Below are 56,175 nucleotides of genomic sequence, written 5' to 3'. Positions count from 1 at the left end.
CTCTTTTTTTATGAGCTGATCATAGATCGCCCGGTTGATCATCGCGGCTACCGTAAAGGTATCGTAGCTCGTGGAGAGAATCGGAAGCTCAAGCATATCGGCCAGCTCGATAATGCTGTCGTCGGTATTAAACCCTCCTGTTACCAAAACGGCCGCGCCCGCTTCAAGCGCCTGGCGGTGGGCGTTGATTCGGTTCCCGACGATTAACAGGTTCCCCGCGGCCGTATAACGCATCATCGCGTCAAGCTCCATCGCCCCGATCACAAACTTATTCAACGTTTTATGCAGACCTGCTTTTCCGCCGAGCACCTGGCCGTCGATCACATTGACGACCTCAGCGTATGTCAGCTTTTCAATATTTTCTTTTTTCTTCTGTTCAATCCGGATGGTCCCCACACGTTCAATAGTGGAAACGAATCCTTTGTTTTCGGCTTCCTTAATGGCTCTGTAAGCCGTTCCTTCACTGACTTTCATTTCTTTCGCAATTCTTCTGACCGAAATTTTTTCACCGACAGGAAGCGAATCTATGTATGATAGGATTTGTTCATGCTTTGTTGCCAAGCGTTTCACCTCTAAGGACAGTCTTCTGCTTTTATTATAAGGGTACGGGGGATTCATTCGCAATGAGACGCCCGAAAAAAGGCGGCATCACAAAAAAGACCTTCTGAATGCTTGATTCAGAAGGTCTTTGACACATATGTCAGGCAAGCTCAATGGTCTCGCCGACCGCCATGACTTTGCCGACGCCTCCGGGCAGACTTTCAGCGAAAGCGTCAGGGTCCTGTTCAATGACGGGGAATGTATTGTAATGAACGGGAACGACCTGTTTCGCTCTCAGCCATTCAGCCGCGAGTTTCGCATCTTCAGGCCCCATGGTGAAGTTATCACCGATCGGCAGAAACGCCAGGTCAATGTGATTCAGTTCCCCGATCAGTTTCATATCTGAGAACAGCGCCGTATCGCCGGCGTGGAAAATCGTTTTGCCGTCAATCGTTAATAAAATCCCGGCCGGCATCCCGGTGTATGTGATGGTTTTGTTTTCTTCATCAGTGACCGCCGATCCGTGGAACGCCTGTGTCAGTTTTACTTTGCCGAAATCAAATTGGTGCGCCCCGCCGATATGCATCGGGTGGACCTTTAACCCTTTAAAGCCGAGATAAACGGCCAGCTCGTTCGGCGCAATGACGAGCGCATCGTTTTGTTTGGCGATCTGCTCTGTATCTCCGACATGGTCATTGTGTCCGTGAGTAAGCAGGATGACATCCGCTTTCACTTCTTCCGGTTTCAAATTTGTCAGACTGTTTCCGGTCAGAAACGGATCAAAAATAATGTTATGGGTTTTCGTTTCCACTTGAATGACAGAATGTCCGTGATAAGTCACTTTCATCGTTTTCACCTCATAAAAAATTAATATTTATCAAGTTCCCTTTTTGACAAACGAAAAAACTTACAGGGATTGATGCCTGTTAATCACATTCAGCCCGCCTGTTGCTTCAATGACCGTTCCGGTTACAAGATCGGAATCTTCTTCACATAAAAAGGCGATGATTCTCGCAATGTCCTCTCCGGTTCCGGACCTGCCGATCGGCGTCTTTTCTTTGCCGATTTTCCGTCTTGCTTCCTCTATAGACGCTTCTTTCATATCTCCTACAATATCGCCCGGGCAGACCATATTGGCTGTAATGCCTGATTCGGCTTCTTCAATCGCAATGGTTTTCGTTAACGAAGCCAATCCGACTTTAGCCGCTCCGAAAGCGGAACGGTGAAGCCAGCCGGGGGCATGGTCCGCTCCTTGAAAACCGTATGTAATAATCCGGCCGAAGCGCTGCTGTCTCATGACCGGGATAACCGCTTTAAACAGATGGAAAACGGCGCTTAAATTCCCTTCAAGCATGCCATACCATTCGTCATCGGAGTAATCGGCAAGCTTTTTGCGCTCAAATATGTACGGCCCGGCATTGTTAATCAGTATGTCAATCCTTCCAAACCGCTGAAGGGCTGCATCGGCGATCCGCATGAGATCTTCTTTCCGGGTTACATCGCCCTTAACGAATTGCAATCTGTCATGGCACCCGGGATAATCCGCCTTCAGACAAGCGACCGCTTCTTCGTCCTGTCTGTAATTCACTGTGACAGAAAAGCCTTTTTCCAGAAGCATTTCAGTCACTTTTCGGCCCAATCCCTTTGTACCGGCAGTGATTAGAGCATGTCGCACATTGAATACCCTCCCCAGGCAACGTAGCCGCTTCAATAAAATCAAGACGTTTCTCCCTCTACTTTACTATAAACAAACGGCAATATCACTTTTTTGCACTTCGTCCGCACGAAAAAAAAGCCGTCTTTACAGACAGCTTAATTTTCTGAAGGAGCAGAGGCTTCCTCCATGCCGACATAACCGCTTTGGTATGCCTCTGAGATAAGCCTGGCCGTTTCTTCACTTTCTTTTTCATCATAGATGTAACGGTCTTGTTCTTTGCGCATTCCTTCTACCTCCCATCTTTTATAGATGTAGGGTGTCTGATATGACGGGAAAATATGAAGGAAATTTCAGCAAATTAAATGCCGGCGCAGGCTTTTGCTTTTACGAGCGCCTGTTCTACCTGCTGAAAACCCGTTCCGCCGTCGCTCATTCTTTTTTCAACCGCATGATGCGGATCGAGCACGGTATAGATATCTTCTTCAAAGAGACTGCTGGCTTGAAGGAATTCTTCAAATGCCATGTCACTTAAATAGATTCCTTTTTCAATACAGCTGTACACAAGCTTGCCGACCACTTCATGCGCTTCTCTGAACGGCATGCCTTTTTTAGCTAAATAATCGGCAAGTTCCGTCGCATTTGAAAAATCTTGTTTTGTCGCTTGTTTCATGATGTCTTTGTTTACTTTCATCGTTTCAATCATGCCCGTGAAAATCTGAAGGCTTCCTTCTACGGTTTTCACCGTGTCAAACATGCCCTCTTTATCTTCCTGCAGGTCTTTGTTGTAAGCGAGCGGGAGCCCTTTCATAATCGTGAAAAGCCCCATCATATCACCGTATACGCGTCCGGTTTTACCGCGGATCAGCTCCGCCATGTCGGGGTTTTTCTTCTGCGGCATCATGCTGCTTCCCGTCGCGTACGTATCATCCAGTTCAATGAATCTGAATTCCTGCGAGCACCATAGAATGATTTCTTCTGATAAACGTGAAAGGTGCATCATCAGCATGCTGCTGCCGCTTAAAAACTCGAGAATAAAATCTCTGTCACTGACTCCGTCAAGACTGTTCTCATAAATGGAGTCAAAACCAAGCAGCTCCGCCGAATAGTTACGGTCTATCGGAAACGTAGTTCCGGCAAGCGCCCCGCATCCGAGCGGCGATATGTTAATCCGCTTCATAGCATCCCGAAAACGTTCTTTATCCCGTTCAAGCATCCAAAAATAAGCAAGCAGATGGTGGGCGAAAGAAATCGGCTGGGCCCGCTGCAAATGGGTGTACCCCGGCAGAATGGTCTCGACATTGGCCTCCGCTTTTTCGATCAGCGCTTTTTGGAACTGTTCAATCAGCACGATGATATGCGAGACATGATCTTTCAAATATAGATGCATGTCGGTCGCCACCTGGTCATTCCGGCTTCTGCCTGTATGGAGCTTTCCGCCTAGCGGTCCGATTTCTTCAATCAGCATTTTTTCAATGTTCAAATGAATATCTTCATAATCAACAGAGAATTCAAGCGTTCCTTCCTCAGCTTTTTGCAGGAGAGTCTGCAGCCCTTGACGGATGGCACCTTCTTCTTCTTCCGTCAGAATGCCGCATTTTTTCAGCATTGCCGCATGAGCGAGAGACCCTGTAATATCCTCTTTGACTAAGTTTTGGTCGAATGTGATGGATGCGCCGAACTCATCGACCCACTTTTCCGGTGTTTTTTGAAAACGGCCTCCCCAAAGCTTCTTCATGCTTCAATCTGCTCCTTCTTTTTCACAATGCTGTTTACTTTTGTCGGCAGTCCCCAAAGCTCGATAAAGCCGATTGCCGCATGATGGTCAAACGCATCGTCTTTTGTATATGTCGCAAGTTTTTCATCGTAGAGTGAATATTCCGACTTACGTCCTTCTACAATGGCATGGCCTTTAAACAGCTTGACTCGCACAACGCCGGTGACGTGCTTTTGGGTTTCTTTCAGGAATGCAAGCAGCGCGTCTTTTAACGGCGAGAACCATAAACCGTTATAGATGATTTCAGACAGTTTTTGTTCAATTGCCGGTTTGAAATGGGCCACTTCTTTCACTAAAGTCAGATCCTCAAGCTCTTTGTGAGCCGTAATCAAAGTCATGGCGCCCGGGCACTCATAAACTTCACGGGACTTAATGCCGACCAGGCGGTTTTCCACATGGTCAATCCGGCCGATGCCGTGTTTTCCGGCAGTCTCGTTCAGCTTGAGAATTAAATCAGCGAGCGGGTAGGTTACGCCGTCGATTGAAACCGGAACACCGGCTTCAAATGCGATTTCGATGATTTCCGGAACGTCCGGCGTGTTTTCAAGAGATGCTGTCAGGTCATATGCCCCTTCAGGCGGCGCCGCCCACGGATCTTCTAATATACCGCATTCATTGGCGCGTCCCCATAGGTTCTGGTCGATGGAATACGGGCTGTCAAGATTGATCGGAATCGGTATGCCGCGGCTTGCAGCGTATTCAATTTCTTCTTCACGCGACCATTGCCACTCACGGACCGGAGCAATGACCTCCAGATCAGGATTTAATGATTTAATGGATACTTCGAAACGAACCTGATCGTTGCCTTTTCCCGTGCAGCCGTGCGCTACGGCCACCGCGTTTTCCTTTTCCGCCACTTCAACGAGTTTTTTCGCGATTAACGGACGGGATAGTGCAGATACGAGCGGATACTTGCCTTCATACATTGTATGGGCCTGCATAGAAATGAGCGCGTACTCCCGGGCGAATTCTTCTTTCGCATCAATCACATACGAATTTACGGCGCCAACTTCCAGCGCTTTTTGCTGAACGAATGCCAAATCCTTTCCTTCCCCAACATCTAAGCAGCAGGCAACAACATCGTATCCCTGTTCTTGCAGCCATTTTATCGCTACAGAAGTATCAAGACCTCCTGAGTATGCCAATACAACCTTTTTTTGTTCTGCCATGTTAAAAGCTCCCTTTGTATAAAAATTAGTTTTAATTAATAAAAATGCATTTTGTATGTATACACTGTAACAAGTAAATTCTGTTTTTTCAAGCCTTTTATAAAAAAAACCCCACCCAATTTTTTGAGCGGAGCAAAGCCTTTTTATACATTTATAAATCTTTTCGGATTTCCCGGAGCACATGAGGCAGTTCAGGAATAATCAGTTTACTCATTGCAAGCTTTACGGCGCCTGAGGAGCCGGGCGTGCAGAAGACTGCGGTATTTCGGATCACACCCGCTGCCGCTCTGGACAAAATGGCGGCGGAACCGATGTCCTCCGTATAGCTCAGCATGCGGAACAGCTCGCCGAATCCCGGGAGTTCTTTTGAAAACAGCGGCGTGACCGCTTCAATTGTGACATCCCTTTCGGCAATGCCCGTCCCTCCGTTTAACAGCACCGCATCTGTATATTCATCCATACAGCCGGATAAAACGGCTTTCTGCAATTCATCTTTTTCATCTTTTACAATGTCATAAGCGACCGTTTCAAATCCTGCTTCTCTGATGAAATCCATCATGACGCGCCCGCTTTTGTCGGTTTCTTTCGTTCTCGTGTCGCTGACTGTAACCACCTTGCAGCGCACGGCTGACGGGGCTTCTTGTTTATGTTCATGCACACTCATTGTTTCACCTCATCGTTTATGTATTAAACATATCGTAACGTTTGACTCTGGGGCATTCAATAAAAAAGCACACCCTAAAGGATGTGCTTTTTTCGATCATTACTGTGCAAGGCGGACAACGTCGCGTGCGATCATGACCTCTTCGTCAGTCGGAATGATGATGACTTTGACAGGAGAGTGAGGGTAGCTGATAAACGCTTCCTCGCCGCGCACGTTGTTCAGCGCAGGATCCCAATATACACCCATGAATTCTAAGCCGCGAAGCACGCGTTCTCTGACTTCAACGCTGTTTTCACCGATACCCGCAGTGAAAATAATCGCGTCAACGCCGCTCATTCTCGCAGCATAAGAACCGATGTATTTATGGATTCTGCTTGCAAACACTTCAAGAGCCGTTTCCGCTCTTTCGTTTCCTTCTTTTGAAGCTTCTACGATATCGCGAAGGTCGCTGGAGAAACCGGATATGCCAAGCAGTCCGCTCTTTTTATTTAACGTATTTAATACTTCATCTGCCGTCTGATCCGTTTTTTCCATAATGTACGGGATCAATGCAGGGTCGATGTTTCCTGAACGTGTTCCCATCGCAACACCCGCAAGCGGTGTGAAGCCCATTGACGTATCAATGGATTTTCCGCCTTCTACGGCCGCAATACTTGCGCCGTTACCGAGGTGGCAGGAAATCAGACGCAAATCTTCAAGCGGGCGGCCGAGAAGCTCAGCTGCGCGCTGTGTCACGTATTTATGAGAAGTGCCGTGGAAACCGTATTTGCGGATGCCGTATTTCTCGTAGTATTCGTACGGAAGGCTGTACAGGTAAGATTGCTCAGGCATCGTTTGGTGGAACGCCGTATCAAACACTGCAACCGCAGGCACATCCGGAAGCACTTCTTTAAAGGCTTTAATGCCGACGATGTTAGCCGGATTATGAAGCGGCGCAAGTTCTGAAATCTCTTCAATCTCACGGATTGTTTCATCCGTAAGCAAAACAGAATCGCTGAATTTTTCTCCGCCGTGAACCACACGGTGGCCGATTCCGTCAATTTCATTTAAATCCTTTATAATACCGAATTCAGTCAGCTTGTGAAGCAGCATCTTCACCGCAACCGCATGATCCGGAATATCTGTCACTTCTGTATTTTTTTCGCCGTTAACAGAGATAGTGAAAACGCTGTCGGCGATACCGATCCGTTCTACTAAACCTTTTGTTAGCACCTTTTCTGAAGGCATTTCGAATAACTGAAATTTTAAAGATGAGCTTCCTGCGTTAATTGCAATAATTTTAGACATAAATGACGCTCCTATCAAAATTCTTCTTCGTTTGTTCGTTCTTTTTTCCCAGACCATAACTGCGGTCCAAAAAATATCTGACTTTTCCATTTAAACATTGTCAACCCAGCATTTCAAGTCAACATCCACATTGGTACCGCTTACAACACGAAGTCGATATTTTCTGATAAATCTCATTTGTGCCAAATGGACGGCACGGCCTTACGGAATATTATTTTCTTTCCTTAATTTGTGTTTTCGCCCTGATTTCCATTCATTTTAAAAAGCGAAAAGCAGCGCGGGATTTTGCGTCTCACACTGCTTTTTCGTCATTATTTTTCTTTTTGAATCCATTGATCCAATTTTGCCATCATCTCCCGCATCGCCTGCTGGTTCGCAAAAGAAGGAAGATTCGCCAAAAGCGCTTGTTTCGGCGGCTTTGTGTCTTCGCCTTTTTTCTGCAAGATTAAAATGCTCTTTGCCTGCGCTTCGTCTTTAAACATCGTAGCCGGCAGCTGGAGAAGGGCGTTGATATACACTTTTTCCGCAAAAAACCGCTTCAGTTTATCGCTTTGCGCGCTGTCAAACAGATGGTTCGGAATCATAAAAAATAAGTATCCGCCCGGTTTTGTATGTTTGACGCTCTGCTCAATAAATAAGTGGTGAGCAAATGAGTGGCCTTCATCCGCTTTCAGCTCAAACGCTTCAGCGCCTTCGTCATTCGGATAGTAGCCGACCGGCAAATCGCAGATAACCGCATCGGCCGGTTCGATAAATAACGGCTGAAGACTGTCCTGGCAGAACAGCTCCATTTCTTTTTCCTGCAGATTCGCCTGAGCATAAGCGATCTTCAGAAGGACATCGTCGATTTCAATGCCGAAGCTTTTTGCCGCTTTGTCAGAAAGCTGGTTTGCCGCGGTCAGCAGAAGATTTCCGGTGCCGCAGGCGGGGTCCAGCAATGTCAGGTCTTTTCGGCCGCCCGTAAATTTATTCACGAGGTAACTGATGAAAAGGCCGATCGTATCAGGCGTCATCTGTCTGTTCGGATGGGACTTATCTTTCAGTCCTTTTAAAATGGCGAGCTGGAACGCCTTGCGGATCCATTCATGCTCCCATTTTCTGAAGTCTGCTTTCGCAAGCAGGCTTTTAAGCTCGCCGGTGTGCTTTTCCTGAAGCGGAAGCTGGTCGGTCGTTTCAAGAAAATACATCTCTCCCGCCTCCGCAAGCCCCTCAATATAAGAAATCTCAAGGCCTTCTGCTATCACTTGAGCGGCTTCATCTAAAAGTTCATAAATCTGACCGACATGGTCGTGTTGCATGCTGTTTCCTCCTTGCCATGAAAAGAGCTCCGCGGCAGCACCCGGAGCTCTTTTTCTCTCTTTACTTGATTAACGCTTTTGCAGCTTCGATAGGCTTTTCATAATTCGGGTGGTTTGTCGCTTCGCTTACGTATTCCGCGTAAACGACTTTTCCGTCCTGATCAAGGACGAATACGGAACGTGCCAAAAGACGAAGTTCTTTGATGTGAACACCGAATGCTTCACCAAATGACATCTCTTTATGATCCGATAATGTTTCCACTTTATCAATTCCGTTCGCTCCGCACCAGCGCGCTTGTGCAAACGGAAGGTCGGCGCTGATTGTATAAACGTTCACATCACCGAGTTTTGCGGCTTCTTCGTTGAAGCGGCGTGTCTGCGCGTCACATACGCCTGTGTCAATGGAAGGAATAACGGATATGATCGTTACTTTCCCTTTCATATCTGCTAATGTCTTCTCTTCTAATCCGTTTGTCAAAACCGTGAAGTCAGGAGCTTGGTCACCCGGTTTCACTTCTTGTCCGATCAGCGTCACGGCTCCGCCTTTAAATGTAATTTCAGCCATTCTGATTCCTCCCTTTATCTATGTATAGCTCTATCATAGTCGAGTTTTATGCAAACTGCAAAGGTTATGCCGCATCGTAAAAAAAGCTAACTGCGGGCGGCAGTTAACTTTTCTGTTATAAATCGATATCCGTTCTTTTTTGGTTCCGGCCTTTTTCATTCTTTTTAAACATATGCTGGATGCGTTCAATCGTTTGAGGCGCGGAGTCTAACAGTTTATCAATCAGATGGGTGTTTTCGTCTAAATGAAGCATACGCACGCCGTTTGTTCCGACAATCAGAAACGCAATCGGCGTAATGGATACTCCGCCGCCGCTTCCGCCGCCGAACGGGAGCTTCTGCTCTTTTCTTTCATCATCGGTTCTTTTTTCAGCCGGCTTTCCTCCAAACTCGCTTCCGCCCGCCGCAAATCCGAATCCGACCTTTGAAACCGTTAAGATTACGCTGCCGTCAGGCGTTTCAACAGGATCGCCGATGATTGTATTCACGTCAATCATTTCTTTTAAATTTTCCATAGCGGTTTTCATTAAACCTTGAATGGGGTGGTCTGCCATATGCGCTCCTCCTTAAACTGATGAATCATTCTTTGAAGCAACCGGAACCGGCTGTTTCTTTCGTATGATAGAAAGTCCGTTCCGCCCGTATTTGAGCAATTTGAAAGCTGCACCTATAAGATGTCCAAAACGAAAAAAGAATATACACTGCAAATGCGTCTTGGATGCAGGCACTTGAAAAGACGGAATGACTTCGTACACCGGTTTATGTATGAAACGCAGATGATCATACAGCATCGCCGTAAGGCCTCCCTTTACGGCCCACAATCCGCCGGCGGCGATTCCCGTAACGGCGGCGTCTTTTATTCCGATAACCGTCACCCATTCGAACTTCGTAACACGGACTCCCGCAAGAAATGAGGCGGCGATTTGGCGCATCTGAAAGACTTGGTGCAGAATCATTTCTATTCTGTGAATGCTCTGTTTGACATCTTCATATGTGATTTTTTTCTTCTCTTTTTTCTGACCTTTCATTTCTGATTTCGTGTCCTGTTTGACATCAATAGACGCGTCTTCGCTGTTTACTTTAATGACGGGCAGCGTTTTTTTAAAACGGACCAGCCCGTATAAGGCCGAGAGTTTAAACGTCAGTTTGTCGTTATCTTTATCGTGAAGATATTCGAAAGTCAGATGGATTTTCATCCTCATGAGCAGCCAGACCAAAATGAGAATGAGAATAACAGCTGCTGCGGCATATCCCATAAGCTTCACTTCCTTAGCAGCATTATCGCCAAAACCCAAAAAAATAAACCCGGACGTTTATTCCGGGTTTACTGCTTTTATTTGCGGTACAGCGCTTCGTGAATCACCGTTGTGTCGGCGATCAAATCGTGAATGCCCTGCTTTTTGGGCGTAAACGCAATGACGATATAGAGAATCCAGATTTTATCGATATATCGCCCCACCGCTTCTCTGAAAATGACGGTGCTCCAAGTCAGCGGCTTTCCGGGCGTCAAAGAAGTGACCTTTAACCCGAAGACCATTTTGCCGAGTGTCTGATGAAACCATTTCGTCATGAACACAAAATAGGCGAGGTAGACGATCAGAGTTGTGACGGAATAAGCTGAGATTGTAAACATTCCGCTTGTTGCCGGGAGCTTCATCAGCGTGAAAATCGGTGAAACGATGAGATGGTTAAGTCCCCAGACCACCAGCCAATCAAGAAGAAACGCCCAAAACCTGATCCAAAAGCCCGCATATGCCTGCTCGGGCGCCTTCTGTTGTTCGGCTTCCTCTTCTTTGCCGTGAAAGCCTTCGTAAGTCGCGTCCATTCTTTCTTCCCCCCTACTTTGCATAGAGATACATCATCCGCGGCGAACCGGATTGCGAAATGAGTTCTTTCATATTCAGAAAATCAATTTCGCTTTTAAACATTTTCGCTGCGCTCATGGAAAAGAGCGAGCCTAATCCGAATCCTTCCTCGTATGTGATGACTGAAGCGTTTTTCATATTTTTATGGTCCTTTTTCATCGCGCTGATCGTATCATCGTAAAAACCGAGCTCATCAACGAGGCCGATTTTTTTCGCTTGTCTGCCGTCGTAAACACGGCCGTCGGCAATTTTTTTCACATCCGCTTTTGACATGTGCCGGCCTTTTGAAATGACATTGACAAATCCTTCATAAGAATCGTTGACCATTGTCTGCATGATCTTTCTTTCTTCCTTCGTCATGTCGCGGGTCGGGGACATGATGTCTTTATGCGCGCCGCTTTTAATGGTTTCAAACTTGATGCCGAGTTCATCGGCGAGCTTGGAATAATTGACGCTTTCCATGATGACGCCCAGTGAACCCGTGAGCGTTTCCGGTGAAGCATAGATTTTATCGGCGGCCGTTGAAATATAGTAGCCTCCCGATGCCGCCATGGAGCCCATGGATACATAAATCGGTTTCTTCGTTTCTTTCTTTAGTTCTTCCAGTTTTTTATGTATTTCCGCGCTTTCGTAAACGCCTCCGCCGGGAGAATTGATTTTCAGTACAATTCCTTTGACGCTTTTATCTTCTTTCGCACGCTCAACCTGTTTTAAAAATGATCTGTGATCATACCCGCCTGAGCTGAGCAGGCCAGCGGACCCGCCGTTATCCTCAATCGTGCCGTCCACTTCAAGCACGGCGATTTTACTGCCGGGGCTGCCCTTATCCAGCGTCACTTCCTCTGTGTCATCTGTCAGTGATGCAAAGTCAGACCCTGTATCTCCGATATTCTTCAGCACCCCGACGGTCACACTTGCAATGACTGATACGCCGAAAATGCCGAGCGCGATGACGAGCGCAATCCATCTTTTTGCATTCATTTGTTCTCCTCCTTTTCTGTCAATATTCGTACGTTCCCCCGTAAAAAAAGATTCATTTTTTTCATGAAGCGCTTTCTCTTAACGGATAAACAGGAAACATGTTACACTATTGCCACAGGTATTTTAACACAATACCTGCTGGGAGAAAAACGTAAATATGACAGCAAAGGAGAATGGGGATATGACCGATCTTCGCCGCAATGTTTATTTTTTTCACAAACAAAACAACGAAACAAAAGAACAAGTCAGCTCCTTGAAGCAGCTTGCTGAATCGCACGGTTTTACAGTTGCGGCTCACCCGGAGGATGCCGGTATTATCGCCAGCATCGGCAGCGACGGCTCATTTCTGCAAGCCGTCAGAAAAACCGGATTCCGTGATGACTGCCTGTATGTCGGCATCGCTAAAAAAGGGAAAGCCCATTTGTACTGTGATTTTCACAGCGATGAGCCTGAAAAAATGGCGGCCAGCATGACCGCGGAACAGCTAGAGGTCAGAAAATACCCGCTCATTCACGTAACGGTGGACGGCAGCAATCATTTTCACTGTTTAAACGAGGTTTCCATCCGTTCAAGCATTATTAAAACGTTTGTGATGGATGTGTTAATTGATGATCTTCATTTTGAGACGTTCAGAGGAGACGGGATGATCATTTCCACCCCGACGGGCAGCACCGCCTACAATAAGTCTGTCTCAGGCGCCGTTGTTGATCCTTTGATTTCCTGCATGCAGGTATCCGAACTGGCGTCGTTGAACAACAACACATACCGTACACTCGGATCTCCGTTTATTTTAAGCTCAGACCGGAAGCTGACACTGCAGGTGGTCCAGGACGGCAATGAGCATCCGATTATCGGGCTTGATAATGAAGCGCTCAGCACGCGGAATGTCAAAAAGGTTGAGATTACACTATCCGATAAAAAAATCAAAACGGTGAAACTGAAAGACAACTCTTTCTGGGAAAAAGTAAAGCGATCATTTTTATCATAAAAAAAGAGGACGGGCATCACTGCCTGTCCTCTTTTTCATATACGATACGGCCGCCGACGACGGTTTTGACAGCTTCCAATTCATGAAGCTTTTTCGGATCCGTCCCGAACGGATCACCGCTGAGTACGGTAAAGTCGGCATCATAGCCGGGGGCGATCCGTCCGCGGCTATGTTCTTTATGGATGATGGCCGCGCTTCCCTCCGTGTAAAGCTGAATGGCTTCGTACACGGTCAGGCACTCTTTTTCATAATAGGCCGGACCTTCCGGATGCTGCTTGCTTGTACGGAGCACAGCCGATTGAATGCCCAGAAGCGGATCGGCCGGCTCAATCGGGGCGTCTGAGCCTCCGGCGCACAGCAGCCCTTTTGACAGCAGTGTTTTCCAGGCGAAAGCCGTTTTCATCCGCTCTTCTCCGAGCCGGTCAATCACCCACGGAAAGTCACTGGCCACAAAATGCGGCTGAAGATCAAGTCCGATCGGCAGCCGGGCGGCTCTTTCAATCAATCCGGCATCTAATACTTGCGCATGAATGAGCCTGTCTAGCTGTCCGGGCTTTGCCGGGTATCTTTCGATAACATCGAGCACCTTTTCAAATGCAAGGTCGCCAATCGCGTGCACGGCGATCTCCATCCCTTTCTCTCTCGCTTTATAAACAAGAGCGGCAAGGGTCTCGTCATCGTGCACCTGAACGCCGGAAACTGACGGATCATCATGATAAGGCTTTTTCAACAGAGCGGTTCTGCCTCCGAGCGCGCCGTCAGCAAAAATTTTCATCGCTCCGTATTCCAGGTAAGGTCCGGTCGATTTATCCAGAGCGCTCCAGCTGTCGACGGCTTCGTGATGAACGAGCAGATGGGCGCGAAAAGGATAAAGGCCGCTGCCGGTTAAAGACTCGTACGCGGCAACGGGAACGGACGGGTCTCCGTAGTATGCCAGATCTTCTGAATGCCCGCCTGTCAGGCCTTTTGACCAGCAGTCCGTAATCGCCGTTTGAAGCGCGCGTTTGACATAGTGAAGTGAGACGGGCGGCAGGGCCTGTGTCACAAGCTCTTGGGCTTTATCCAGCAGAAGGCCTGTCGGACCGGTGCCGTCCCGGACGATAATCCCGCCGTTTGGATCAGGTGTTTCGGTTGTAATTCCCGCCTCGCGCAATGCGGCCGAATTAACCGCAACGGCGTGCCGGCATACCCGCTTCAGCAGGACGGGGCGGTCGGGAAAGAGCGGGTCAAGGTCATGCTTCGTGACGTAATCCGGCCGTTCAAACAGGTTTTCATCCCAGCCTTCGCCGATCAGCCATTCGCCATCTTCCAATTCACGCTCTGCTTCTTTTGCGGCCCGCAGGATCGCTTCTTTTGACGTCAGCTGCGACAAATCGAGGCGAAGCTGTTTTTCCCCGTGTCCGATTAAATGCATATGACTGTCCGTAAACCCCGGGAACATGACAGCTCCATGTAAATCGATTTCCTCCGTATCAGGCGAACCGTATGTTCCTTGGAGCTCCCGGTAGCTGCCCGTCTGCCTGACGACGCCTTCTTCGGTATAAACGGATTCAGTGACATGATTCTTGTCAAGCATTGTATAGATGGTGCCGCCGTGCCAAATCGCTTTCATCCCCGCTCACCCTTTATCCTGTATTATGCTTTTTTATCAGCCTTCAGCCGTTCTTCACGCTGTCTCAGCTCCACACGTCTGATTTTTGCGGACGCCGTTTTCGGCAGGCTTTCGACAAATTCAATTTCTCTCGGATATTTGTAAGGCGCCGTAATTGTTTTTACGTGGTTTTGCAGTTCTTTGACAAGTTCGTCACTGCGCTTTTCATCGTCTTGTAAAACGACATAAGCTTTTACGATTGAACCTCTGATTTCATCCGGGCTTGCCACGACTGCACATTCTTTCACTTCCGGATGCTTCACGAGCGCGTCCTCTACTTCAAAAGGCCCGATTGTATATCCGGAGCTGACGATAATGTCATCATTGCGGCTCTCAAACCAAAAGTAGCCGTCCTCGTCTTTTTTCGCGCGGTCTCCTGTAAGAAAGTAATCTCCGCGAATCTGCTTTTTCGTTCTTTCGGGATCTTTATAATATTCCTTGAATAAAGCCGGTGTGCTCAAATGTACGGCGATATCGCCCGTTTCGCCTGTTTCGCATATTTCGCCTTTATCGTTTATAATCTCTACTTGATTTCCGGGGGTCGGTTTGCCCATGCTTCCCGGCTTAATATCCATATCCTTCAGGACGCCGACTAACAGGGTGCTCTCCGTTTGGCCGTATCCGTCTCTCACTTTAATGCCGAAGTGCTTCCGGAATACGTCAATGACTTCCCGGTTTAATGGCTCACCCGCAGAAACTGCGCTGTGAAGAGCAGAAAGATCATATTTGTTCAGCTCCTCCACTTTTGCCATCAGGCGGTATTCCGTCGGGGTACAGCAGAAGACATTTACTTGATGGCGCTCCAGCAGCTCTAAATACGTCTTGGCGTTGAATCTGCCGTGATAAATGAATCCTGTCGCGCCGCTTCCCAGAACGGCGAGCAGCGGGCTCCACACCCATTTCTGCCAGCCGGGCGCCGCGGTGGCCCACACTGTATCGTCTTCGGAAATATCCAGCCATGCACCGGCTGATGTTTTTAAATGGGCAAAGGCCCAGCCGTGTGTATGTACAACGCCTTTAGGCTGGCCGGTCGTGCCTGAAGTATAGGACAAAAACGCCATGTCCTCTCTTGTTGTATCAGCTGTTTGAAAACTGTCTCCGTCCGCTTCAATCGTTAAGAGGTTTTTCCAGCCGGCATCATTTTCACCGATTGACAATGTCACCAGCTGCTCGGTATTCACCTCGTCAAATGCGTTTATAAATGAAGGATAAACGATAGCGCCTTTCACTTCGGCGTGTTTGATCCGGTATTCAAGGTCTTTGGCGCGCAGCATTTCCGAGCAAGGAATGACGACCATCCCCGCTTTTAAGATCGCTAAATAAACGGCATACGCTTCAAGCACTCTCGGAACCATGACAATCAGCTTATCGCCTTTTTCAAATCCGAGACCTTTCAGGCGGGCTCCGATTTTATTCGTTTCTTCCATCAATTTTTCATACGTCCAGACTTTCTTGCCGCCTGTTTGATCTTCCCAAATAAGCGCGTTCTTCTCTTTGGAACGGCTGAACTTTTCGATTTCATTTACAAGGTTATAGTTCTTTGGGGCGATTAAATCTTCTCGTTTTAACACGAACAACTCCTCACTTTCTTTCCCCATTATACATAAACATAGGCCATTACAATAAAAATATGCATAAATTGCTTCCCGCTTCTATCTATACTCATGAAAAAAGAGCGGGGAATTCCCCGCTCTCTTAGCCATTATGTGAAATTGTGATTAAAACTGCTGCTGGCTGCTTCCGCCCATGCTTTGCTGAGCAAAAGAGACAAGACGTTTTGTGATTTCTCCACCGACAGAACCGTTGGCGCGAGAAGTTGTTTCCGGTCCAAGGTTTACACCGAATTCAGAAGCGATTTCGTACTTCATTTGGTCGATAGCTTGAGCAGCGCCTGGCACTAAAAGCTGGTTGCTGTTTCCGCTGTTTGATTGTGACATGTGTATCACCTCCTTGTGAGTATAGAATGTGATAAAACACATGTCTTCATTCAAAAAAACTTTGGTAATTGTATACAGTTTTAAAACAGGCCGGCAAACTTATCGTGAGCTTCCTGCTCTGAGTAAACAGTGATGGTTTCGATGCCGGCAGCGGCCTCTGCAATCAGCGGTTCAAAATCAACGAAGCTTTCGAAGTGCTCGATTTTTTCTTTTTTCGGACGTGTTTTCGGACTTGGCGGCGTAAAGATGGTGCAGCAGTCCTCAAACGGCTGAATGCTTGTTTCATAAGTGCCGATTTCTTTTGATTTCTCGATGATTTCTGTTTTGTCCATTCCGATTAAAGGGCGCAAAACCGGTGTTGCCGTCACGGCATTGATCGCATACATGCTTTCAAGGGTCTGGCTCGCTACCTGCCCGAGGCTTTCCCCCGTAATGATCGCGAGCGCTTTTCGTTCTTCTCTGATTCTGTCCGCGATTTGCAGCATAAGACGCCGCGTCGCCGTCATCGTATAGTTTTCCGGGATTTGTTTTTGAATGAGTTCCTGCGTCTTTGTAAACGGCACGATATGAAGTGTCATACTGCCGCCGAACTTCGCGAGGCATCCCGCGAGATCCATGACTTTCTGCTTTGCCCGTTCGCTCGTATACGGCGGACTGAAGAAATGTACGGCTTCAACTGATAATCCCCGTTTCATCGCGTAAAAACCGGCGACCGGACTGTCAAAACCGCCGGAAAGCATCAGCATCGCTTTACCCGCGGAACCGACAGGAAGGCCTCCGGCGCCTTTTTCGTTACGAATGGTCAGGAATGTCGCTTCCTCCCTGATTTCAATCCGAAGCGGAATATCAGGATTTTTCACATCGACGGTTAATCCATCCGTGTTTTTCAAAATATGGCCGCCGATTTCAGCGTTCATCGCATTCGTATCTAATTCAAACTGCTTGTAAGCCCGTTTGGTCTCGACCTTAAACGTATTCCCCGGTTTATATTCGCCTTCTATCGCGGCTAAAGCCGTTTTTTTAATGTCTTCCAGCTTGCTTTCGCATTTAATTGCGAGACTGAAACTTTGAATGCCGAATATATTCTTTAATAAGGAACAAATTTCCTCCGGGTTTTCTCCATTAAGTGTAATTGACATCCGGTCCCGGTTTGAAAAGTATTTTACTTTTTTATAATCCTTTAATACCAGGCGGATATTTTGTTTTAATCTTTCAATAAAACTGCGTCTGTTTTTTCCTTTTGTGGATATTTCACCAAAACGGATTAAAATATGATCGTAATTCATATGCTACCTCATCATTTTTTTTAGTTTTTGAACAGCCGGCACTAGCGCGGCCATAAACGGCTCCGTGATGTCAGCCGTATGGCTGAAGTTCAGGCTGACTCTGATGCTGCTTGATGCAACCTGTTCGCCTTTATTCATTTGCAGAAGAACACGGCTCGGTTTGTGCTCTCTTGCCGAACATGCCGCGGTTGTGGAGACATATATTCCTTTTTCCTCAAGCATGTGCAGCAGCACTTCCGCCTTCACGCCCGGAACGGAAAAATTAATGATATGCGGCGCGCTGTTTTCGGCGGGAGTGTTGATGACGACCCCGTCCGTCCCGCTCAGCCTTTCCACGAGCGCATTCTTGGCAGCCTCAACGGAAGAAAGCCGCTCATTCATGTCACGCGCGGAAAGATTGATCGCTTTCGCAAGGGAAACGGCGCCTGCCGTGTGTTCTGTTCCGGCCCGGACGCCTTTTTGCTGCGAGCCGCCCGTTATAAGCGGAATGAGCCGCGTTCCTTTTTTGACGATAAGCGCTCCGGTCCCTTTTAAGCCGTGAAACTTATGCCCTGAAACGGTGCAAAGGTCAATGCCCGCTTCTTCTATAGACAGAGGAACTTTATGAATGCCCTGCACATGATCAACATGAAACAGAATATTCCGGTGCTGCTTCAAAAACCCGCCGATTTCCTTTACGGGCTGAATGGAGCCGACTTCGTTATTGACATGCATGACGCTGACGATTATCGTATCCGGCCTGATAGCCGATTTGACGTCTTTCAAAGAAACGAAGCCGTTTTGATCGGCCGGAAGATATGTGACTTCAAAGCCGAACAGCTCTGTCAGCTGATCAAGCGTCTCCGTCACAGAAGGATGCTCAATCGCCGAAGCAATGATATGTCTTCCTTTACTCATGTTTGCCCAGGCCGCTCCCTTTAACGCAGCGTTATTCGCTTCAGTCGCGCCTGATGTAAATACAATATCATAATTTTTTAAACGTAAGGTTCTTTTTATTTGCTGAGCGGCCGCTTCAAGGAGCTGTTCCGTCTCAGTTCCTAACTGGTGCAGAGACGAAGGATTGCCGAAATAACGGCTGCTCGTCTGTTTATACACTTCCAAAACCTCTTCATACGGCTCGGTCGTTGAACTGTTGTCTAAATATATCATTTTTTTTACTCCTTTTATGAAAACGGTACATCGTATGATATTTATGCTACCATAACAAAAGTAAATAGAAATTTGCAATAAATCGAGTATTGACTTCTCTGTACATTGCCATATAATAAGTAATGTTCGTTTTGTTATATTATCTGACAATTAATTGACAGAATATTTCAACATAGTATTTAGGAGGACTTTTATGAAACACTCACTACCTGTCAAAGATACCGTTATTATCGGTTTCATGCTCTTCGCACTTTTTTTCGGGGCAGGAAATATGATATATCCGCCGGAGCTTGGGCAAGCGGCGGGGCATAATGTCTGGAAAGCGATGGGCGGTTTCTTACTGACCGGCGTAGGACTGCCGCTTTTGGGTATTATCGCCATCGCATTAACAGGCAAAGACGCGAAAGGACTTGCCGATAAAGCTCACCCGGTATTCGGCACTATTTTCACCGTTGTGCTTTATTTATCAATCGGGCCGCTTTTCGCGATTCCGAGAACCGGAACCGTTTCATATGAAATCGGTGCAGTTCCGTTTTTAAGCGGCATCCCGGAAAGATTATCTTTATTTGTTTTCACGTTGATCTTTTTTTCTATTACGTATTATTTAGCTCTTAACCCGTCCAAAATCGTGGACAGAGTCGGAAAGATTTTGACTCCCATTAAATTCGGTATCATTTTAATCATTGTCGTAAAAGCCATAGTCACTCCAATGGGCGGGCTGGGCGCCGTACATCAGGCATATTCCGGAACGCCGGTGTTCAAAGGATTTTTGGAAGGCTATAAAACAATGGATGCGCTCGCCTCAATCGTCTTCGGCGTCGTTGTCGTCAACGCTGTTAAAAGCAGGGGCGTCACCCAGCGTAAAGCGCTCGCGGCCGCTTGTATTAAAGCGGGTCTGATTGCAGCGGCGGGTTTGACATTCATTTATTTATCTTTGGCCTATCTGGGAGCGACAAGCACGGACGCTGTCGGGCCGCTCGGCGAAGGCGCAAAGATTTTATCAGCTTCATCTGATTACCTGTTCGGTTCACTGGGAAACATCGTTCTCGGCGCCGCCATCACCGTTGCGTGTTTAACGACAAGCATCGGGCTTGTCACATCTTGCGGCGAATATTTTTCAAAATTGATTCCCGCTTTATCATACAAAATGGTGGTTACGATTGTCACGCTGTTCAGTCTGGCGATTTCAAATTTCGGACTTGCTGAGATTATTGCATTTTCAGTTCCTATTTTATCAGCCATTTATCCGCTGGCGATTGTCATTATCGTCCTTTCCTTTATTGATAAAATCTTTAAGGAAAGACGCGAAGTCTATATCGCCTGCCTGATCGGAACGGGACTGTTCAGTATCCTGGACGGTTTGAAGGCAGCAGGCATTCCGCTCGGATCATTAGATTCATTCTTAAACGCAAATCTTCCGCTTTACAGCATGGGAATCGGCTGGGTGCTTCCGGGCATTGCCGGAGCGATCATCGGCTGCATCATCACGTTTTTTATCAGCCCGCCCATCGAATTAAATAAAGCAAAATCGTAACATTCAGCGCCTGCGGTTTGATGTATATCAGCCATAGGCGCTTTTTATATTCCGTGAGAAACAAAAAAACTGCACCTCTGATTTCCATCAGGGTGCAGTTTTTGCTTGTGCGTCTATGAAGCAGATTGATCAGCTTTAATTTTTTTCACGGCGCCGGGAGCTGCTTTTTCAACAGCAGCTGCTGCCATCTCATAAGCTTCATTATAGCTGTAAGCGTAAAACAGCCGTTCCGCTTCTTTCAGCTGTTCGGATAAAATATGATTCTGGCTTCGGAAGCGGTTGCCGTACTGGATGATCCGCTCAATCAGCTTCACCTGAATCACAAGTTCTTCCGCCTCTTCGCTGACTTCCGCAACCACCTTTTCAGCTTCGGTCAGATGTTTGGCGGCTTCCTCCATGTTTAACGGCAGCTCTTCCAATTGGCTGACGGTTTCTTCTATATGATGATTTGCCGTCTCGAGCTTGTCCTTGACTTGTTCAGGAATTCCCGGCACGTTGCTTTTTTGCAGCATTCGGGCCGTGTCAGAAATGGTTTTCCGAAGATTCATCAGCGTTTCCCGCGCCTGCAGTTCTTCTTTTCTGAGCGCCTGCAGATTTTCACGGTATTCGGCATGTTCTTTCTGAGCCTCTTCCATCTGCTTTTCGATGGCCTCGACTTCTTCAATCAGCAGCGAGTAAGCGACATGCTCGCCGTCAAGCTTTTCTCTCGCCTGCTCAAGGAGCCGGCCGATCGTTTCCAGCTGTTTTTCGAAAGCATGCTGTCTGCCGATTTCTCCCGCCGTCAGCTGATAGCTTTCCTTGACGAGCTCCGTTTCGGTTTTTGTGCGGTCTTTTTCTTCCTCAAGCTTCTCATACGCGATGATCAGCTCAGGCATTTTGCTTAATACGGACTGTCCGGCTTCCACTTCTCCTTCCAGCTGTTCATACATTGATTGAATGGTTTCATCAATCAGCTGAAGAATGGCGGACGCTTCGTCGACATCTAATTCTTCCAAAAGCGCGCTTTCGGCCCGTTTCAATTGATTTGTGAGTGTCTCCAGCTCTTTTTCAATTTGAATATGCTCCAATTTGTAGCCTTTTTCCGTCATTTCCCGGTAGCCGTCTTTCAGCTTGGCAATTTGGTTCGGCACGGTCTGTTTACAGTCCGCGAGCAGTTTCGGAACGTCATCTATGTATGTTTGAAGCTGATCCAGTCTGCGGTCCTGTTCAAGCAGCACTTTTCTCGCTTTGATGTAATTGCCGCTTTCCGTCTCTTCTTCGAACTTTTTTATGCCGCTCCAGATTTCGTCGAGATCCGTCTCCAGGCTGTTATATAGCTCTCCGTAGAGATGGCTGTACGCCAGAAGGTTTTTTCGCGCTTTTGAATACCGCTCACGCACCTCTTCAATCTCTCCGCGGCTTTTTTCCTCGCTCGTCACAAGATCGCTGATCTCACGCAGTATGCCTTCTATATTTGATTCGGCTGCAGTGAGGAGGTCGTCGATGTGGACAAGCACCTGATTCGCTTTTTTGAACCGGTATTTGTCGGCGTTCTCTTCGGCATCATAAAGGAGCTCTTCTACTTTCGGCAGATGGGCTGTGACAATTTCATCCCACTCTTCGCGCCATCTTTCAAAGAACTCTTCCGTCTCTCCGGTCATTTTCAGATGTTTGATCTTGGACATTTCTTCCACTATCGAACGGTTTAAAATTTCAATCTTCCATGACTCCAGCCGGTCAATTTCCGTATAAATTTTTTTCCTGAAAAAGTAGCCCGCCGCAAAGAGCGCGAGCAGTATAACCAATAATCCGATGACTAACTCCATAATGAGCCCCCTTGTTGTTCTCTTAATCTGTCAGGGTGTTTTATGTATTCAGAAAGATTTCAATATATGTATTGAGAAAATCTGTCGTTTTCATTGTTATTATGATACCATGTAACCAACATTTTTTGACCAGAAATCAAAAACTTTTTGCATAATTTCGGCAGGATTCTGCAATTTTTTAATGGAGTGACACAAATGGAAAAACGAGACGCTCATATCCACACGCCTTTTTGCCCTCACGGCTCGAAGGATGCGCTGAAAGAATATGTCGAAAAGGCCCTGGAAAGAGGCTTTGACTCGATCACATTTACAGAGCACGCCCCCCTTCCTCCGTCATTTCAAGATCCCGTACCGCTTCAGGACAGCGCGATGGATCTCAGACAGATGGAGGTTTATTTGGAGCGGCTTTCACAGCTGAAAAAGGAATACGATGGACAAATCAGCATTCTGACCGGGCTAGAAACTGATTTTATCACAGGGTATGAAGAGGAAACCGCGGCGTTTCTGAACACGTACGGCCCCTCACTGGATGACGGCATTTTATCCGTTCATTTTTTGAAGACCGGTCCGTCTTATATCTGCCTCGATTTTGACGAGCACGCGTTTCAGCAGCTTGCCGCGCACTTCGGAAGCGTTGAAGCCGTATATGAACAATACTATGAAACTGTGTATTCTTCCATTGTAACACCTCTCGGCCCCTTTAAGCCAAAACGGGTCGGCCATATCACGCTCGTCAAAAAATTCGCACGCCTTTTCCCTTACAGCATTTCACCTCAAATAAGAGAGCTTGCGGCCCGCTGTCTTGACGCCGTGAAAGAACACGGAATGGAGCTGGATGTGAATACATCCGGGCTCAGAAAGAAGTTTGCCGGGGAAGTATACATGGAGGATTGGATGGCTGAGACGGCGAAGCAAAAAAAAATCCCGCTCATATTCGGGTCGGACGCCCATCAAGCGGAAGATGTCGGCAGTTCCTATGAAACGTACAAAAGCATCATTACTTCATAAGCGCCGCATCAGGCCGTCGGAACACGCTTTCGATCCAGATCTTCACCTCTTCAAAATACCTTTTATAAAAGTACGGTTCATGAGGCTGCATATAGAGCACCTCCGTAATGTATTGAGGCTGAAGATACGGCATCATCAAGAGGGATTTCAACTGCAGAATAAAATGCGGCACGGGCAGCGTCAGCCGTCTGTGGCGTGACTGCCCTTCTTCAATCACCAGCTGGAAAATATATTTTTCTTTCATTAAGTAAGTAGACATAATTTCCCTGATAAGCACGGAATCAATCGTCACTTCCCGGTACACAAACCGCGTTAATTGACGGTTATCGTGCTGATAGGATAAAATATCGAAAATCACCCGCAGGATGCGTTCCTGCGCGTCTTCACCGTTCATACTGACGGCGGCTTTTTCCAGCGCTTCAGTATAGCCTTCGTAAAACTCGGAAACTAAATGTTCCATTAATCCGCCTTTCCCTTTAAAATAGTAGGAGATGTGCGCAACATTTACATCAGCTGACTTTGCGATTTCACGGACGGACGTGCCGGAATAACCTTTTTGGTTAAACAGCTGGACAGCGGCGTTAATAATTTTGTCTTTGGTGCTTACTTTCATACGGCTCACCCCTTTATGTGTAACAATTCAAGCAGAAAGGCGCCGTTCCTGTAAGAACTTCTCGACAAATGCCGGCAGAACGGCCGGAACTTTGTTTGATATTATAGAAAAAGTGAGGGTTTTCCATGTTTCATGTCGAAAAACAATCCGGAGATAAAGAAAAAAGTTATCAGCTTCTGCTTAAACAGCTCGAAGCCATGACAGAAGATGAAACGGATGCGATCGCAAATTACGCGAATGCATCAGCGCTTTTATACCATTCATTACATGAAGTCAACTGGGCGGGGTTTTACTTTGCGAAAGAGGGCGAGCTCGTGCTCGGACCGTTTCAAGGACTTCCTGCCTGTGTGCGCATCCCGTTCGGCAGAGGCGTATGCGGCACTGCCTACTCTAACGGCGCCGTGCAGCGGATTGCCGATGTGAATGCGTTCCCGGGACATATCGCCTGTGACGCGGCTTCCCAGTCAGAAATCGTCCTCCCGATCCGCGTAAACGGTGAAGTGATCGGTGTGCTGGACATTGACAGCCCTGTGAAAAACCGTTTTGATGAAACGGACGAAGCCTATTTAGCAAAGTTTGTTGAAACGCTTGAAAAACGATTAGGATAAAAAAAGGAGCCCGGCCGGCAGGCCGGCTCCTTTTTTATGTCGTCGTGCTGTTTTGATGGATGATCAGCCGGTTTTTGCCGTTCCGTTTGGCGATATAAAGCGCCTCGTCCGCTTGCTGAACGAGCATTTTCAACGGCATCGGGCCTGTCTTTGACCAGCAGGAAACGCCGCAGGAAATCGTCACGCGCGGCTCGGTGTTTTCCCGGATGGCGCGAACAAGCCTTTTAGCGATGCGTTCTCCGGATGACACGTTGATATTCGGCAGATAGACAGCCAGCTCCTCGCCCCCCCACCTTGCAGCGACATCGTGCTCACGAATATGGTTTTTCATAACGGAGGCCACCTGAATCAGGATCGAATCTCCCGTTTGATGACCGTATGTATCATTAATGGTTTTGAAATTATCGATATCAACGAGGATGAATACACCCCGTTTATGAATTTTCATGCTGTATTGAATTTTCTCATCCAAATAGGTTCTTGAATACAGCTCCGTCAGCTGGTCTGTCTGAACAAGATGCTCAAGCCTGTCGCGCAGCATGGAGTTCGTGACCGCCAATGTCGCATGGTGAATGAGCGCTTGAAAAAGCTTATACATTTCAAACGTAAAAGCATACAAATCCTTTTTCAATAAAATCGCGAACCCGAAGACGGTGTCATTTTCGATCATCGGCACCGCCATCAGCGAGCCGAAGCCATTTTCGCCGAATACAGTCTTTCCGCTGCCGATAAACACGCCCTTTTCTCCCTCGAACAGCTTTTCTTTCACAATGCTGATATAGGGGTTCGCACGTTCTGTCTTAAAAAAAGCGGTATGTCCCGGAAGCAGATTTTGCGTCTCAAAATGATCAATATGAAAAAAAGCCACTTCTTCCGCATGAAATGATTGGGTCATAATGGCGGCGAGTTCCCGCATCGTGTCAGTGAGTCTGAGGCGCTGATTCAGCTGGCGCGATGTTTCATTAATGAGCTCCAGATTCGCAATGCTTTTTTTCGATTGCTCATAGAGCTGCGCATTTTCAAATGCTTTTCCCGCTGCGCCCGCAAGCAGCAGCATTTCACTGAGAGTACTGCACGAAAGAACGGCATCCTGCAGCCCCTCCGTCTTCAGAACCCCGTAAGTCCCCTGCTGGCCTTTGATCGGCAGGTAAGCAGATGACCTGCCTTTTCTGAGCAGTCTCCCCGATAAATAAACCTTCAGGGCAGACGGATCGGCATCTTTTCCATCCATATGTAATTCTTTTGCGGAAAGCTGTCTGTCCGTATCCTGATCCTGCGTGATAAACAGTGAAAAGCGGAAAGACCGGAAAGCCGTACTCAAACTTGCCTGCAGTTTTTCCAAAACCTCATTTTGATCCAAAAGCGAATGGAACATTTCTGTCATTCTGTGAATTTTCCGCTGATGCTTCGTTTTGTCAAACAGCCCGCTTTGTCTCACAGATTGATTGATAAACTGAGTAACGATCTCAGGCAATGATTCCGGGATCGGCAGCCCGCCTTCCGAGCGCAGATAAAAGGATCTGCCGGACGTCTGATTCCTGATCATAAAACGGCCGTCACTCTCTTTCAGCGGAGCATAATGCGGTTCATCTTCTGTTTTTATGGTGAAACGTGTTGATTCTGCCGGTGAAAGGGTCAATGAAAGAGATGTAAAGCAGGATTCTAGAGCTGAGGCCAGCCATAACAGCGAGTCGGATAATGAGACGGATTCAGATTTCGTTAAGAAAAAAGAAAGCATTTTCTGATGAAAGGCCGTCACTTCATCAATTGTTTGTTTTTTCATTTTTATCACCTAAACATGTACTACTCATTTTTGTACATTATATCATAAACCGGCACTCTTCATGGAGAAATGGTTGACGGCGGCGGGGAAAAATCATATAATGTTCTTTGTGTGAAATATTGCAGCCTTTTTGTTCAGCTTCTGTGTTTGCATTTTGTTCCTTAGCTGTAAGGTGTATCGTGTAACTCTCTGCTGCTGGAGCGAGGATACATGAAAACAAAATGTGCACGGTCGGATCGAACAGACGGTTTTTATTTTCCACAAAATAAAACCAAAGGAGGAGTCACATTATGGCTCGCTATACAGGTCCATCTTGGAAACTGTCCCGCCGTTTAGGAATCTCTCTTAGCGGTACAGGTAAAGAATTAGAAAAACGCCCTTACGCACCAGGTCCCCACGGTCCGGGACAGCGTAAAAAACTATCAGAATACGGTTTGCAATTGCAAGAAAAGCAAAAACTTCGTCACATGTACGGTGTAAACGAACGTCAATTCCGCACATTGTTTGACAAAGCTGCAAAAATGACTGGTAAACACGGCGAAAACTTCATGATTCTTTTAGATGCACGTCTTGATAACGTTGTGTACAAGCTCGGTCTTGCACGCACTCGCCGTCAAGCTCGCCAATTAGTTAACCACGGTCACATTCTTGTTGACGGAAGCCGCGTTGACATTCCGTCTTACCAAGTAAAACCTGGTCAAACAATCGGTGTTCGCGAAAAATCAAGAAACCTTTCTATCATCAAAGAATCTGTAGAAGTAAACAACTTCGTTCCTGAGTACCTTACTTTCGACGCTGAAAAGCTTGAAGGTACATTCACTCGTCTTCCAGAGCGCTCTGAGCTTGCTCCGGAAATTAACGAAGCGCTTATCGTTGAGTTCTACTCCCGTTAAGTAAAACGCTCTTTAAAGAGCATTGGATTAAACCCCGGACATGTTGTCAATGACAATGTTTCCGGGGTTTTTCTTTTGGGCTGTCAGAATGGTGGACAGATGCTCCCTCTCTTTATTAAAAAAAGCCCCGGACAGGGGCTTTTTTTATGTGCCAACTGGCCGCTCTGCTAATTGCAGAGTACCGACCGGGCGCTCTGTTATCTTAACATCCGATGATGCATGATTCATTTTGACTGCAGCTAAACCACTTAACGTAACGAAGGTGAGAGCTGCACAAAGAATAACTTTTTTCAATTACAATCCCTCCAGGTGCCTCATTTTCTCCTCGGCTAAAATATCATGCTTAGAAAATTCAATGCTTCTTTTATAAGGCATTATTGTTCCGGCTGTTTATCCTGATGGGCTTAAATCGGTCGTATACGAATGATTAAAGCTCATCACTCTGGTGAGTTCTGTAATAATTTTCAGCAGTGTAAATATTCCACTCCCAAAAATTTGCTCCTTGAGACAAGATATACCTATCTAAAAATATCTCAAAATTAAGTTGCATGGGTTCATACTCGACAAATCCGTGGAACCATAAATAGTTTGGATCTGTGGAAATATTGGTTTTGTCAATTAACAAATAACATCCGTCTAACAGATGTGCGACAGGAATAAACTGAGGCTCTAAAAAACCATTTTGCATATACTTTTCAATCTCTTCTAAATTAAGAATATGCAAACCCCCACCCACATTCTCACCGTAAATCAACGATTCAAATATTCTGGCCCCATTATGCAGTTTCAAAAAAGCTTTATAGTCATTAGGGAGCGAAACATTTATTTTCTTTTCAAAAAGTGCAATCTCTTCGTCTGTGGCACCATTAGAAAAGGTACACTCCACTTCAGCCAGATCTCCTTCACTTCGTAAAATTTTTAATTGTCTTTTTTCATTAAGTAATTCTTTTAAGCCATTTAATGTTTTTTCAATAAAAATCGCCATTGCGCCACCTCTTTTAATACTTCATCCACCAAGGGTTTACAATTTGTTGATGTATATCTCTTGTCAGTGGGTACAAGTTGTTAAAGCTGTTATTCCCTCCATATTCTCTCGGAAGCACATGGTGAATATCAAATTCTGACCATTTCCACTTTGGATTACCATATTTTTCGATATATTTCTTTATATAATTATCTCGATCCTTCGAGCTGTCCCATTTTACTCTATCTTCAAGTGGGATTTTAGGGAAATTTGCTTTAGCCGGTAAAGGCATTGTTTTATTGTTGTGAGTATTTATTATTTTTGGATACAGCCATGCTATTTTATTCGCAAGAGCAGGAGCCAACGTTCCAGTTGAAGTATCAGGTAGTGAGCCTTTCCAGCCGGCTACTGAAGTATGTTGGGACATAAAAAACTTTGTCTTTTTTGGATAATACGACTTTGAATATGATTTACCTACTTTAATGTCTTTTCCTAAAAATTCTCTGTTATGGAGAAAAACCCTTCCATATTTTCCGCTATAAGTGTTACTTTCATATAAATCGTTTCTTGCTTCAATGACTATAGGCTTTTCGCCAACTATGCTTGCTATTTTTATTGTAGTTGTGATGGATTTTTTGTTGGGGTCATATATTGTTGTGTAGGACATCGTAACTAAGCTAGCTGCTTTAGTGTGCGCTTTCTCTTCTTTTTTCTCAACGACTGGCACATTAACAATATTGTTTTCTTCTTTAGCTAGGGGGTTCTTATACGTTATTTCATTGTGGCTATCCTGCTTGGCAAGTTGTCGTGCCTCCTTAATGGCAGAAACCTGGTCATCATTATTGCTCTTAGCCACTCCATTCTTATCTACTGTTAAAGTTTCTTTTTCTTCAAAGGTTACTGGTTTTGCTAATCCAAACGAGTCCTCTTGTGTTGCTTTCGTTTGTGGCGAAAATCCAATAGTAGCAATCAATAAAGTTACGACCAGAAAGCAAATTGAGTTATTTAACAATTTCATACAAATCCTCCTTAATTTGTTTTCTAGTCTAACATACTATATTTTTACTTTTATTTCAACAATATGTAAAATAATCCTGACCATTTAAATAGGAATCTCATTTGAGAAATCCTAAAATACCTGTTTTAGTAGAGATTCGCTCTTTACTTTTGTTTCCGATCCAAATACCGTCAAGGATTGCATATGCCGTTTATGCTTTTTTATCCGAGAAGCTTATATTCGAACTTCGTTTTCTGACTTCTCCCCACCGCTTCTTTCCGGTTGCTCCGTTTTGTGGAACTTTAAACAGATCGTTTATTACTTCATCCCTTAATGCAATGCTATGGTGAACCGTATTCGCTTCCGTTACCAATCCACGATGACAGCATTCACAACACAAATAGCCGTCCCTAACCAGAACGACTTTTCTTACTCGCTTCCAGCTTGCTGTATTATAGATTTTGTCTAATTCGTCAAGTTGCCTTGCCATGCTTATTCCTTTTCTGATTTACCTGAACAGACTACACACGACAAGCAGAAGAACGTGAGCGCAATAAACCATGACGTCTCAAATGAGTGCGCATAAATTGTTTCCATGCTCAATCTCCTTTACTCAACATAATAAAAGTTTCCGCGGAAAGCGGCTTGGGGGTTGGCATTCTTTCAGCCGCATATCTCATTCCTTCCTAATTCCTCAAAAGCTTAACTAATTGTTTCCATGTACTCCCTCCAATATTCTTTCTAAACTGCCCCCGCACTCAGACTGTTAACCGCCAATTGTTTATCCTGAGAATCACCGGGTGAAGTTTACAGAGAATATAAAAAAGCGCCTCATTTTGAGGCGCTAGCATAATTATAGATTTAATTTCAAGATTTATCTCAGTTATAGTTATTTATATTTATTCATAGACATGCTCACGTATATTTCATTTGCTTCTTCAGCTGTTATACCGAACTTTTTGCTTGCAAGTTCAGCAACCATTGAATCATGTATCTCAGGGGTGTAATTCTCCCCGTAATTTGTAATTCTATTAAATTCGTTTTCCATGTAATCATATATGATTTGGTCACTAGATGATTGAGTCTCTTCTTCTGATAAATTTTCTTTACTTTTCTCTTTCTCATCCTCCACATCAAAAATAACTTCATCGTTTTTTTCTAACTGATTCAAAGAATAACCATCTTTAAAATCAATTGTATAATCATCGTTGTTATACTTGGCATGTAATTCATCTACTGAACAAGTATACTTATCCCCACAACTGATCTTATAAGAAAAGCCTTTATCCTTAATTAACTCATAAACTTGGTAAAGAGTTTTATATTTTTCTTTATCAGAGAGTTTATTAAATTTCTTATTCATGGATAAATTAATTTTAAATTCATAATATTTTTTTATTGAGTTTGTATATTCTAAAGTTGGCTCCCCACTAAGATATTGTGATAATGATTTATTTTTTGATAGCTCTTTTAAAAAAGTTTCAGCCTCTTTTGTTTCTAGACCACAACCGGATAGAACAAAAATTAGTATAGGAATAATTATAAATATTTTTTTCAATCTGCTTCCCCTCCCACCTTATTATCGGTGAAAGAGCGTAATGAAGGAACTGTTTGCAAAATTTGTCGAACGATTCACCAGAGTTTTTTACATGGAATATAAAAAAGCACCCCGAAGATTGCTATTCTGTTCTTTTATATTTTCTATACTTTTGTTTTACTCTCTCTTTTCCATTATTCAACACAGTGTAAATATCTCTGCATTTTTCCATTGCAGCATGCGCCTCTTTATAACTCAATTTTTCATTTTGCAAATGTAAGAACTTCTGGTGAAATTCAATTAATTCTACCAATTCATAATCAAGATATTTGTAAACAATATCTTTTTGTGCCGTTAGAACTTTGTTAAATTCTATAACACTTCTTCGAATATGCCTTGCCTTAATATCTTCATCCATATAACAATGTTCTAAAAAGAAAAAGCTATTGAAACTAGGTGTTAGAAAACTCATTAAAACATTTATCTTGGTCAAAGTTTCAGTCACAGTGCTCATAAAAATTTCTTTTTCTCTGTGCTGAATCTGAAGTTTGACACCATAATATGTAATTGCACCTCCTAATATTGCACCAGCAAAAGCAATTAACCCAGCCCATATAGTTTCTTTATCTTTAAAAAACATATTTAATATTCCTGAGTAAAGTAGCAAATCTCCAAGAAATAAAGAAACAATAACAAATATGAATATGATGTTTTTAATATTAAGTCTCAAATTAGATCCCTCCTTCCTTATTATCGGTAAAGGAGAGCGATAAAGGAACCATTTGAAAAAATTTGTCGAACAAAAAGTTCCTTTCACAAATTAGACTCAACCGCAAGACAAAAAATGCTTTTTTTCACAAATAAGTATCAACACGTATAAATAATACGCATTATAATCCTATATGTAAGGAAGGGAAACATGAAATTATCAAGAGATATCGAAAAGATACTTACTAAAGGTGAGTAGTATTTAAAGCAGGTTGTTAGTAGTCATCATCACTTTAAACACCCAACCAAACCGGGCACGGTAACAGTCAAACATCAAAAAAAGACTTCAAACTCGGCACACTAGACTCTATACTTAAACACCCCCCTTGTAAGGAGGTTTTATATATATGGCAAAGTATTTATTTCCGGCGATTTTTGATGCAGGAGAAGACGGTAGCGACGACTATACAATTACTTTCCCCGGTTTACCCAGCTGCATTTCAGAAGGTGATAACGTGGATGAGCTATGAGCATGGCAAAAAATACGCTAGAAGGCTTTTTATATGAATGGAAGAAGACGGCGAAGACATCCCTTCCCCCTCATCTCCAAAGGATATTAAAGTGTTGGCAACCGGTTTTGTTGTTATGATAAGCACTTGGACAGATATTGTCCGTGATGAAATGGAAAACAAATCGGTGAAAAAGACACTTACTGTACCTAAATCGCTTGCAGAAACAGCAGAAAAAGAAGGTGTAAACTTTTCGGGTAGCTCTTCAATTTGCATTACGTGAGCGACTTGGCATTAATAAAAGATCATAATAAAAAAACAGCCAGTTCAAGATAAACAAAAAACTGTCATTTGCTCTATTTTTTATTTTTAAGCGGGGTCGTTCAATATTCTTTTGGACGGTTCCTTTTTTATATTGAATAGAGCCGCTATTTCTTCATAAGATATATTTTGCACAGCGTGCATGATAAAAATATTTTTCTCGCGGTCTGTCAGTACAGATAAAGCATCCGCTATTCTTTCCCTATATCCCAATCGCTTGCCTCTCCATCAGGCTCACTGCCGGTATACCTTTTTAATATCTGTCAATGCGCTTTTATATTCAATGATTAAATCCTTCATATGTTTCCTCCTGTTATTTCCCCTTAAAAAAGCCGCTCCCGGATCGTTTCATCCTTTGCCAATCCCAAGGTAAGGGAAGCGCACAGATGAATCCTACGCATTTATATCAGCATTTCTTTGCCGCCTTTTCCGGAAAACAAAAAACGGACACCAATCAGAGCACAATAAATCTGTACAATGATCAGTGTCCACAGGCTTTCCGTCTAGGGCTTACTTAAACTTTTCGCTTTATCTTCTTTCTACTACCTAGTTTGATTTCTTTCTCTAATAAATATCCTTGTAAAATCCGTTCCAGTTCCTTATATGCTTTTTTTTTCACTAAAAATACTTAATGTGGGTAATGCTTTAAATGATGTTGCACCAATAAACCATAACATAATTGTAATAGAACCAAGAGTTAATAAAAATCCCTTAAATTCTACTAAACTGGCTGATTCATTAATACTTGTGATAAACAATACCCCAAATATACTAACAGGTATTGATACTACAATAGACGGAATCACAATTTTCAGAAATGAACCAATGGAATATAACTCAAGATTGGAGTTTTTCGATATTATATAAGGTAAAATGCGTTTTTCAATAACTTTATTGTTATAATTTTTTCTGTGTAAATATTTTTTTAAGGCCTTATAAGAAAGTGAATAATATAAATCACTTATTCCCCATTTACGATCAACCAACATAGCATATTTCCTTAAAGTAACCGCAATTATCACCATAATTGGAAAGATTGAAAGGCTTATAGTTAATATAATGGCGTTAGACTTCGAAATATCTAATTTAGCAGTCAAATCTTCTAATGAATAATATAAATTCTTAAACAAAAATTCCCTCCCGATGAAAAAGTAAGCTATTATACTAACAACTCCAAGAAAGAAGTAAAGCCTCTTTTTCCATCGGTCTCCTTTAGATTTTAGGAAAGACGATGCCCAAAACACATTTTTGACACTCTTAGCGCATTTTACCTCTTGTGCCATCTTAAATATTTCAACATCTATATTCATATTAACACTCCTCCATTAATCTTACGATCTGAATGACGGATAGTTTCATTAATTTCCAATCAAATAAGATTTCATTATTATTCTCCAAATCCCTTGCTCTTGTCTCCTTTTTTAACCCGTTGTTCTTATCCAACAAATAAGGCGTCTATTTTATCCTTAAATTTTCCTGCAGATAAAAATTTAGCAACCTATTCCTGATCCTTGCTCTAAACCAAAAAACTCAATTAGCAGGATAAGAGAATAATAATTATGCCTCAGTGTTTCTCTATAGCAATCTCTAACTGTCAAATCTACGCTCCAAATTCAGGAACAAACCGTATTCTTTAACGAAACTCAGTTAAACAGTTTTGACCGGCCGTTTCGCTGCTTTTAACTTTGCTCTCGCTTTACTTTTCGTAATAATTCTTCCGATGAAGAAACCCAATGACAACCGCGACCAATTCAATTTGTTCCGATTCTCTTATGTCCTGCCGCTGTTCAACGCTCCGTGAAAGCTGACTGACGTAATAACGCAAATATCCAACTCGCAGGCCATATGTTTTACATGCGGCTGATTTTGATGGCGGTCAAAAATTCCGAGATCGGCAGAACCGAGAACCCCGTTTACTTGTAAAAGCAATATTTCCAAGGATGGAATGACATTTCAGGAACTGCTTATTCAAGGAAGAAAATACCCACTCCGCAAACGGGGCCGATATAAAATAAAAAAGCACCCGATCCGGGTGCTTTATACGTTAAAATCATCGTCCTTCCTTCTTCAATCACACCATACTCAGCTGGGGTTCGAATAATTCATAGTGAATCGATTCCGGCGGTGTATTGAATTCAGAAATCAGCTTTTTCATTTCTTTAATGAACGACGGTGATCCGCACAGGTAAAAATCAGCATCTTTATCTGTCATCACTTCTTCTAACAGCTGTTTGTCAATCCGGCCTTCCCGAAAACGAATGTTTTCTGAACGGTCTTGTTCGGACGGCTCGCTGTAAATAAAGACGGTGTCAACGGATGAGTGTTCTGCGGCTTCTTCAGCTTCATGCCGCAGCGCATGATACTCTCCGCTCCTTGCCGCATGGATAAAGAGAACGTTTCGCTGCGGCTGGGTTTTGGCAACCGTCTTTAACATGCTGATCATCGGGGTAATTCCGACACCGGCACTGATGAGAACCAGATTCTTTTTGGAATCAGGGTCTAATACGAAATCCCCGGCCGGAGCGCTGATCTCAATTGAATCCTTTTCGTGTAATTGGTCATGCAGATATGAAGAAACAATTCCGTCTTTTTTCACGGAAATCCGGTAATAATCCTTACCGGATACATCCGACAAACTGTACTGGCGGATATGCGTATAACCCGTGTCCGGAATGTATACTTTTACACTGATATACTGTCCCGCTTTGAATTCGGGGAGAACTTGTCCGTCTTCCGGTTTTAAATAAAACGACGTTATCTCTTTGCTTTCTTTTACCTTTTTATCAATTTTAAACGCCTTATCGTCTTTCCAGCCGCCTTTTTGCGTTTCCGCTTGTTCATACATGTCCTTCTCAATTCCGATAAAAGCATCTGCAATGACGCCGTATGCTTTTTCCCATGCCTGAATGACCTCAGGAGCAGCCCCGTCTTTTAGCACATCCTTTATCGAGATTAACAAGTACTTTCCAACGATTGGATAATGCTCGGGCTTAACACCGATACTCCGGTGCTTATGGCTGATTTGTTTGACGACGGGGACTATATTTTCCAGCCGGTCAATATTGGCTGCGGCCGCAATCACAGCATTCGACAAGGCCGTACGCTGTGTTTTTTTCTTTTGATTTGTCTGATTAAAGATATTCAGCAGCTCAGGGTGATGCTGAAACAGCAGGTCATAAAATCGGCCTGTGATTTCTTCACCATGCTCTTTTAAGACCGGCACTGTGCTTTTAATGATTTCAATCGTTTTTTCATCGAGCATTCTGAAATCCCCCTAAAGATGTATGCATCTCGATTGACCTGAGAAAAGAATCGTTTTTGAATTCTTTTTTATAGATTTCCCCGTTCAAAAAGGGTTAGCCATTCCAATTTGAGACGGCTTCAGGAAAAACCAGAAAAACGAAATTGCAGCTGAAAAATTGTGGACTTGCCATGGTGTACTTGTCCGATGCAAAATCCTCCTTTTCAGCATTTAATAAAGTACGGGAGGTGAGATGAATGGGTAAAAAATCGAAAGTGTATTACTGTGACCCTAAGTATATTGTGACTGACAAGTATACTGACAAAGAAGTGGTTTACGTCCATCCCATCAAACACATTAACAGAGAACATATCCGTTATGTTCCCCGCCACGTTTATCAGGAAGAAACAATTCACGAAGTCATTGATCCGGGCGATCCGGGGAAATGCGGGTGTAAAAAGGATAAAAAAAGACGCAAAAAGTAATTGATTCGATTTCTTGCCTTATCTCAAGTTAAACACGTAAGTTTCAGCAGACCTCCGTACCTTTTGGCTCCTCTTTTTCAGAGGGGTCTTTTTTTCATGCCGTATCTTCAAGCAAATACGTTGTGAGGCGGCAATCCGCCTGATATTCTTGTCATATACAAATTCACAGGAGGCATGATGTATGAGCAAAAAAATTGCAGTTCTGATGACAGATCAATTTGAGGATATTGAATATACAAGCCCGGCGGAAGCATTTAAAGAAGCGGGCCACAGTGTGGTGACAATAGATTTAGAAGCAGGGAAAGAAGTGACGGGCAAGCACGGTGAGAAAGTAAAGATCGATCAAGCGATCTCAGACGCAGACCCAAAGGAATTCGATGCGTTATTGATTCCCGGAGGCTTTTCACCGGATCTTCTGCGCGGAGATGACCGCCCGGGTGAATTCACTAAAGCATTCGTGGAAAATCAGAAACCCGTTTTCGCGATCTGCCACGGCCCGCAGCTGCTGATTGATACCGACCTTCTTAAAGGAAAAGATATCACGGGATTCCGCAGCATCCGCAAAGACTTAATCAATGCCGGCGCAAATTATAAAGATGAAGAAGTCGTCGTGAGCCATAACATCGTAACGAGCAGAACGCCTGACGATTTGGAAGCCTTTAATCGTGAATCATTGAACCTGCTGAAATAAGCGAATAAAAATGCACAGACCCGTTCAGTCTGTGCATTTTTTTATGGATTGATAAAGAAACACCAATAGTTAGACCTATTCTCTTCCCCATCCATAATAAGTAAAATAAAGAGTGGGTTTTTCAACACTCGACGGGAGGTTCACTGATGTGGATGATCATTTTGCTGCTGATCATTTTAATCGGTTTTACCGGTAATATCGTCTCGCTTTTGAGAGCGCAAAAACACGCATCTCAAAGAATAATTGAGCTTTTAGAAAAGCAAGGCCGAAAATAATCTGTTAGCGCTGTGTTACCCATAATAGTAATAATAATTCCGGCAGATTTCCTGAAATATGATTTGATGCCCTTTCTCGTTCGGATGAAGACCTTCTGACATGCACATGCTTCGGAAAGCGGGATTATACGGGTCGATGAGATCTGTATCAAACAGGTCGGCATACGGTACAGAGAGGAGTGTGCAGGCTTCTTTTTGGGCTTTCACATAGTCAGCCAGCTTCAGGCCCAGTTTATTTTTATCAGTATCACGGCGGACGATTTTTCCTTTTGATATTTTTGCTTGTCTCGTTGGGGTCACCACAATGATGCTCGCGCCTTTATTTCCGCTTCGCAGCTGCTGAATCACTTGACAGAAGCCTCCGTAAAATGTGGTGATATCCTTTTCATCTGTGCCGATGGGAATGTGGTTGCACCAATCATCATCTGTTCCCTGGACAATAATGACATCATGTCCCTTTGTTTTAAGCGCTTGCTGATAAATGTTATCGCTTCCGTTGTTGCTCATATTAACGCCGCTGACAGACAGATTGGTTATTTCAGCGTCTGTCCGGTCTTTCAGAATGTCACCAAAGCCGTATTCCGCACGCAGCCCCCGGGCGACGCTGTCACCTAAGATCGCGATTTTTGAAGCCTTCCGCAGCCTGCTTATGCTGATGAAGTCAACGCTGATATGCCCGCTGTCCGTGATATGCAAAAGCTTGCTGCTTATGTTTTGCGAAGAGACTGTCTTTCCTTCAGAGTTATAAAAGTCCTCATTCAGCTTCATTCGGCATCATCCCTTCCTTTTTATCCTCCGGCATCTTTTTTTGACACGAAAAACGGACACGAACAAACAGCGCCATGTTGTCAGTTCAGTGTCCGCAGATGATGATACCGGATCTTTTATGCAGTTCTCTTGCCATTATAGCAGATCTCCGTTACTTGTAATAGAGTCTGCAGTCAGCATTTAAAACAGCGCTTGCGGGTACGTTTTTGATGGGACCGTCTGCTGCGTGAACGGTGTGTCCGGTGATGGCTCCGTCTTCTGCTGCGTGAACGGTGTGTCCGGTGATGGCTCCGTCTTCTGCTGCGGGAGCGGTGTGTCCGGTGATGGCTCCGTCTTCTGCTGCGGGAGCGGTGTGTCCGGTGATGACTCCGTCTTCTGCTGCGGGAACGGTGTGTCCGTTTTCTGCTGCGGGAACGGCCCGAACATTTTTTGGAAACCGGTTCTTGGTATAAATACTCTCCTAAACCTTCTCTTTCCGCAACGGCAACTCCATGTTCAATTTCTTTAACAGAAATAGCGTTCAATTCTGTTCACCTCCCTTTTTCTTTACAACATAACGTATGAAATGTATCCCTCACGTGTATAAGCTTCTCTCTCATATGAGCGAGAAATGGACATTTATACAACAAAAAGACCCGTGGGAACGGGCCTTTTGCAGGCATTTTGCTGAGAACAAACGCAAACATAAGATCGATTTATTTCTTCCTCTCGCTCTCCGGCTCGGGGTGAATCATTACCTGTGCTTGTTTGAATTCATCCGTAATATCTCTTTCAATGCGGTCACACAGGTCGTGCACGTCTTTAATCGTCACGTGAGAGGGTACGACCAGGTGAAAATCAATATACTCTTGCGGGCCGGAGCGTCTTGTACGAAAATCGTGAATTTCAATAAATTCCTGTTGAAATGTTTCGATAATCTTTAAAATTGTTTTTTCTTCCTCTTCCGACAAACGGGTATCAATCAGCGGCGGGAATGCTTCTTTCATTAATTTAAACGCTTCATATATGATATACACCGCCAGCACCATACCTATAATGGGATCAAGTATGTACCACTCCGTTAAGGTAACGACCAAAAGGCTTGCCGCTACGCCTAATGATGTGTACACGTCAGTCAGTAAATGCAGGGCATTTGATTTCATTGCCACGGAATTAACCTTTTCGGCTTCTCTTTTTACGAACTTCGAAACGATCAAATTAATGAGAGCCCCAGCAAGCATCACAACAATTCCCAATACGGGCAGATGAACCGGCGCCGGGTTCACCAGTTTTTGAACGCATTCATATATCATCCAAATCCCTGCCGCAAAAATCAGAATCGTCTCGATGGTCCCCGACAGATTCTCGACTTTTCCATGACCGTACGGATGCCCTGTATCAGCCGGCTTTTTTGAAATCCTGACGGAGATAAAGGCGATGAAGGCGGCGATCAAATCTAAAAAAGAATGAATGGCTTCAGAAAGTATCGCGACAGATCCGGTTATTATCCCCACCACTATTTTGAGCATGACGACCAGGGAATTGCTTATAACCGATAAAAAAGCGATTTTAGAGGTGTTTTCCACCGTGATCCTCCTCTTTTTGACTTCTTGTATTTATCGTATCAAACGGCATTCGTGTGGGTCTACGGCAACGTTTTTCACAAAAGCCATACATGTAACTCATCATAAACTAAGTTGGAAAGCGACAAAACAGGCGAACCTTTCTTTCAGCACTCAAGTCCCATTGACAAGATATAACCGCTTACATTATAGTAGTTTCATGAATAACCACTACGGAGGATGTTTATGGACGATGTTCTGAAAGAATTACAGAAGTTTGGATTTTCTCAATATGAATGTAAAGCATATATCGGCTTGTTGAAACACTCGCCTGTTACCGGATATGAAATCAGCAAAAGGTCAGGCGTCCCCCGCTCAATGATCTATGAGGTATTGGGGAAATTAGTTGATAAAGGCGCTGTCCATATTGTACCGTCTGATCCGGTTACATATGCCCCGCTGGCCGGAAAGGAATTAATCGACCGGCTCCGGCACGATTTCGAGAGCTCATTCGGCTACCTTGAGGAAAAGTTATTGGCGCTGGAAAGCGAGCAGGAGATGAATGTCATCCGCCGCATCAGCACGAATGATCATGTCATCAATGAGATGAAGGATATGATTGAAAAAGCCGAGGAAGAGTTGTGGCTGTCTGTCTGGGAACAGCAGATTCCCTTTATTCAAGAAGCCGCTAATAAACGCGCCGCCGAACAATTGCCCGTCTTTTCGATTGTGTTCGGCCCTCCGGAAGTGAAGCTCGGAAATACGACAAATCATAATATGTCTCCTGAAGTGGCGGAGAAACGGATGGGCGGAAGATTAACGATAGCTGCCCGAGATAATAAAGAAGTCTTAATCGCCAATTTTTCTCCGCAGACGAATGCCTGGGCCATTAAATCAGAAGATCCCGCTCTCGTTCTCGTGGCCATGGAATATATGAGGCACGATCTGATGTTCGCAGAGCTTGTGAAAGAAGTCGGGGCTGAAAAAGTTGAAGGCCTGATGAAACAAAACCATTCGTTATTTCATGTCGTCACCGGAAATCGGTTCATATAAATGTGAACCGTATTTTCTTTGATTTTTTCATTAGTCGTTATCATTATAATCTCTATGAAAGGAGTATAAAAAATGATTAACACAGAAGTGCAAAAAACCGCCGTTTCCCGGGAAATGAACGATACGTTTTTACAGGGGGTGCGGGATTGTGTGCCTACGCTGCTGGGCTATATGAGCATCGGTTTTGCTTTCGGCATCGTCGGCGTTGCCTCTCATCTAAGCATTCTTGAAATCTGTTTGTTATCCTTGTGTGTCTATGCCGGCGCCGCCCAATTTATTATTTGCTCGCTCCTTGTTTCCGGGAGTCCGATTTCCGCCATTATTTTAACGACGTTTATCGTCAATCTGCGGCACCTTCTGCTGAGCCTGACCATCGCGCCGTATTTCACGAAATACTCTCTGGCGAAAAATATCGGCTTCGGGGCTCTGCTTACTGACGAATCTTTCGGAGTAGCGGTGAACAAAGCGGCTCAGAACGGCAGGTTACACGATAAGTGGATGAACGGCCTCAATATAACCGCTTACATGTGCTGGGTTATTTCCTGCGTGATGGGCGGGCTTCTCGGGCAATGGATATCTGATCCTTACGCGCTCGGCCTGGACTTTGCTTTGCCCGCTATGTTCGCGGCGCTGCTTGTGCTGCAATTGCAGTCATCCGCTTCGGAAAAGCTGAAGCACAGCCTCTCCTTAATTCTCTATATGATCATTTTTATGGTCTTGTTATCGTATTTCGTCCCGTCACACATCGCGGTCATCGTCTCAACCGTGATTGTGGCAACGATCGGGGTGGTGACGGACAAATGAGCATCAGCACACAAATGATCTGGATTATACTCGGCTGCATGATTGTTACACTTGTGCCGCGCATTGTTCCGTTTATATTTGTCCGGAACATTCAGATGCCTGAATTGGCTTTAAAATGGCTCTCCTTTATTCCGCTTTGCATTTTGACTGCTCTGGTAACGGAAAGCATGATTGTGAAAACAAACAGCGCTTTGACCTTTGATTGGAAAGCAATGATCGTTCTCATCCCGACATTGCTTTGTGCGATGCTGACAAAAAGCTTATCCATCACGGTCATCACAGGAGTCGTGCTGATGGCCGCCGTCAGGCTGATATGGTGACAATCAAAAGCCTCCATTCCGCAGAATGGAGGCTTTACCTTTATGATATCGGATTTTCTTCTTCCGTCTCTGATTCCTCGGCTTCGGCTTCGGCGTTTATGCTTTGCTGCTGTTCCCAATGATCCCGTTGCAATCTTTCTTTGGCGATGGTAAACATAAAATTCACGGCGCAGCACCCCTTCCCTGTTTTGCTTATACCATGTACTGTACTCATTTCCCCGTGCAGTATTCACAAAACATAAAAAAGCAGCCTGCCGCATGGAGCGGCCGGACTGCTTTTTATTTTTAGTACGTGATCAGGAAGTATTTTTTCTTTCCGCGGCGCAGTACGGTAAATTGATCTTCAATGCGGTCTTCCGCAGTCAGAAGATGCCCGATGTCCGTCTGGCGCTCGCCGTTAATGTAAACAGCTCCGTTTTGAATGTCTTCGCGGGCCTGCCGTTTTGAAGGCGATAATTTAGATTCCACTAGCACGTCTACTAAAGACAGTTCTTCAGAGCGGTCTTTTTCAAACGAAGGTACATCTTTAAATCCTACCTTGACGTCTTGAGCAGAAAGCTCTTTAATATTGCCGCTGAACAGCGCCTGGGAGATATGAACGGCCTGCTCAAGCGCTTCGCGGCCGTGTACAAGAACCGTCACCTCTTCAGCGAGACGTTTCTGCGCTTCTCTTTTCTCAGGAGCCGTCTCCGTTTTTTCAGCATAAGCTTCAATTTCCTCTTTTGACAAGAAAGTAAAGTATTTTAAGTATTTGACGACGTCGCGGTCATCTGTATTGATCCAGAACTGGTAGAATTCGTACGGCGATGTTTTTTCTTTATCAAGCCAAATGGCGCCGCCTTCCGTTTTGCCGAATTTCGTGCCGTCAGCTTTTGTGACGAGCGGAATGGTAAGACCGAAAGCTTTCGCCCCTTCTTCTTCTGATTTTCTGATCAGTTCAAGACCGGCCGTGATGTTGCCCCACTGGTCACTGCCTCCGATTTGGAGTTTGCAGTTCTTTTCTCTGTACAGATTCAGAAAATCGTAGGATTGCAGGATCATGTAGCTGAATTCCGTGTAAGAAATTCCGGTTTCAATTCTTGAGCTTACAGTATCTTTCGCAAGCATGTAGTTAATTCCGAAGTTCTTTCCGACGTCGCGGAGAAATTCAATGATGCTCAGCTTTCCGATCCAATCAAAGTTGTTCGCTATGACAGCGGGGTTTTCTCCGGCCTCGAAATCTAAAAATCGGGAAAGCTGATTTTTAATTTTTTGCGACCATTCGACAACGATATCCTGAGTATTTAACGTACGCTCCGCTTTTTTGCCGCTCGGATCGCCGATCAGTCCCGTCGCGCCGCCTACAAGCGCAATCGGATGGTGGCCTGCAAGCTGGAAACGGCGCAGTGTCAATATCGGCAGAAGGTGTCCGATGTGCAGGCTGTCAGCCGTCGGGTCAAACCCTGAGTATAAACGGATTTTTTCTTCGTTCAGCTGTTTATTCAGTCCTTCTTCATCCGTCATTTGCTGGATTAAGCCGCGGAATGATAAATCCTCTAATAAGTTAGTCATTTTGTCTGCTCCTTTGTTTATGAAAATAAAAAACGCCCCTTCGTTTAAAACGAAGGGACGATATAATCGCGGTACCACCCTACTAATAAAAGCATAAAAAAGCTTTTATCACTCTTTTTGATAACGGACCGTGTCCGTTCTTTCACTACTGAAAGCCTTGGAATGACTTTGTTCGCAAAAGCGGTTCATGAGTGTATTCGGCATATCTTATGTGCTGATTTTCACCGGCCATCAGCTCTCTGGAACAATCAGATATCCTACTTGTCTCAATCAAAACCTTTTCGTATGAAGCTTACTCATTTTTAACATAAATAAAATACGATGTCAACGCCGTCTTTAATCTTCCATTGTGGACAGGTCGCCTGCCGGCAGGTTCAGCTCCCACGCCTTCAGCACACGTCTCATGATTTTTCCGCTCCGTGTTTTCGGAAGTTTATCTTTGAATTCAATTTCCCGCGGTGCGGCATGCGCGGCAAGCCCCTGTTTTACAAAGAGGCGAATGTCCTCCTTCAGCTGATCGGATGGCTCATGCCCTTCTCTGAGCGCGATAAACGCTTTAATAATTTCTCCCCGGACAGGGTCCGGCTTTCCGATGACCCCGGCTTCGGCAATCGCCGGATGTTCAACAAGTTTGCTTTCGACTTCAAACGGGCCGACGCGCTCGCCGGATGTCATGATGACATCATCGACTCTGCCTTGGAACCAGAAATAACCGTCTTCATCCATATAAGCAGAATCTCCGGAAACATACCAGCCGCCCGGCATGAAATAAGAATCGTATTTCTCTTTGTTGTTCCAAATGGAATCCATCATCGACGGCCAGCCCTTTTTAATAGCGAGATTTCCCATTCGGTACGGCGGAAGCTCATTTCCCTGATTGTCAACGATCGCCGCTTCCACTCCCGGAATCGGTTTCCCCATTGAACCCGGCTTGATCTCCATGCAAGGATAATTGCAGATGAGCTGTCCGCCCGTTTCTGTCATCCACCACGTGTCGTGGATGCGCTTGCCGAATACTTTATGTCCCCACTTGATGACCTCGGGGTTCAGAGGTTCTCCGACACTCAGGACGTGACGAAGTGAAGTAAGGTCAAATTTGGATGCCATTTCATCTCCGGCGCCCATAAGCATTCTGAAAGCCGTCGGAGCGCTGTACCAGACGCTGACACCGAGCTTCTCAATCGTGCCGTACCAGTTTTCCGGACTGAATCTGCCGCCGACGATCACGTTCGCCGCTCCGTTCAGCCACGGCGCAAATATCCCGTACACCGTCCCGGTCACCCAGCCCGGGTCCGCAGTGCACCAGTAAATATCGTCTTCTTTAAGATCAAGCACCCACTTGCCGGTCTGGTATTGCTGAATCATGGCTTCATGAACATGGAGCACACCTTTGGGCGTTCCGGTAGACCCTGATGTGTAGTGAAGCAGGTAGCCGTCTCTTCTGTCCATCCATTCAATATCAAGTCTCGTGCTTTCTCCCTCAGCCGCTTTATCATAATGGATGATTTTATCTCCCGCTTCTTTGCTGCCGCCGACAATGAAAATATGCTCGAGGTCGGGCAGGCTGTCCGCCGGAATCCGTTCGGCCAGTTCAGGTGTCGTCACGACAACCTTTGCCTGGCTGTTCAACAGGCGGTCTTTGACGGCGCCTTCCATAAACGCTTCAAATAAAGGGCCGGCGATTGCACCGATTTTAATTGCGCCGAGCATAATAAAGTAAAGCTCCGGCGAACGCGGCATGAAAATAAAAACGCGGTCCCCTTTTTCCACGTTTCCATACCGTCTCAGTACATTTCCCGCCCGATTCGATTCCTCCATCATTTCTTTAAATGTATATTTTTCATCCCGGTTTGCGTCCTTGTAATACAGCGCTACTTTGTTTTTTCGAAATGATTCGGCATGACGGTCAATCGCTTCGTACGCCGCATTCAGCTTCCCCGTCTGATGCCAGGAAAACTCCGCTTCGACCTCTTTCCAATCGAAGCTGCGGTACGTTTCCTCATAATTTCGCAGATGATAATTCCCCTTTTCCGCCGGCAACGCTTTCAAATTCATGCAACATCCCCCTTTGCTTATCTATAGACTAATTATAGTAGATGTTCACAGTTTTCTCAATTTTTAAAATATAAATTACAACACTATTGAAAACGCTTTATATTTTGTTATGCTTAAGAGAGATGTGTTTTTATTAAGAACCGACAGGCGGTGAATCAGTGAAACATCATAAAACGTACCATTCTTCATCAATTCAGACAGCAGCCGGCCCTCTATTGGTAGAAGGGCCCGTTCCTCCAGAGGACCTAGCACAGTATGAGTTTCATGAAGGCCTGACAGCCTTTCGCCTTCCTCATGAACAGCACAAAGCGTTAATCGAGATCGCCGGGCTTCCTGAAGGTCGGATCATTATCGCCAGGGACGGACAGACGATTATCGGCTATGTGACGTATTTATATCCTGATCCGCTTGAACGGTGGTCTGACGGAAATATGGAAGACCTCCTTGAACTCGGTGCGATCGAGGTCGCTCCCGGCTACAGGGGCTGTTCTGTCGGGAAAACGTTGCTGACAGTCAGCATGATGGATGAACAGATGGAACGGTACATCATCATGACGACGGAATATTACTGGCATTGGGATTTAAAAGGAATGAAAAAAGATGTGTGGGAATACAGAAAGATCATGGAAAAGATGATGAATGCCGGGGGTCTTGTCTGGTTTGCAACGGATGAACCGGAAATCAGCTCTCATCCGGCCAATTGTCTGATGGCCCGCATCGGCAGGCACGTCAGTCAGGAGTCAATTGAACAGTTCGACAGGCTTCGTTTTTATCAGCGATTTATGTATTGACTGACATACAAAGGGGATAAAAAGATGATTGCAGAACAAATCATGAAACGGGACGTCATCACCGTCTCAAAACACGACTCCATTGAAACAGCCGTCCGTAAAATGAAGGTATATCATATCCGCTATCTCCCTGTCATCGACGACGAGCTGCACGTCATCGGTATTGTCACAGACAGAGACATTAAACAGGCCGGCCCCGGCAGTTTCGAACAAAAGGAACGCGGCGCGTTTCTGACAAACAAAGTGGAGACCATTATGAAGCGGAATGTCATCTGCGCCCATCCGCTTGACTTTGTGGAAGAAATATCCGCTTCCTTTTATGAGCACGGCATCGGCTGTCTGCCGATTACGGTAAATCATAAGCTGACGGGCATTTTAACGAAAACCGACGTGCTCCGGACTTTCGTCAGCCTGACAGGCGCGGCCCAGCCGGGATCCCAGGTGGAAATCCTGGTGACGGATATGACAAAAAGCCTTGCTGATCTCAGCTGCATGTGCCGTGATCTTCAGCTGCAAATCCTGAGTGTGCTCGTCTATCCCCATGATTCCGCCGGGTCGAACATTCTCGTCTTCCGGGTGAAGACGATGAATCCGCTCCCTTTTATCCGTGCCGTTCATGAAGCCGGATACAATGTCTTATGGCCGAAACATTTGAGGGATCAGCCATGAGAGACAGCGTTTTTGTTTACTCGCCTTCTTATCAGACGTATCAATTTCATCAGGATCATCCGTTCAATCAGCAGCGCGTGCTTTTAACATACGATCTGCTTCAGGCGGCAGACGCGTTTGACGAAGGAGACATCGTCACTCCGCGCACGGCCTCTAAAGAAGAGCTGGCTCTCGTTCATACAGAGGATTATATACAGGCGGTGGAACTTGCGGGTGCGGGCCGGCTCCCTGCCGCAGAAGGAGAAAGCTACGGTCTCGGAACGGAAGACACCCCCGTTTTTGCCGGCATGCATGAAGCTGCGTCGCTTCTGGTGGGCGGCACCTTAACGGCGGCTGATTACGTCATGACGGGACAAGCTAGGCACGCCTGCAATTTAGGAGGCGGCCTTCACCACGGCTTCCGCGGCAGGGCGTCAGGCTTTTGTATCTATAATGACAGCGCCGTGGCCATCCAATACATCCAGAAGAACTACGGGGCAAAAGTGTTATACATTGATACAGACGCCCACCACGGCGACGGCGTTCAATTTACGTTTTACGACAGGTCTGATGTCTGCACTGTTTCTTTTCACGAGACCGGGCGTTATTTATTTCCCGGGACGGGGCAGGTACTGGAAAAAGGAAGCGGGCAAGGCTACGGCTATTCTTTTAACATTCCGCTGGACGCTTTCACAGAGGACGATTCCTTTCTCCACGCTTACAAAACGGCCGCCTCAGAAATCGCGGCTTTTTTTAAGCCGGATGTCATACTTACCCAAAACGGGGCGGACGCCCATTATTACGACCCATTGACACACCTGTCCAATACAATCTCCATTTATCAGGAGATCCCGCAGCTCGCTCATTCATTAGCCCATCAATATTGCAGCGGCAGATGGATCGCGGTCGGCGGCGGCGGATACGATATTTGGAGAGTCGTCCCGAGAGCATGGAGCCGCATTTGGCTTGAGATGAAAGGGATTGATCCCGGGGAGCGCATACCGCAGAAATGGATTGATAAATGGCAGAAGCACTCCCCCTGCACGCTGCCCGCTTTTTGGAGTGATCCTGAACAATTATATCCTCCGATTCCCCGCAAAGAAGAAATTTCAGAAAAAAATGCCCAAACCGTGGAAAAAGCACTTTTTGCCATCCGGTCTGAGCAGCGGTATAAAACAAAATAAAAACGACCTTATGAGGAGGTCGTTTTTTTGATCACAATTTCTACACGGCGGTTTTCTTTCATATGTCCGGGACTTTTGTTGTCCTTCACAGGTTTCGTATCCGCATACCCGGCAGAGATAAACCGTTTGGCGGAAAAGTCTTCATTCGCGGTAAAATACCGGATCACACTCGCCGCTCTTGCAGACGACAGCTCCCAGTTCGACGGGAATTGATAGGTGGAAATCCGGCGGCTGTCCGTATGGCCTTCTACCTGTATGTCATTCGGAATTGTTTTTAAAAGCACCGCGATCTGATGCAGAACCGGCTCGGCGTTTTTCAGCACATCCGCTTTTCCCGTCTGAAACAGAACGGCCTCCTGCAGCACAAGAACCACTCCGCGCTCATCGCGCTTCGCCGTCAATTTGGAACTCAAATGATGCGCTTTTATGTATGTCTTCACGTTTTGTAACAGCAAATCCTGTTCTTTATTTTCGTTTGCTTTGTCTGATGACGCCGGTTCACCCCCGCCGCCGTTTGTATGAATCGATGAAACGGCAGATTGAAATTTTTCCGCGTCTATTTGCGACATCGAAAAAAGCAAGATAAAGAACACGAGAATGAGCGTGATCAAGTCTGCGAACGTCACCATCCATCTCGGTGAACCGCCGGAATGTTCCGGTTTGTTTCTTCTTTCAAAACGCTCTTTTCTAAGCTTCATGGACAGCGCCCTTTTTCTTGTTAGCAGGCTGTCCTTTACGCCAGTCTTCTCTTGAGCTGAAGACGACGAGCTGACTTTCGAGGTTGCGGGGATTTTTGCCCGATTGGATGCCGACAACCCCTTCGATCATGACCTGTTTGATGAAAATTTCACTTTCCGTTTTTTCTTCAAGCTTTGCCGCGATTGGAATAAACACCAAATTGGCAAGCAGCGCTCCGTACAGCGTCGTCAATAGCGCAACGGCCATGTTCGGTCCGAGGGTATGCGGGTCATTTAAATTTTTGAGCATAAGAACGAGTCCGACGAGCGTCCCGATCATTCCCCAGGCGGGTGCGAAATCACCGGCTTTTTCAAAAACGCGTCTTCCTTTTCTGTGTCTTTCTTCCATTGCGGCGATCTCAGAATCCATCACCAGCCGGATCGTTTCCTCGTCCCAGCCGTCAATCGCAAGCAAAAGCCCTTTTTTTAAAAACGGATCATTGATCTCCCGCGCCTGGTCATCCAGAGACAGCAGCCCCTGCCTGCGCGCCTGCTCCGAAAGGCTGACAAATACTCTGACAAGCTCTTTCACATTGTCATCCTGACGGGAGAATACCTGTTTCAGAACAGAAGGGGTTTTCTTTAAATCCCTCGGCGGAAAGCTGATAAAGACCGCCGCGGTAAGGCCGCCTGTGACGATTAAAAAAGAAGTCAGATCTAAAAATGAACTGATTCCCGCCAGTCCCGTCCCTGACAGAATACCGATTGCGACGATAATACAGCCTAACATAAAGCCAACGGGCGTCAGATAATCAAAACGTTTCATATCTTCTCCTTACTCAAGTAAAAAAGCAAGATTCCACCCCTCAGAGTGAAGCTTGCTTTTCCGTTTTTTTATGACTTGGTTGATTGTCTTAATTCGATGCGGTGAGGCAATTCGACGATATGCTCTTCAACCGGCTCTTTGTTCATCAGTTTTGTCAAAAGTCTCATCGCCACGGCGCCGATATCGTACGTAGGCTGCACGACTGTTGAAAGCTGAGGGCGGACCATCAGGCTCAATCTCGTATTGTCAAAACCGATAATATCAAGATCATCAGGTATCGAAAGACCTTGATCTTGGGCCGCATGGATAATGCCGAGGGCCATTTCATCCGTCGCAGAAAGAATCGCCGTCGGTTTCCGGTCAAGGCCCATCAAACTTTGAAGCGCCTCCATACCGGAATCATACGTGTAATCGCCTTCCGCTACGAATTGCTCGTTAAACGGAATCGCCGCTTCTTCAAGCGCCCGTTTGTACCCTTGCAGTTTTTTCGAACGGTTGATCGGCTCTTGCATCGGTCCGGAGACGAAAGCAATATCGCGATGCCCTTTATCAATGAAAAGCTTAACGGCATCATAAATCGCCTGTTCATAATCAATGGCGACAGAAGGCGTCTCGCCCTGTTCTTCCACTGATGCCGCCAAGACGATCGGCACAGGAGAGCGCTTAAATTCTTCGACATGCTCGTCCGTAATGTTGCCGCCCATAAATACGATACCGTCCACTTGTTTGCCGAGCATCGTATTTAACAGATGCAGTTCTTTCTCAAGATTTTGATCCGAGTTGCTTAAAATAATATTATATTTGTACATCGTCGCGATATCTTCAATTCCACGCGCAAGTTCCGAGTAGAAAATGCTTGAGATATCAGGGATGATGACGCCGACCGTTGTCGTTTTTTTGCTTGCAAGCCCTCTTGCCACCGCGTTCGGACGGTAGCCGAGCCGGTCAATGGCTTCCAATACTTTTTTTCTGGTCGTCGGTTTTACATTCGGGTTGCCGTTCACGACGCGGGAAACAGTCGCCATACTGACATTTGCTTCTCTGGCCACATCGTATATCGTAATGTTGCTCACTGAAACCACTCCTTTTACTGGATACACTTATCCTTATCTATAGCATAAACACTTTATGTAAAGAAATGTCGTACGATTTCGCATTCTGTCGTTTATGATTGTAAGCGTAAGTCAGTAGTGTACATTATTTTTCATTATTCATCAAATTTAAATATCTCTCATGAAATTATACACGTTTTTCCCAGTGATGAAAACGTTCACTTTCATTTTATAATTAAATAAAATGAAGATACGAAAAAAAGCCGCACGAGGCGGCCTTTAAAGAGCGGAACATTGTATTATGCTTTTACTTTCAGCATCGGCTTTAATTCGTTCAGCCATTTCTCGAATTCAGGGATATCCATCTGCTGCGCAGAGTCTGACAGGGCAACGGAAGGATCAGGGTGAACTTCGGCCATCACGCCGTCAGCGCCGATCGCAAGCGCCGCTTTTGCTGTCGGAAGCAGGAGATCGCGGCGGCCTGTTGAGTGTGTGACGTCAACAAACACCGGCAAGTGAGTTTCCTGTTTCAAAATCGGCACGACAGAAATGTCGAGCGTGTTTCTCGTTGCCGTTTCGTACGTTCTGATTCCGCGTTCACAAAGAATGATTTGGTCGTTTCCTTGTGACATGATGTATTCAGCTGCATTGATAAATTCTGAAATTGTTGCGGCAAGACCGCGTTTTAACAATACCGGCTTTTTAACGGAGCCGGCGGCTTTCAGCAATTCAAAGTTTTGCATGTTCCGCGCGCCGATCTGAATGACGTCAATGTAATCAATCGCTTGCTCAATGTGGGCGGGCGTTACGATTTCACTGATCACCGCGAGGTCATATTCATCAGCGACGCATTTGAGAATTTGCAGGCCTTCTACACCGAGACCTTGGAAATCATACGGACTTGTGCGGGGTTTAAACGCGCCCCCGCGCAGGATTTTAATGCCTTGTTTTTTCGCTGCGGCCGCGACTTCGGCAACCTGCTCATAGCTTTCTACGGCACAAGGTCCGACGATGAATCTCTGATCGCCGTCACCGATTTTTTCGCCTTTAATGTCAACGATCGTATCTTCTGCTTTTTTCTTCCGGGAGACGAGCAACGCTTTGCTGTGATCCTCTTCTTGAAGTTCAAGTCCGGCTTTGAAAATTTCTTTGAAAATATGCTGGATCGTTGAGTTTTCAAATGGGCCGTCATTGCTTTCAATAATGCGGTTAAGCATTGTACGCTCTCTGACAGGGTCAAATCGGTTGACACCCTGTGCTTCCTTTGCTTTACCGATTTCTTTTACAACGGCTCCGCGTTCATTGATTAATTTAAGGATTTCTAAGTTTAGTGCGTCTGCCTGCTGTCTTAGGCTCTCTAATTCCTTGTTGCTCATCTTTTTCATCCCTTCTATGCTATGTTTTATTTTAATGGTTAACATGCATCTTACTACAGTTATGCGAAAATAGGAATATGAAATAATAAATTTTTTCACATTTGACTTTATCACCAAAACGCTTTTAAGCTTTTATGCGTTGAAGCAGTATATATTGATATCCTACATGATCCGGCTGAAATGATCAATAGTTTTTTCCAAAAAAAAAACCGCCGATATCAACCGGCGGCCAGCAATTATGAAAGGTGCTGCTCTATTGCGTTTTTTGTGATTTGTGAATGAGACGCGTGCCATTTCACTTCGCCGTTTGTAATGACGAATACTTGCGGGCTTTCATGTTTCACGCCGTATGTCTCGGCGATATAGTTTGAAAGCGGCCGGCTGTCCTGCACATGCAGGTAATAAGAAGGTACTTCTGAATGCTCCGATGCAAAGGCGTCAAACTCCTGAAACGCGGCTTGGCTGATCGGGCAGGTTGTGCTGTGTTTCAAAAACACGAGCGTGTTTTCTTTCTCAGCGGCATTTTTGAACTCTTCTTCAGATGATATCAGCTGTTTTGTCATGTCGGTTATCTCTCCTTATTGAAGGTCAGCGATTTGCCTGACCGGCTTTTTCCCCGGCGTCTTCCGCTTCGGCCTTGATGCTTTGGGCCGTGTCCTGCATTTCGCTTCTCGTCTCTTCGGCTTTCTCGGTTAGTGTGCTCTTAGAACGGTCTTTTAAATCCTTCACTTTATTCATAATCTGGCCTGACTGATCAGCTACCAGCTGGGTGATATTAGATGTTTTGTCCTTAGCGATGCTGACATATTGAGAGCCTTTTTCTTTCGCATCGGCCGTCATTCTGTCCGTCTTATCCTTTAACGCAGAAGCCTGACTGCCGAGATCGTCGCGCAGCTCCTTACCTGATTTAGGCGCCAGAAACAACGCCGTTGTCGCGCCGATAATTCCCCCGATCAGCGTTCCGATTAAAAAATCCTTACTATTGATTCCATCTTTGCTCATTATGATTCCTCCTTAGTGGATTTTTCTTATGATTAAAGCGATGTTTTTTTCTTTTGCTTCCACTTGTCCCATATTTCCATAGCGGCCTGGCTCCAGGTGACAACCTGACTGATCTTATCCTGATTCTCTCTTACAGAGGCCGTAACGGAACCTGCTGCCTGCTTTATGGATGTATTAAACTGCTGGACGGAAGTTCCCACTTCCTGAACAGCATGGACAACCGTATTTAATTTCTCTGATTTTTCCTGAATGTCTTCCGCGAGACGGTTTGTCTTATGTAACAGCTCGGTTGTCTCTGCGGTAATGCCTTTCATCTGCCCTTCAAGGCCGTCTAAAGTCGAGGCTACGTTTGTTAAAGTCATCTGCACGGACTTTAATGTTTTGGACAGATAGATGACGAGGATGAGAAATGCAACGGCAATGAGTGCGACGCTTAAGTAAAGAATGATGATCATCTAATACCTCCTTATAATGCAGGATATAGTGGTATATACCCAATTCTCAAAATGATAAACATATATGAAAGGTCTGTATGTATACTATTTCTCCGTTTATCGGTAAATCCCTTTTGCAGCACGCGCAAAAAAGCAGTGAGAGCCCCACTGCTTTTTTGTTACGCTATGACGTTTTCATAGGCTCTCATATATTTTTGAATGTCTCCGGCGCCCATGAAGATCAGCACTGCGCCTTCATGCGCTTTTAACACGGATGTGTCATTTTCTTCAATGAGTTCTGCGTTATCGATTTTTTCCTGAAGATCCGTGATCGTGAGCTTGCCGACGTTCTCGCGGGCAGAGCCGAAAATGTCGCACAGATACACGCGGTCGGCCGCGCTTAAGCTTTCTGCGAATTCATCCAGGAATGATTGCGTCCGTGTAAACGTATGCGGCTGAAATACCGCGATGATTTCACGTTCGGGATATTTTTGGCGCGCCGCCTCAATCGTGACTTTGATTTCAGTCGGATGGTGGGCGTAGTCGTCGATCAGTACCTGGCTGCCGATCACTTTTTCATTGAATCTGCGTTTGACGCCGCCGAATGATTCAAGTCCGAGCTTAATCATGTTCACGTCTATCTCTTCATAGTGGCAGAGCGCAATGACCGCTAAGGAATTGAGGACATTGTGATGGCCGTATGCCGGGATGTAGAACGTATCGTAAAACGTATTGCGGACAAAGACGTCAAATGTCGTGCCTTCCGTATTTTTTACGATGTTTCTCGCTTGAAAATCGTTTTCTTCTCCCGTGCCGTAATAAACGACTGGCACATTGGCGTGAATTTTCGGCAGGTACTCGTCATCACCGCAGGCAATGATGCCTTTGTTGACTTGAAGCGCCATGTTTTGGAAAGCATCAAACACATCGTCAATGTTGGCGAAATAATCAGGGTGGTCAAAATCAATATTCGTCATAATCGCATAATCAGGCTGATAGCTTAAGAAATGACGGCGGTACTCGCAAGCTTCAAATACAAAGTATTCGCTGCTTTCATTTCCTCTGCCCGTCCCGTCCCCGATAAGAAACGAAGTCGGCTTCGCCTGCTGCATCACGTGTGCCAAGAGGCCCGTTGTGGACGTCTTGCCGTGTGCGCCCGTTACCGCGACACTTGTGTATTTTTTCATATATTCAGCTAAAAATTTATGATATCTGATGACAGGAATCCCTTCATCGAGCGCCTTTGCAATTTCCGGATGAGAATCAGGAAATGCGTTTCCGGCGATGACCGTTAAGCCGGGTTTGATGTTATCGGCGCTGAACGGATAGATCGGGATGTTTCTTTTTTCAAGGGCAGCCTGAGTGAAAATCTGCTTCTCGATATCCGATCCCTGCACCTGATACCCCGTATCATGCAGGATTTGAGCAAGCGGGCTCATACCTGTCCCTTTTATTCCAACAAAATGATAAACAGTCATAATCGTACCTCCAACAAACGTCTATCTGTTCCCCAGTATATGACGCTCATTTCATTTTGCGACCGCAGCGGGCGAAAAGCCCGCACAGCGGCGCTTCCATTTATTTTTACGTTATCGTCAGTATCTGTAACTTTCTTTTTGATTAAACCTGCCGCATGATATTTCAGCGCGTGACAGTGATGCAGTTTTGATGGTCCATCCACTATCATACCATGTTTGTGAGAAAAATGAACGATATTCTTATTCTTGAGAAATGTCAGCGGCCGTAATCAGTACTTCACGGGGTTTGCTGCCCTTCGCTTCTGAGATCATGCCTTCGGCTTCCATCATGTCAATCAGCCTCGCGGCGCGGTTATAACCGATTCTGAACCTTCTTTGAAGGCTTGAGGTGCTGGCGCTGTTTTGCTCCACGACGAATTGGCACGCCTCAGGAAACAGTTCATCTTCTTCCTTAAGGGCGGTTCCCTGCCTGATCAGTTCTTCCTGTTCAAACAAATAAGAAGGCGGCAGCTGCTTTCTGACATGAGAGACGACGCGGTCAATCTCTCTGTCGGATACAAAGTTGCCCTGCAGGCGCACCGGTTTTCCGGTACCGTTTTCCCAGTACAGCATGTCGCCTTTTCCGAGCAGCTTTTCCGCTCCCGCCATGTCGATGATCGTTCTGGAATCTACCTGGCTTGAGACGGAGAATGCAATCCTCGTCGGTATGTTCGCCTTGATCATTCCGGTAATGACATCGACAGACGGACGCTGTGTCGCGACAAGCAGATGAATGCCGCAGGCTCTCGCTTTCTGCGCGATTCTGGCAATGCTTTCTTCCACATCGTTCGGCGCGACCATCATTAAATCGGCAAGCTCATCAATGACCACTACGAGGTAAGGGAGCTTTTCGCCTGTCTTATGATCGGCCGTTAATTCATTAAAGCGTCCGATATCTCTCACACCCGAATGGGCAAACAGTTCATACCGCCGTTCCATCTCTTCCACAACCCATTTTAACGCGGCGGTCGCGGCTTTGGCGTCCGTGATGACGGGGCTGACCAAATGCGGTATTTGGTTATAAGGCGCAAGCTCGACCATTTTCGGATCAATCAGAAGCATTTTGACATCACTCGGATCCGCCTTATAAAGCAGACTGACCAAAATGGTATTGATGCAGACGCTTTTTCCCGATCCTGTCGCACCCGCTATCAACCCGTGCGGCATCTTTTTCAAATCAATGACGACCGGGTTTCCGGAAATATCGACACCGAGCGCGGCTGTAAGCGGAGACGGATTCGTCCTGAAAGCGGCGCTTCTGATCATCTGCCTTAAATCGACGACTTTGCTTACGCGGTTCGGAACTTCAATGCCGATCGTGTTTTTACCGGGGATCGGCGCCTCAATCCGAATATCCTTGGCAGACAGGCTCAGTTTAATATCATCTGCTAAGTTTGTAATTTTGTTTACTTTCACTCCGGGCTCAGGATGCACTTCAAAACGTGTGACGGACGGGCCTTGTGTGACATGAACGACTTGGGCGCGCACATTAAAGTTTTTCAGCGTAACGTTTAAAAGCTCGCGCTGTTCTTCAATCCACGATTGGTCGTCATGTCTTTGCGCCGGCGGTACGTCCAGAAGCGACAGATTCGGAAAGACATAGCTCGCTCCGCCCTCTGGCGTCTTCGCCTGCTTGTGTTTATCGCTTTTGAGCATCATGACGTTAAACGGAACATTGCGCTCTTTCGGCCGCTCCGCTTTTCTCACAGTCTGAGGCTGTCCGGGATGCTCCGTTTTTTCTTCGGCAGGCCGGGACGGGGCATCAGCCGTCTCAATGCTTGCTGGTTCAGGCGC

At 45.5% G+C, this 56,175-nt stretch carries 62 protein-coding genes, 1 pseudogene and 1 other annotated feature (2 of these 64 running past the window's edge); of the genes and pseudogenes, 16 read left to right on the top strand and 47 right to left on the bottom strand.

Annotated features, from left to right (window positions below; all coding sequences use genetic code 11):
* From MJQ52_RS17510 to sppA, 14 genes are all read right to left on the bottom strand, one after another.
* Window positions 1-561 carry the beginning of a CBS domain-containing protein gene (locus MJQ52_RS17510; protein WP_003152433.1) on the bottom strand. The gene continues 756 nt to the left of window position 1, outside the view, so 561 of the gene's 1,317 nt are visible here — the first part of the coding sequence; it begins with the start codon at window positions 559-561; its stop codon lies off the left edge, out of view.
* Between the two features lie 139 nt (window positions 562-700).
* Window positions 701-1,387 carry a metal-dependent hydrolase gene (locus MJQ52_RS17505; protein ID WP_003152432.1) on the bottom strand — a complete coding sequence of 229 codons (687 nt, stop codon included), beginning with the start codon at window positions 1,385-1,387 and terminating at the stop codon, window positions 701-703.
* A gap of 60 nt (window positions 1,388-1,447) precedes the next feature.
* On the bottom strand, window positions 1,448-2,215 hold the full coding sequence (locus MJQ52_RS17500; protein ID WP_003152431.1) for an SDR family oxidoreductase: 768 nt from the start codon (window positions 2,213-2,215) through the stop codon (window positions 1,448-1,450).
* A 137-nt stretch (window positions 2,216-2,352) separates the two neighbouring features.
* Window positions 2,353-2,481, bottom strand: a complete 129-nt coding sequence (locus tag MJQ52_RS17495) for a hypothetical protein (protein WP_003152430.1) — start codon at window positions 2,479-2,481, stop codon at window positions 2,353-2,355.
* A gap of 74 nt (window positions 2,482-2,555) precedes the next feature.
* Window positions 2,556-3,932, bottom strand: a complete 1,377-nt coding sequence (argH, locus tag MJQ52_RS17490) for an argininosuccinate lyase (protein ID WP_094247662.1) — start codon at window positions 3,930-3,932, stop codon at window positions 2,556-2,558.
* Entirely contained in the window at window positions 3,929-5,140 is a 1,212-nt protein-coding gene (locus MJQ52_RS17485) for an argininosuccinate synthase (RefSeq protein WP_003152428.1), read from the bottom strand. The genes argH and MJQ52_RS17485 overlap by 4 nt, the downstream gene beginning before the upstream one ends.
* Before the next feature lie 151 nt (window positions 5,141-5,291).
* Window positions 5,292-5,804: a MogA/MoaB family molybdenum cofactor biosynthesis protein gene (locus tag MJQ52_RS17480; RefSeq protein ID WP_094247661.1), complete on the bottom strand. Its 513-nt coding sequence runs from the start codon at window positions 5,802-5,804 to the stop codon at window positions 5,292-5,294.
* A 99-nt stretch (window positions 5,805-5,903) separates the two neighbouring features.
* Window positions 5,904-7,091: an acetate kinase gene (locus tag MJQ52_RS17475; RefSeq protein WP_003152426.1), complete on the bottom strand. Its 1,188-nt coding sequence runs from the start codon at window positions 7,089-7,091 to the stop codon at window positions 5,904-5,906.
* 311 nt (window positions 7,092-7,402) lie between these two features.
* Window positions 7,403-8,389: a class I SAM-dependent methyltransferase gene (locus tag MJQ52_RS17470; protein WP_070082206.1), complete on the bottom strand. Its 987-nt coding sequence runs from the start codon at window positions 8,387-8,389 to the stop codon at window positions 7,403-7,405.
* Between the two features lie 61 nt (window positions 8,390-8,450).
* The gene (gene tpx, locus MJQ52_RS17465; RefSeq protein ID WP_007613091.1) at window positions 8,451-8,954 is read right to left on the bottom strand and encodes a thiol peroxidase; all 504 of its coding nucleotides are present in this window, start codon (window positions 8,952-8,954) and stop codon (window positions 8,451-8,453) included.
* Window positions 8,955-9,069: 115 nt separating this feature from the next.
* Entirely contained in the window at window positions 9,070-9,507 is a 438-nt protein-coding gene (gene ytfJ, locus MJQ52_RS17460) for a GerW family sporulation protein (protein ID WP_094247660.1), read from the bottom strand.
* A gap of 12 nt (window positions 9,508-9,519) precedes the next feature.
* Window positions 9,520-10,209, bottom strand: coding sequence for a DUF2953 domain-containing protein (locus MJQ52_RS17455; RefSeq protein ID WP_069473535.1), 690 nt, complete (start codon window positions 10,207-10,209; stop codon window positions 9,520-9,522).
* Between the two features lie 77 nt (window positions 10,210-10,286).
* On the bottom strand, window positions 10,287-10,778 hold the full coding sequence (locus MJQ52_RS17450; RefSeq protein ID WP_017418361.1) for an RDD family protein: 492 nt from the start codon (window positions 10,776-10,778) through the stop codon (window positions 10,287-10,289).
* A gap of 13 nt (window positions 10,779-10,791) precedes the next feature.
* Window positions 10,792-11,799, bottom strand: coding sequence for a signal peptide peptidase SppA (gene sppA, locus MJQ52_RS17445; RefSeq protein WP_003152419.1), 1,008 nt, complete (start codon window positions 11,797-11,799; stop codon window positions 10,792-10,794).
* Window positions 11,800-11,980: 181 nt separating this feature from the next.
* Here sppA and MJQ52_RS17440 point away from each other — a divergent pair, with 181 nt between their 5' ends.
* Window positions 11,981-12,787: an NAD kinase gene (locus MJQ52_RS17440; RefSeq protein ID WP_003152418.1), complete on the top strand. Its 807-nt coding sequence runs from the start codon at window positions 11,981-11,983 to the stop codon at window positions 12,785-12,787.
* A gap of 16 nt (window positions 12,788-12,803) precedes the next feature.
* Here the strand turns inward: MJQ52_RS17440 and MJQ52_RS17435 are convergent, their stop codons facing one another.
* From MJQ52_RS17435 to MJQ52_RS17415, 5 genes are all read right to left on the bottom strand, one after another.
* Window positions 12,804-14,399 (bottom strand): amidohydrolase, encoded by a 1,596-nt coding sequence (locus MJQ52_RS17435; protein WP_094247659.1) that lies wholly within the window; start codon window positions 14,397-14,399, stop codon window positions 12,804-12,806.
* Between the two features lie 23 nt (window positions 14,400-14,422).
* Window positions 14,423-16,009, bottom strand: a complete 1,587-nt coding sequence (gene mbcS, locus MJQ52_RS17430) for an acyl-CoA synthetase MbcS (protein WP_094247658.1) — start codon at window positions 16,007-16,009, stop codon at window positions 14,423-14,425.
* Window positions 16,010-16,156: 147 nt separating this feature from the next.
* On the bottom strand, window positions 16,157-16,375 hold the full coding sequence (locus tag MJQ52_RS17425; protein WP_003152415.1) for an alpha/beta-type small acid-soluble spore protein: 219 nt from the start codon (window positions 16,373-16,375) through the stop codon (window positions 16,157-16,159).
* An 80-nt stretch (window positions 16,376-16,455) separates the two neighbouring features.
* A complete protein-coding gene (thiI, locus tag MJQ52_RS17420; protein WP_032858466.1) occupies window positions 16,456-17,661 on the bottom strand; it encodes a tRNA uracil 4-sulfurtransferase ThiI in 1,206 nt (401 codons plus the stop codon).
* Between the two features lie 3 nt (window positions 17,662-17,664).
* The gene (locus tag MJQ52_RS17415) at window positions 17,665-18,810 is read right to left on the bottom strand and encodes a cysteine desulfurase family protein (RefSeq protein ID WP_094247657.1); all 1,146 of its coding nucleotides are present in this window, start codon (window positions 18,808-18,810) and stop codon (window positions 17,665-17,667) included.
* A gap of 193 nt (window positions 18,811-19,003) precedes the next feature.
* Between MJQ52_RS17415 and brnQ the strand changes: the two genes are divergently transcribed.
* Window positions 19,004-20,344 (top strand): branched-chain amino acid transport system II carrier protein, encoded by a 1,341-nt coding sequence (brnQ, locus tag MJQ52_RS17410; protein WP_003152412.1) that lies wholly within the window; start codon window positions 19,004-19,006, stop codon window positions 20,342-20,344.
* A 113-nt stretch (window positions 20,345-20,457) separates the two neighbouring features.
* On the opposite strand, the gene ezrA is transcribed toward brnQ, so the two are convergent.
* Window positions 20,458-22,149, bottom strand: a complete 1,692-nt coding sequence (gene ezrA / locus MJQ52_RS17405; protein ID WP_094247656.1) for a septation ring formation regulator EzrA — start codon at window positions 22,147-22,149, stop codon at window positions 20,458-20,460.
* 195 nt (window positions 22,150-22,344) lie between these two features.
* Here ezrA and hisJ point away from each other — a divergent pair, with 195 nt between their 5' ends.
* Window positions 22,345-23,157, top strand: coding sequence for a histidinol-phosphatase HisJ (gene hisJ / locus MJQ52_RS17400; RefSeq protein ID WP_094247655.1), 813 nt, complete (start codon window positions 22,345-22,347; stop codon window positions 23,155-23,157).
* On the opposite strand, the gene refZ is transcribed toward hisJ, so the two are convergent.
* Window positions 23,147-23,770 carry a forespore capture DNA-binding protein RefZ gene (refZ, locus tag MJQ52_RS17395; protein ID WP_007408038.1) on the bottom strand — a complete coding sequence of 208 codons (624 nt, stop codon included), beginning with the start codon at window positions 23,768-23,770 and terminating at the stop codon, window positions 23,147-23,149. The genes hisJ and refZ overlap by 11 nt on opposite strands.
* A gap of 125 nt (window positions 23,771-23,895) precedes the next feature.
* On the opposite strand from refZ, the gene MJQ52_RS17390 reads away from it, so the two are divergent.
* A complete protein-coding gene (locus MJQ52_RS17390; RefSeq protein ID WP_025853271.1) occupies window positions 23,896-24,378 on the top strand; it encodes a GAF domain-containing protein in 483 nt (160 codons plus the stop codon).
* A gap of 34 nt (window positions 24,379-24,412) precedes the next feature.
* Here the strand turns inward: MJQ52_RS17390 and MJQ52_RS17385 are convergent, their stop codons facing one another.
* A complete protein-coding gene (locus MJQ52_RS17385; RefSeq protein ID WP_094247654.1) occupies window positions 24,413-26,161 on the bottom strand; it encodes a sensor domain-containing diguanylate cyclase in 1,749 nt (582 codons plus the stop codon).
* A gap of 290 nt (window positions 26,162-26,451) precedes the next feature.
* Here MJQ52_RS17385 and rpsD point away from each other — a divergent pair, with 290 nt between their 5' ends.
* Window positions 26,452-27,054, top strand: coding sequence for a 30S ribosomal protein S4 (rpsD, locus tag MJQ52_RS17380; protein WP_003152406.1), 603 nt, complete (start codon window positions 26,452-26,454; stop codon window positions 27,052-27,054).
* 144 nt (window positions 27,055-27,198) lie between these two features.
* Here rpsD and MJQ52_RS17375 read toward each other — a convergent pair whose 3' ends face one another.
* The 5 genes from MJQ52_RS17375 to MJQ52_RS17355 form a co-directional block, all read right to left on the bottom strand.
* Window positions 27,199-27,348 (bottom strand): PhrK family phosphatase-inhibitory pheromone, encoded by a 150-nt coding sequence (locus tag MJQ52_RS17375; protein WP_162886258.1) that lies wholly within the window; start codon window positions 27,346-27,348, stop codon window positions 27,199-27,201.
* 133 nt (window positions 27,349-27,481) lie between these two features.
* Window positions 27,482-28,039: an SMI1/KNR4 family protein gene (locus MJQ52_RS17370; protein ID WP_070082214.1), complete on the bottom strand. Its 558-nt coding sequence runs from the start codon at window positions 28,037-28,039 to the stop codon at window positions 27,482-27,484.
* Between the two features lie 13 nt (window positions 28,040-28,052).
* Window positions 28,053-29,036, bottom strand: a complete 984-nt coding sequence (locus MJQ52_RS17365) for an HNH endonuclease signature motif containing protein (protein ID WP_063636783.1) — start codon at window positions 29,034-29,036, stop codon at window positions 28,053-28,055.
* Window positions 29,037-29,904: 868 nt separating this feature from the next.
* Entirely contained in the window at window positions 29,905-30,573 is a 669-nt protein-coding gene (locus MJQ52_RS17360) for a hypothetical protein (protein WP_063636784.1), read from the bottom strand.
* 121 nt (window positions 30,574-30,694) lie between these two features.
* Complete coding sequence (locus MJQ52_RS17355) at window positions 30,695-31,282, bottom strand: hypothetical protein (RefSeq protein ID WP_063636785.1); 588 nt, start codon at window positions 31,280-31,282, stop codon at window positions 30,695-30,697.
* A 385-nt stretch (window positions 31,283-31,667) separates the two neighbouring features.
* Here MJQ52_RS17355 and MJQ52_RS17350 point away from each other — a divergent pair, with 385 nt between their 5' ends.
* Together MJQ52_RS17350 and MJQ52_RS17345 are read left to right on the top strand one after the other, a co-directional pair.
* Window positions 31,668-31,790, top strand: coding sequence for a type II toxin-antitoxin system HicB family antitoxin (locus MJQ52_RS17350; protein ID WP_223257608.1), 123 nt, complete (start codon window positions 31,668-31,670; stop codon window positions 31,788-31,790).
* A gap of 37 nt (window positions 31,791-31,827) precedes the next feature.
* On the top strand, window positions 31,828-32,052 hold the full coding sequence (locus MJQ52_RS17345) for a hypothetical protein (protein WP_223257607.1): 225 nt from the start codon (window positions 31,828-31,830) through the stop codon (window positions 32,050-32,052).
* A gap of 86 nt (window positions 32,053-32,138) precedes the next feature.
* On the opposite strand, the gene MJQ52_RS17340 is transcribed toward MJQ52_RS17345, so the two are convergent.
* From MJQ52_RS17340 to hmpA, 4 genes are all read right to left on the bottom strand, one after another.
* Complete coding sequence (locus MJQ52_RS17340) at window positions 32,139-32,303, bottom strand: sigma factor-like helix-turn-helix DNA-binding protein (protein ID WP_223257606.1); 165 nt, start codon at window positions 32,301-32,303, stop codon at window positions 32,139-32,141.
* Between the two features lie 386 nt (window positions 32,304-32,689).
* The gene (locus tag MJQ52_RS17335; protein WP_094247653.1) at window positions 32,690-33,400 is read right to left on the bottom strand and encodes a hypothetical protein; all 711 of its coding nucleotides are present in this window, start codon (window positions 33,398-33,400) and stop codon (window positions 32,690-32,692) included.
* Between the two features lie 386 nt (window positions 33,401-33,786).
* Entirely contained in the window at window positions 33,787-33,915 is a 129-nt protein-coding gene (locus MJQ52_RS17330; RefSeq protein ID WP_229154343.1) for a DnaB-like helicase C-terminal domain-containing protein, read from the bottom strand.
* Between the two features lie 246 nt (window positions 33,916-34,161).
* Window positions 34,162-35,352 (bottom strand): NO-inducible flavohemoprotein, encoded by a 1,191-nt coding sequence (gene hmpA / locus MJQ52_RS17325; RefSeq protein WP_094247652.1) that lies wholly within the window; start codon window positions 35,350-35,352, stop codon window positions 34,162-34,164.
* Window positions 35,353-35,588: 236 nt separating this feature from the next.
* On the opposite strand from hmpA, the gene MJQ52_RS17320 reads away from it, so the two are divergent.
* From MJQ52_RS17320 to MJQ52_RS17310, 3 genes are all read left to right on the top strand, one after another.
* A complete protein-coding gene (locus MJQ52_RS17320; protein ID WP_003152402.1) occupies window positions 35,589-35,816 on the top strand; it encodes a hypothetical protein in 228 nt (75 codons plus the stop codon).
* A 181-nt stretch (window positions 35,817-35,997) separates the two neighbouring features.
* The gene (locus tag MJQ52_RS17315; RefSeq protein ID WP_063636788.1) at window positions 35,998-36,507 is read left to right on the top strand and encodes a type 1 glutamine amidotransferase domain-containing protein; all 510 of its coding nucleotides are present in this window, start codon (window positions 35,998-36,000) and stop codon (window positions 36,505-36,507) included.
* Between the two features lie 146 nt (window positions 36,508-36,653).
* Window positions 36,654-36,782, top strand: a complete 129-nt coding sequence (locus tag MJQ52_RS17310; protein WP_255219918.1) for a hypothetical protein — start codon at window positions 36,654-36,656, stop codon at window positions 36,780-36,782.
* Window positions 36,783-36,797: 15 nt separating this feature from the next.
* Here MJQ52_RS17310 and MJQ52_RS17305 read toward each other — a convergent pair whose 3' ends face one another.
* The 4 genes and pseudogenes from MJQ52_RS17305 to MJQ52_RS17290 all read right to left on the bottom strand — a co-directional run bounded on the left by MJQ52_RS17305 (window position 36,798) and on the right by MJQ52_RS17290 (window position 39,115).
* Window positions 36,798-37,550: an SGNH/GDSL hydrolase family protein gene (locus tag MJQ52_RS17305; RefSeq protein WP_029973317.1), complete on the bottom strand. Its 753-nt coding sequence runs from the start codon at window positions 37,548-37,550 to the stop codon at window positions 36,798-36,800.
* Window positions 37,551-37,730: 180 nt separating this feature from the next.
* Entirely contained in the window at window positions 37,731-37,976 is a 246-nt protein-coding gene (locus tag MJQ52_RS17300) for a hypothetical protein (protein WP_172424421.1), read from the bottom strand.
* 47 nt (window positions 37,977-38,023) lie between these two features.
* Window positions 38,024-38,074 (bottom strand): annotated as a pseudogene (locus MJQ52_RS17295) (hypothetical protein); the annotation flags it as partial.
* A 171-nt stretch (window positions 38,075-38,245) separates the two neighbouring features.
* A complete protein-coding gene (locus MJQ52_RS17290) occupies window positions 38,246-39,115 on the bottom strand; it encodes a cation diffusion facilitator family transporter (protein WP_094247651.1) in 870 nt (289 codons plus the stop codon).
* A 222-nt stretch (window positions 39,116-39,337) separates the two neighbouring features.
* On the opposite strand from MJQ52_RS17290, the gene MJQ52_RS17285 reads away from it, so the two are divergent.
* The 3 genes from MJQ52_RS17285 (at window position 39,338) to MJQ52_RS17275 (ending at window position 41,268) form a co-directional block, all read left to right on the top strand.
* Window positions 39,338-40,144, top strand: a complete 807-nt coding sequence (locus MJQ52_RS17285) for a TrmB family transcriptional regulator (protein ID WP_025285117.1) — start codon at window positions 39,338-39,340, stop codon at window positions 40,142-40,144.
* 72 nt (window positions 40,145-40,216) lie between these two features.
* The gene (locus MJQ52_RS17280) at window positions 40,217-40,948 is read left to right on the top strand and encodes an AzlC family ABC transporter permease (protein ID WP_077722711.1); all 732 of its coding nucleotides are present in this window, start codon (window positions 40,217-40,219) and stop codon (window positions 40,946-40,948) included.
* Window positions 40,945-41,268 (top strand): AzlD domain-containing protein, encoded by a 324-nt coding sequence (locus MJQ52_RS17275; RefSeq protein WP_003152394.1) that lies wholly within the window; start codon window positions 40,945-40,947, stop codon window positions 41,266-41,268. Before MJQ52_RS17280 ends, MJQ52_RS17275 begins: the two co-directional genes overlap by 4 nt.
* Window positions 41,269-41,308: 40 nt before the next feature.
* Here the strand turns inward: MJQ52_RS17275 and sr7p are convergent, their stop codons facing one another.
* The 3 genes from sr7p to acsA all read right to left on the bottom strand — a co-directional run bounded on the left by sr7p (window position 41,309) and on the right by acsA (window position 44,874).
* Entirely contained in the window at window positions 41,309-41,434 is a 126-nt protein-coding gene (sr7p, locus tag MJQ52_RS17270; RefSeq protein ID WP_255219922.1) for a small protein SR7P, read from the bottom strand.
* A 119-nt stretch (window positions 41,435-41,553) separates the two neighbouring features.
* Window positions 41,554-42,819: a tyrosine--tRNA ligase gene (tyrS, locus tag MJQ52_RS17265; protein WP_007613147.1), complete on the bottom strand. Its 1,266-nt coding sequence runs from the start codon at window positions 42,817-42,819 to the stop codon at window positions 41,554-41,556.
* A gap of 50 nt (window positions 42,820-42,869) precedes the next feature.
* Window positions 42,870-43,102: a binding site (T-box leader), on the bottom strand.
* 53 nt (window positions 43,103-43,155) lie between these two features.
* Window positions 43,156-44,874, bottom strand: a complete 1,719-nt coding sequence (acsA, locus tag MJQ52_RS17260) for an acetate--CoA ligase (protein WP_014418650.1) — start codon at window positions 44,872-44,874, stop codon at window positions 43,156-43,158.
* Window positions 44,875-45,032: 158 nt separating this feature from the next.
* Here acsA and MJQ52_RS17255 point away from each other — a divergent pair, with 158 nt between their 5' ends.
* Genes MJQ52_RS17255 through MJQ52_RS17245 form a run of 3 tightly spaced genes read left to right on the top strand, consistent with a single transcriptional unit; the run spans window position 45,033 to window position 47,497 of the window.
* On the top strand, window positions 45,033-45,665 hold the full coding sequence (locus MJQ52_RS17255; RefSeq protein ID WP_015240397.1) for a GNAT family N-acetyltransferase: 633 nt from the start codon (window positions 45,033-45,035) through the stop codon (window positions 45,663-45,665).
* Window positions 45,666-45,689: 24 nt separating this feature from the next.
* Window positions 45,690-46,334 carry an acetoin utilization AcuB family protein gene (locus MJQ52_RS17250; protein WP_094247650.1) on the top strand — a complete coding sequence of 215 codons (645 nt, stop codon included), beginning with the start codon at window positions 45,690-45,692 and terminating at the stop codon, window positions 46,332-46,334.
* A complete protein-coding gene (locus MJQ52_RS17245; RefSeq protein WP_094247649.1) occupies window positions 46,331-47,497 on the top strand; it encodes an acetoin utilization protein AcuC in 1,167 nt (388 codons plus the stop codon). The genes MJQ52_RS17250 and MJQ52_RS17245 overlap by 4 nt, the downstream gene beginning before the upstream one ends.
* An 8-nt stretch (window positions 47,498-47,505) precedes the next feature.
* On the opposite strand, the gene motS is transcribed toward MJQ52_RS17245, so the two are convergent.
* The 9 genes from motS to MJQ52_RS17200 form a co-directional block, all read right to left on the bottom strand.
* Entirely contained in the window at window positions 47,506-48,195 is a 690-nt protein-coding gene (gene motS, locus MJQ52_RS17240; protein ID WP_070082224.1) for a flagellar motor protein MotS, read from the bottom strand.
* The gene (gene motP / locus MJQ52_RS17235; RefSeq protein WP_094247648.1) at window positions 48,185-49,000 is read right to left on the bottom strand and encodes a flagellar motor protein MotP; all 816 of its coding nucleotides are present in this window, start codon (window positions 48,998-49,000) and stop codon (window positions 48,185-48,187) included. Before motP ends, motS begins: the two co-directional genes overlap by 11 nt.
* Before the next feature lie 68 nt (window positions 49,001-49,068).
* A complete protein-coding gene (gene ccpA, locus MJQ52_RS17230) occupies window positions 49,069-50,073 on the bottom strand; it encodes a catabolite control protein A (protein ID WP_003152385.1) in 1,005 nt (334 codons plus the stop codon).
* A gap of 278 nt (window positions 50,074-50,351) precedes the next feature.
* Window positions 50,352-51,428 (bottom strand): bifunctional 3-deoxy-7-phosphoheptulonate synthase/chorismate mutase, encoded by a 1,077-nt coding sequence (locus MJQ52_RS17225; RefSeq protein ID WP_094247647.1) that lies wholly within the window; start codon window positions 51,426-51,428, stop codon window positions 50,352-50,354.
* Window positions 51,429-51,664: 236 nt separating this feature from the next.
* Complete coding sequence (gene ytxJ / locus MJQ52_RS17220; protein WP_017418385.1) at window positions 51,665-51,991, bottom strand: bacillithiol system redox-active protein YtxJ; 327 nt, start codon at window positions 51,989-51,991, stop codon at window positions 51,665-51,667.
* Window positions 51,992-52,016: 25 nt separating this feature from the next.
* A complete protein-coding gene (locus MJQ52_RS17215; RefSeq protein WP_003152380.1) occupies window positions 52,017-52,430 on the bottom strand; it encodes a YtxH domain-containing protein in 414 nt (137 codons plus the stop codon).
* 32 nt (window positions 52,431-52,462) lie between these two features.
* Complete coding sequence (locus MJQ52_RS17210; protein ID WP_007408777.1) at window positions 52,463-52,885, bottom strand: DUF948 domain-containing protein; 423 nt, start codon at window positions 52,883-52,885, stop codon at window positions 52,463-52,465.
* A gap of 158 nt (window positions 52,886-53,043) precedes the next feature.
* Window positions 53,044-54,342 (bottom strand): UDP-N-acetylmuramate--L-alanine ligase, encoded by a 1,299-nt coding sequence (gene murC, locus MJQ52_RS17205; protein WP_003152377.1) that lies wholly within the window; start codon window positions 54,340-54,342, stop codon window positions 53,044-53,046.
* 240 nt (window positions 54,343-54,582) lie between these two features.
* Window positions 54,583-56,175: the 3' portion of a DNA translocase FtsK gene (locus MJQ52_RS17200; protein WP_094247646.1), read on the bottom strand. It continues 1,011 nt past the right edge of the window; the window shows 1,593 of its 2,604 coding nt (coding positions 1,012-2,604); its start codon lies beyond the right edge, outside the window — the gene reads right to left on this strand; the stop codon is at window positions 54,583-54,585.

It is taken from the genome of Bacillus sp. jun7 (genome assembly GCF_051034795.1).
Taxonomy (GTDB): Bacteria; Bacillota; Bacilli; order Bacillales; family Bacillaceae; genus Bacillus; species Bacillus velezensis.
The sequence above is the reverse complement of the archived record's forward strand: the minus strand, read 5'-3'. Positions and strand labels throughout refer to the sequence as shown.

What these genes read in the sequence shown, in the direction of transcription:
- MJQ52_RS17215 (WP_003152380.1), bottom strand. Translation starts at nt 52,430, where the DNA reads ATGAGCAAAGATGGAATCAATAGTAAGGATTTTTTAATCGGAACGCTG.
- motS (WP_070082224.1), bottom strand. Translation starts at nt 48,195, where the DNA reads ATGAAGCTTAGAAAAGAGCGTTTTGAAAGAAGAAACAAACCGGAACAT.
- MJQ52_RS17480 (WP_094247661.1), bottom strand. Translation starts at nt 5,804, where the DNA reads ATGAGTGTGCATGAACATAAACAAGAAGCCCCGTCAGCCGTGCGCTGC.
- acsA (WP_014418650.1), bottom strand. Translation starts at nt 44,874, where the DNA reads ATGAATTTGAAAGCGTTGCCGGCGGAAAAGGGGAATTATCATCTGCGA.
- MJQ52_RS17485 (WP_003152428.1), bottom strand. Translation starts at nt 5,140, where the DNA reads ATGGCAGAACAAAAAAAGGTTGTATTGGCATACTCAGGAGGTCTTGAT.
- MJQ52_RS17350 (WP_223257608.1), top strand. Translation starts at nt 31,668, where the DNA reads ATGGCAAAGTATTTATTTCCGGCGATTTTTGATGCAGGAGAAGACGGT.
- MJQ52_RS17345 (WP_223257607.1), top strand. Translation starts at nt 31,828, where the DNA reads ATGGAAGAAGACGGCGAAGACATCCCTTCCCCCTCATCTCCAAAGGAT.
- rpsD (WP_003152406.1), top strand. Translation starts at nt 26,452, where the DNA reads ATGGCTCGCTATACAGGTCCATCTTGGAAACTGTCCCGCCGTTTAGGA.
- MJQ52_RS17440 (WP_003152418.1), top strand. Translation starts at nt 11,981, where the DNA reads ATGACCGATCTTCGCCGCAATGTTTATTTTTTTCACAAACAAAACAAC.
- tyrS (WP_007613147.1), bottom strand. Translation starts at nt 42,819, where the DNA reads ATGACTAACTTATTAGAGGATTTATCATTCCGCGGCTTAATCCAGCAA.
- MJQ52_RS17455 (WP_069473535.1), bottom strand. Translation starts at nt 10,209, where the DNA reads ATGGGATATGCCGCAGCAGCTGTTATTCTCATTCTCATTTTGGTCTGG.
- ytfJ (WP_094247660.1), bottom strand. Translation starts at nt 9,507, where the DNA reads ATGGCAGACCACCCCATTCAAGGTTTAATGAAAACCGCTATGGAAAAT.
- MJQ52_RS17280 (WP_077722711.1), top strand. Translation starts at nt 40,217, where the DNA reads ATGATTAACACAGAAGTGCAAAAAACCGCCGTTTCCCGGGAAATGAAC.
- hmpA (WP_094247652.1), bottom strand. Translation starts at nt 35,352, where the DNA reads ATGCTCGATGAAAAAACGATTGAAATCATTAAAAGCACAGTGCCGGTC.
- ytxJ (WP_017418385.1), bottom strand. Translation starts at nt 51,991, where the DNA reads ATGACAAAACAGCTGATATCATCTGAAGAAGAGTTCAAAAATGCCGCT.
- MJQ52_RS17435 (WP_094247659.1), bottom strand. Translation starts at nt 14,399, where the DNA reads ATGAAAGCGATTTGGCACGGCGGCACCATCTATACAATGCTTGACAAG.
- MJQ52_RS17305 (WP_029973317.1), bottom strand. Translation starts at nt 37,550, where the DNA reads ATGAAGCTGAATGAGGACTTTTATAACTCTGAAGGAAAGACAGTCTCT.
- argH (WP_094247662.1), bottom strand. Translation starts at nt 3,932, where the DNA reads ATGAAGAAGCTTTGGGGAGGCCGTTTTCAAAAAACACCGGAAAAGTGG.
- MJQ52_RS17210 (WP_007408777.1), bottom strand. Translation starts at nt 52,885, where the DNA reads ATGATCATCATTCTTTACTTAAGCGTCGCACTCATTGCCGTTGCATTT.
- MJQ52_RS17225 (WP_094247647.1), bottom strand. Translation starts at nt 51,428, where the DNA reads ATGAGCAACAAGGAATTAGAGAGCCTAAGACAGCAGGCAGACGCACTA.
- MJQ52_RS17475 (WP_003152426.1), bottom strand. Translation starts at nt 7,091, where the DNA reads ATGTCTAAAATTATTGCAATTAACGCAGGAAGCTCATCTTTAAAATTT.
- MJQ52_RS17470 (WP_070082206.1), bottom strand. Translation starts at nt 8,389, where the DNA reads ATGCAACACGACCATGTCGGTCAGATTTATGAACTTTTAGATGAAGCC.
- MJQ52_RS17415 (WP_094247657.1), bottom strand. Translation starts at nt 18,810, where the DNA reads ATGATATATTTAGACAACAGTTCAACGACCGAGCCGTATGAAGAGGTT.
- MJQ52_RS17320 (WP_003152402.1), top strand. Translation starts at nt 35,589, where the DNA reads ATGGGTAAAAAATCGAAAGTGTATTACTGTGACCCTAAGTATATTGTG.
- MJQ52_RS17245 (WP_094247649.1), top strand. Translation starts at nt 46,331, where the DNA reads ATGAGAGACAGCGTTTTTGTTTACTCGCCTTCTTATCAGACGTATCAA.
- MJQ52_RS17315 (WP_063636788.1), top strand. Translation starts at nt 35,998, where the DNA reads ATGAGCAAAAAAATTGCAGTTCTGATGACAGATCAATTTGAGGATATT.
- MJQ52_RS17365 (WP_063636783.1), bottom strand. Translation starts at nt 29,036, where the DNA reads ATGAAATTGTTAAATAACTCAATTTGCTTTCTGGTCGTAACTTTATTG.
- MJQ52_RS17505 (WP_003152432.1), bottom strand. Translation starts at nt 1,387, where the DNA reads ATGAAAGTGACTTATCACGGACATTCTGTCATTCAAGTGGAAACGAAA.
- hisJ (WP_094247655.1), top strand. Translation starts at nt 22,345, where the DNA reads ATGGAAAAACGAGACGCTCATATCCACACGCCTTTTTGCCCTCACGGC.
- MJQ52_RS17335 (WP_094247653.1), bottom strand. Translation starts at nt 33,400, where the DNA reads ATGAATATAGATGTTGAAATATTTAAGATGGCACAAGAGGTAAAATGC.
- MJQ52_RS17310 (WP_255219918.1), top strand. Translation starts at nt 36,654, where the DNA reads ATGTGGATGATCATTTTGCTGCTGATCATTTTAATCGGTTTTACCGGT.
- ezrA (WP_094247656.1), bottom strand. Translation starts at nt 22,149, where the DNA reads ATGGAGTTAGTCATCGGATTATTGGTTATACTGCTCGCGCTCTTTGCG.
- thiI (WP_032858466.1), bottom strand. Translation starts at nt 17,661, where the DNA reads ATGAATTACGATCATATTTTAATCCGTTTTGGTGAAATATCCACAAAA.
- brnQ (WP_003152412.1), top strand. Translation starts at nt 19,004, where the DNA reads ATGAAACACTCACTACCTGTCAAAGATACCGTTATTATCGGTTTCATG.
- sppA (WP_003152419.1), bottom strand. Translation starts at nt 11,799, where the DNA reads ATGAATGCAAAAAGATGGATTGCGCTCGTCATCGCGCTCGGCATTTTC.
- MJQ52_RS17450 (WP_017418361.1), bottom strand. Translation starts at nt 10,778, where the DNA reads ATGGACGCGACTTACGAAGGCTTTCACGGCAAAGAAGAGGAAGCCGAA.
- MJQ52_RS17425 (WP_003152415.1), bottom strand. Translation starts at nt 16,375, where the DNA reads ATGTCACAATCAAACAGCGGAAACAGCAACCAGCTTTTAGTGCCAGGC.
- MJQ52_RS17385 (WP_094247654.1), bottom strand. Translation starts at nt 26,161, where the DNA reads ATGAAAAAACAAACAATTGATGAAGTGACGGCCTTTCATCAGAAAATG.
- MJQ52_RS17285 (WP_025285117.1), top strand. Translation starts at nt 39,338, where the DNA reads ATGGACGATGTTCTGAAAGAATTACAGAAGTTTGGATTTTCTCAATAT.
- MJQ52_RS17370 (WP_070082214.1), bottom strand. Translation starts at nt 28,039, where the DNA reads ATGGCGATTTTTATTGAAAAAACATTAAATGGCTTAAAAGAATTACTT.
- MJQ52_RS17275 (WP_003152394.1), top strand. Translation starts at nt 40,945, where the DNA reads ATGAGCATCAGCACACAAATGATCTGGATTATACTCGGCTGCATGATT.
- MJQ52_RS17250 (WP_094247650.1), top strand. Translation starts at nt 45,690, where the DNA reads ATGATTGCAGAACAAATCATGAAACGGGACGTCATCACCGTCTCAAAA.
- MJQ52_RS17495 (WP_003152430.1), bottom strand. Translation starts at nt 2,481, where the DNA reads ATGCGCAAAGAACAAGACCGTTACATCTATGATGAAAAAGAAAGTGAA.
- MJQ52_RS17390 (WP_025853271.1), top strand. Translation starts at nt 23,896, where the DNA reads ATGTTTCATGTCGAAAAACAATCCGGAGATAAAGAAAAAAGTTATCAG.
- tpx (WP_007613091.1), bottom strand. Translation starts at nt 8,954, where the DNA reads ATGGCTGAAATTACATTTAAAGGCGGAGCCGTGACGCTGATCGGACAA.
- motP (WP_094247648.1), bottom strand. Translation starts at nt 49,000, where the DNA reads ATGAAACGTTTTGATTATCTGACGCCCGTTGGCTTTATGTTAGGCTGT.
- MJQ52_RS17300 (WP_172424421.1), bottom strand. Translation starts at nt 37,976, where the DNA reads ATGTTCGGGCCGTTCCCGCAGCAGAAAACGGACACACCGTTCCCGCAG.
- murC (WP_003152377.1), bottom strand. Translation starts at nt 54,342, where the DNA reads ATGACTGTTTATCATTTTGTTGGAATAAAAGGGACAGGTATGAGCCCG.
- refZ (WP_007408038.1), bottom strand. Translation starts at nt 23,770, where the DNA reads ATGAAAGTAAGCACCAAAGACAAAATTATTAACGCCGCTGTCCAGCTG.